This is a genomic window from Euzebya sp. (assembly GCF_964222135.1).
GTDB lineage: Bacteria > Actinomycetota > Nitriliruptoria > Euzebyales > Euzebyaceae > Euzebya.
Genome location: NZ_CAXQBR010000098.1, coordinates 1 through 51076, shown reverse-complemented (window position 1 = coordinate 51076; position 51076 = coordinate 1). Strand labels below are relative to the sequence as shown.

Genomic DNA, 51076 nt, shown 5'->3' with positions numbered 1-51076 from the left:
TGGCCGGGGTCAGGAACTGCACTGACATGGCAGCCAGCGGCGGGGTCCGCCACCCGGTGCGCAGGTCCGCGCCGGAGCGGGCGGAGAAGCCGACCTCCAGGCGGGTGATCGTGGTCACGTGCACCAGGCCACGCTGGATGCGGTCAGCCCACGCCTGGGCGTCCGGACTCTCACCGAGGCGCACGAGTGCGGACTTGTCGGCGAGCCATTCGGTCACGACCAGGCGGACCGCATGATGTCGGGATCGTCAAGGTCCCTGTGGCGCTCGCTGAACGCGCGGAGGTCATCGACGCTGACGGCCCCAGCGTTGACCCGGGCGTCACGGATGAGGGCTCGCCGGAGGTACTCGGTCCGCGAGATCCCCATCCGCTTGGCGCGGGCGTCGATGGTGGAGACGACCTCGTCGGGCACGTCCCTGATCAGCACGTCTGACATCCGATGGCCTCCTCGTCGATAGCGCATGATATCGCTTCACGTGCCAGGGTGGAGCAATCCATCGTCGGTCAGCATGGGGTGGACGCACCGGATGGTGGCTGCCCGGTTCCCAGACCTACGAGAGCGGCTGCTCTCGGGCGTCTCCGCGGAAACGTCCTTGGCCTCGGAGACGGGATGAACGGCCACAGTGGCAGATCAAAGGAGGTGCTGCGGCTTCACTCACGACCCGTTGTCACCGGCACGCTGTCGCAGTCGCCATAACTCATAGGTTCACCCAGACTGCCACCTCCCGGGGGCCGAAGCTACCAACGGCAGGGAAGCCCGTTCGGCCGGCACATGCATGGACCCTGGCCGGGGGGATCGCCGGGGGCATCCGGCAAGTTCCCGAAGTAGGCGGATCGGAGGTGGACGCGCCCTACCAGCAGGACACCGGGCGTGTCGTAGCGGCTGCTACCCCCAGGAAAGGGGTGTTGGGAGGAGATCGACCCAACGGTGCTGCGAGCTGCCGGCACGATGGCTGGCTCAAGCGCGACGACGGTCCAGCGAGGATGTCCCCAAGAGCGCGCATGCATCTCTCCGTGGCTGCTCCGCCAACCCGCGCGGGAGTCATTGGCATGCCCGCGGGGTATCCCCACGCCATGGGTCGAATCTCAGAGCGGCTTGGCGAGTTCGACGACAACAGCGTGCTCTACCGAGTAGATGAGCCTGACGCCGAGACGTCCGCATGGAAGACGGCTGCTTGGGCCACGAGCAGTGCCATAGGAGTACTTGGTGCACTTCTGCTCGGGAACGTCCTCGCCGAGCCTCATGGCGAAGCCACGGCGAATCTGGTCGTCCTCTTCGGTGCCCTCTTGGTCGTCATCATCTACATGATCTGGCGACGCCAGAGGAACAAGCGCCTAACCGGATCTGCGACCACCTGGCCCACATCCAGCAGTCGGACCGACACGGACGAGCTGACCGATCGCAACGCCCAGTCATGGGAACGCACATGAAGCCGTTCTCCCTCGGGAAGAAGCGCACGGCGGCCGGACTGCAGCGCGGAAGTGTGTTCGAGATCGAGACTGATTCAGGACTTGTCTACCTGCAATTCCTAAGCCATGACGCTCTGGGCATGAGCATCTGCCGTGCCCTTCCCGGTGTGTACGAGAGAGCGCCAGAACTAGGTGAACTAGTTCGGCGGTCAGAGCTGTGGCTTCCCTGGGAACCGCTGCAATCGCGGCATCAAGAGCTCCGACACTGCGGCATCTATGCCGTGCCAGAGAATGATGTCGCAATCCGCTATCGGAGCTTCGCCCGCGCCTGGACACAGGCATTTGAGACGCAGTGGTACATAGTTGACCCGATGACGGGAGACTACGCTCCAGCGGCCGTCGATGAGATCATGGATCTTTCGCCATATGAGGCGATCGGCTTCTCAGAGATCGCAGATCGCATCAGGCGCCAGTGGACACCTCGCGATGGCGTGGCAGAGATGCACGCCATCTGGAAGCAGAAGTCATCAGAGGCACCTACGTCAACGTCAGACGAAAGGTCATCCCAGCACTCCTCGTCCAGTCGGGCATCGATGAGAATTCACCACTACATGTATGCGCGCAGCGTGGATGTGGCACAACGAGTTGCTGAAGCGGCTGCGTCGGCCATCCCCGCCAAGAGTGTTGAGGTTCAGGAGGGACCCATGGCCGGAGAGTGGGGGATTCACGTCTTCACTGAGGGCCGAGACGTTGATGTTGACGCTGAGCGACTCCAGGAGCTGGCCGCTCGAGCCGGTGTGGAGTACGACGGTCATGAGCTAGGACCACTGGACGCGGACTAAGGGCACCGGCGGCCTTGCTTTCCGCGAGATTGGTTTCATATCTGCCCGCGTGGGGCTTGGGAGCGCACCACTTCCCTGTCATGCGGTCGCCAGCAGCGCGACGCCCATGACCGCCGCGAGAGCTACCTCGACCAGCCCAATCCACCTGACTCGCCGTCTCACACGCGCATCAGTCCACGGCCTCGTCCCTGTAGCCCTGACCAATTCGGCGAAGGCCCTCCCGACCGACAGACCTAAACGATGCCTCGCAGCTTCCTGGCGATTGGTAGAGCGAAGTTGCCAGCGAATAGTCAAACGAGGCGTCAACAAGTTCAGAAGGCCATAGACCCCGATCAATCCCGTCCCGATGAGGACGACCCACTCGCCTCCGGACATCGCATTCACCGTACCAGAACACGGCGCAATTGCGGCTCCTCGAACCGTCTGCGAGTCATGGTGTATCGGCTGCTCTCAAGCGTTTCCGCGGAAACGTCCTCGGCCTCGGACATCGGCTGCTCCGCGACGTTTCCGCGGCAAGGCCGACCTTAGGGATCGCTGATCCCGGACGGACTCATGGGGACCGCGCGGATGGATTACTGGCTTCGACTCGCGTGCGGTGGCTCGTCAGGTGTCCTCGTCGGCTTCGAGCGCGGCGGCGATCGCGTGCATGTTGGTCTCCCAGGTCTGCCGGTGCATGGGTGGCAGCAGGTCGTCCCAGGAGATCAGGCACGAACCGCGGAGCTGCATCATCCCGGCAGGACGGGCGATGAGCAGCAGGTGCAGGTGCGCGGCCCCGTCACCCCATCGGTTGACGTGGACCCGTCCGACACCGGGCAGCCGGGCGATGGCACGGCTAACGCGCTGCAGCATCGGCCCCAACTCGCTAACGAGGTCGACAGGCAGGTCATCCAGGTCGTGGTGGGCGACGGGTCCCAGCCACACCTGGGCGGGAACTGCGGTCGGTCCCCCGGTGTGGTGAACCCACCAGCGTCCGTCGGTCCAGACCTCGTTGTCGCTGGGGGCGCAGACCCTGCAGTTCGTCGGGCCGTCCTCGCCCTGGCGGGGCGGCTCGGGCAGCACCGGAGGCTCCAGGACCTTCGGGGTGAGCGTGTCGACCTCGTAGGGGAAGATCTCCCACCCGGCGATCCCGTCTGGGTCCAGCACCGGCCGTTCCCCGATGGGGAGATGGCCGAGCAGATCCGGCGCGAGGGAGGGGCTGTCGGTCGGGTCCTCCGTGGGTTTATCCATTGCCAGACCCTACGGGAACGGCTGCTCTCGGGCGTTTCCGCAGAAACGTCCTCGGCATGGGAGAGCGGCTGGTCTCAGGCTCCTTCGGGAGACGGCCCGACTCTTGAGGAGGTCGGGGGCTACGTGCAAGTGGGCTGGGGCGCATCGGGAGAGCCGGGGCTCCCGTCGCCTCATGGAAGCGTCAGCAAGTCCGGGGTTGAGGTCGTTCACGCCCGCGTCCACGCGGCGGTCAAAGGTGACGTCCGCTCCTGGGTGTCCCGGCGTCGGACGGAGCCAACCAGCGTCCGTTTGGTGGGCACAGGAACTCTCCACCGGGCTGGCCCCACGCGGAGAGGAAGGGGGCCTGATCGCCGTGGGCGAGGACGATGCAGGTGGGCAGCCAGTCGATCATGACGACGTTCATGTCGTTCCGTCGTAGAACGGGTCGTGGATTAGCCATCCTCATCGGCTGCCGCCCACCTGGCTGGTTGTCGATGTCTAGCGCGGGTGCCTCGGCCATCCGGTAAGGTGGTCCGCAGCCGTCGGTGGAGGCCCACCGGCACAGATGGACAACACCCCAATCGCTGCGTTCGTTCCGCTGTACGTCGGAGACCCCGTCACCGACCCGGGCGAGTTAGCGCTCATCCACCGGCTCCGGACAGACCTTCGTGAGGCGGGCCGGGGCGCAGTGCTTCTCGCGAACTTCATCGCGGACAACAAGCGGCAGATCGACCTGCTGGTCATCGTCAACCGTGCGGTGCTGCACGTGGAGGTCAAGGCGTGGTCGGCGGAGCTGCCTGTGATCGGCACGCCGAACCAGTGGGCGCAGCAAACCCCCGACGGGCGGCTGCTAGAGCGGACTAACGCCGGCCGGCAGGCGCTGGACGCGAAATACGCGATAGCCGATGAGATGCGGCGCCTGACCCACCGGGCCGTCATCGACGGTCCTGACGTGGACTTCAAGCGGCACTTCAACGCAGCGGTGGTGATGTGGGAGCAGATCCCCGCCGGGTCACAGATCGAGCCGCCCCGCTTCGTGGAGGTGCTGGGGTACAGGGACCTGCTCACCTGGGCCACCAGCGACCAGCCCCAGACCTTCCCGTGGGGTCCAGACAACTGGGACGCCTACATCCGCCACCTGGGCCTCACCAACGCCGAACAGACGGTTGACCCGGCCCAGGCCCAGGCCGAGGCTGACATGGCGGAGTATGTCAGCCGGACCTGCCGGTCCCTAGAGCACGACCTCCGCGACTGGGTGCCGCTGCCGCTGCTCAACGCCGAGCCCGCAGGTCACGGGCCAAGGACGGCGACGCTCGACGACATCGACGCAGCGGCGCGCGCCGGCGACCACGTCGCCCTGCTCGGTCCCCCCGGCGCCGGCAAGACCCATCTGGCCCGCCACGTCGCTAGTCGCCATGCCGCCGCGGGGCGGCTCGTCGTCTGGCTACGTGCCACCGACTTCGACGGGCGTCTGTCAGACCTGCTGGCCCGTAGCATGGCGCCGTACAGCACACGCCCGTGGGCAGACCTGTGCCGCACCGCCGGGACCGCCAAAAGCGGCATCACGCTGATCGTCGATGGCGCCGAGCGGCTCCCCGAGGACCGACGCGCGGTCCTGCTGGAGCAGCTCAACGCCTGCACGCTGCGGACCCCGGCGGGGGTGCTGCTCACGGGGCACGACCTCTCACACGTCGAGACCGCCACGGCCACGACGGTCCACATCGGCCCGCCCCACGACGACGCCCGGGCCGCCCTGCTGCGCGTCCACGGGGCTGCCGATACGCGCCGGGCAGCCGGCACCTTCACCAGCCCTCACGAGCTTGCGCTCGCAGCCCGTTGCGACGCGGCCCTGCCGGCGACCGCCACGGTCACGGACCTGCACGAGACCTACATCCGTGCGGTCGCGCCCGCCGAGCCAACGCGGGCGGCGGTCCGCCACATCGCCTCGCGCATGCACGACCAACTCGTGTCGACGCTTCGGCTCAGCGACGCCATCGCCCAGCTGGAACGGCACGGGAGCAGCCCGGCGACCATCGACGCCGCGCTGGGTTGCGGGTTGCTGGACCGCCGCGGCCACCGCGTCGGGTTCGCCCACGAGCTGTTCCGCGACCACCTCATCGCCGAGTCGCTCAGCCGCAAGGCGAGCACTGCCGAGCAGTTCGTCGCCGTGCTAACCATCAACGCCAACGCGCCGCACGCCGCCGCCGCGTTGACGCTGCACGACGACCGGGACGTCGCCGCAGCGGCACTGTCGCAGCTGGACCGGACCGACCTGCTGTGCGGCGCCGTCGACGGGCACTTGGGCGACGACCTACGCCACGCCGCCGAGACGGCTATCCGGCGGGAGCTCCGCGCCTGCGCCGACAACGAGACCGCCGCCGTCTTCATCCCGCGCGACTTCCACACCAGCTACTGGTCAGGGACCCACCGGCACGGCCGGGCGCTGCTGCACACCGCCGGTCTGCGGCTCGGCCGGTTCATCGACGAAGTCCTCGAGCTTGCCGACGGCACCGATCAGCTGGTCGCCCGGCAGCTCGCCGACCTTCCATCATCGGTCGGCGGGCACGCCACATCGGAGCTGATTGGTGAGACGATGTTCGCCGGGACCGTCAGCGACAGGGCAACGGTCGGAATCGCCGAGGTGCTCCGCGGCGTGCAGATGTCCGGGCCGCAGTCGACGACGACGCCATGGGACCAGCTGATCCCTCTCAACCCATCCGCCGGGCCGGTGCGGCTCGACGTTGCGGCCCTCCACGGACGGTGGGCTCAGACCGTCGACGTCGAAGCGCTGGTCGAGCTGGTCAACCTCGCCTGGTCACACCGCATGTACCACCTCCGGCTGAATGTCCTGTGGGCCGCCCAGCAGCACGCCCAGGCCATCGACACGCCGGCCGGCCGATCGGCGATCGCCAAGGCCGTCAGCACCCTGCCGACCAACCACATGTTCCTTACGTCGACCCAGACCGAGGTGCTCGCGACGTTTGGCGCCCTCACCGGTGCGCCGCACCTCGACGACCTCGTGACTGCCATGCGGGACCTCACCGGCACCCCCGACGCGGCCGCCGTCGCCGACCAGGCACTGGACGTGCTCGGCCTGCGGTTCGAGCCCGAGGAAATCGTCGGGCCCGTCGACGAGGCGTTCCAGACCCTCGACGAACCCAGCCAGCTCGAGCTGCTGCTGCGAGCCGCTCAGGCCGACTCCTACGTCACGTCGTTCTGGGCGGCAATCTACCTTCGCGAAATCGTCGTCCGTGCCGGGCACGCCAACCCTGACCACCAGCGGCGGATCCACATGCTGCTGACCCGGCTGTTCACGACCCCGATTGGCGACACGCCCAACCCCAGCGGGGACGCGGAGTTGATGGTCACCGCCGCCCAGGCCGCCGTCACCCTCCAGCATCACCCTGCGCTTCCGGCCGACGCCGACGAGCAGCAGCGCCGCTCCCACGCCTTGCTCACTCTGCTGTCGGAGCCCCCCGACGACCTCGCCGAGAACTGCTGGGCCGTGCTGGATGGCGATCGGGCGGCGGCCGGGCGGGCTGTCATCCTGCTCGGCATGGCCATCCACGACCGCACGGGTCCGCTCGAGGACCTCATAACAGGTAACGCTGACCGAATCCGCCCGCTCCTGCACGCCGCGCTCGAGCAGCACCTGCCGAGGTTCAAGCTCAGCAGGTGCGTGCGGCTGCTCCGCCACTGCGGCGACCGCGACAGCATCGCCCTGATCAAAGCACTGCCCATGGACCTCGACCCCGAAGCAGGCCAGACGGCAGTCCACACCATCCGCCAGATCAACGACCGACTCAACTGCTGACCCGACGAGCCAACCTGACCGCACGGGCATCACGCGACTGGGCGCTATGCGCGTGGGTCGCGCCTCTGGCCGTGACCGCTGCACGTCCGTGGCGGGTTAAGGCGCGACTGGCCAACCTCGGGTATCGGCTGCTCTTCGAATCCTGTCAGTGATCCGTCAGCCTCCAGACTCACTGCGCCTGGTCGTCCAGCCAGCGGTGGACGTCGCTGGACATCGTCTGAAGCGCATCGTCTAGGTCCACTCCGAGTCGGTCAGCGATGACGATGAGTGCCCACAGGCAGTCCCCGAGCTCGTGGACGAGGGCTCGGTCGAGGTCTGCGACATCCCGTTTGCCTTCGTGTGCTTGGACGAGCTTGGCCAGATCACCGAGATCGCCGACGAGACCGAGGAGCAGGTCGGTTGTGGTCCACTCCTGGCCATAGCGGTTGCGTTCGAAGACCGCCAGCCGTTCCCGCAGCTCTTCGAAGGCGCCCTCGCCCGCCGTGGGCAGGAGCGTCTGCAGGGATTCGCCACCGGTGAAGACCGGCTCGACCTCCGCCGTTCTTGTCGGCGCGGTCACCGTCGTGCAGGACGCGGTCAGTACCAGCAACGAGCTGAGTACGAGTAGTCGGGCCCACATTGCCGTGTCAGACGTGACCTCCACGCGAGACGTTCCATGGTGAGGCACAAACCGGCCCGGGTGCTCATGGTTCCGAGCCGGCGGCAGAACGTGCCCTATCAACAGGGCGACCACGCATGCGGGAACGGCTGCTCTCCTGCCGGTGGCGGCGCTGAACTCGCCCTATCAACAGGCTACGCGCACGCCGGGGACTGGCATGCGCGGTGAAGTCGGGTGGCATGGAGCGCGTCGGGTCCAACCCAGACCGTGCGTCGACCGTCCGCGGACCCAGAGGTGCTGTGGTCATCGCCCGGGACGTCAGACCTGCGATGGCCTGCCCGACCGACTCCATGACGTCCGGCTGTGCCATCGTTCCGTCTCGGGGGTAGGACGGTCACCGCAGCACCGAGGAAGGTCAGTCATGGACGCGGAGTCGCAATGAGGTGGTGGCAGGTCGTGCTCCTCGTTGCAGGCCCCCTTGCGTTCGTCCTCGTCATGGGAGTGTTCGCATGGGCAGCGACCACGGACCGGGACCTCCGGTGGGGTGCGCGCTCGTCGGCGTGGTTGAAGCGCCACCCCGTCCTGTGGGGTGTTCTCCATGGGGCCGTCTGGGCGATCCCGGGCCCGATCTGGATGGTGCGAGGACGGACGGGCATGGCCCTGTTCTACGCGGGGGCATTCATCGCCTTCGGGGTCCTCGGGTGGTGGACCATCACTCGAGCAGCAGCGGTCGACGATCGCGAGCGGGGCTCCCCGTCGACGTAGGCCGCGGAGGAGGTCGGTGGGGTCAGCCGACGTACTCGAGGGCGGCGTAGAGCGGCTCCAGGACGCCGATCTCGATTCGGAGCGCGTCCGCGCCGTCGAGCAGGGGGTCCAGTGCGATGTCGATCGATTGTCCTGGATCGAGGCTGGTGCCCTGGGGTACGACCGTTGGACCTGGGATCCACCCTCGGGCGTCGTAGCGGCTGACGCGGACGTCGGGCAGCGTGACGTGGGGGGAGCCGGCGCTGGCGATGGTGAGCGTGCCGTTGTCGATGGCCATCTCGACGGTCTGGTCACCGGAGGTGGCGGTCGTGTGGGTTGGCAGGACGTCGGCGAGGGTGGAGAGGTCGGCGTCGGGTGGAGGGACGATAACGCGGGTCCCGATGGTGAGCGTGGCAGGCGGCTCGGACTCGCCGCGCGACACGACGGTGGCCTGCACCTCATACCAACCGGGCTCGAAGCCCTCCGCGCCGGCGTCGGGCATGACCCCGGCCGGGAACGGCCGTCCTGCCTGCAGCCCCGCGTCCGCGTTGACGCCGAACCGCTCGCTCGGTGTCGCCTGCCAGGCCTGCCCATCCCAATGGCGGGCGACGACACCGTCGGGTGGGATGACCAGCGCGCCTTGGATGGGCCGGACGACGTAGCCGAGACCCGCGCCCTCGCCGATCATGTGGCCGACCAGCATCTCTGCCGCGATGGGGTCGCCGTCCGCGTCCGTGGCGTTGGCCGTCGGCGGGACCGATGCGGGCGGCGGCTCGCCGATCGTGTCCGGGGCGGGTGTCGCGGTGGCGACCCACCCGGGCGCCTGGCGGACGAGGTCGATGGCGACCCCGTCCGTGGTGGTGAGCCGGAGGCGATCCTCGCCGACGCCGAGGAGCGTCGGCTGGCCGGTGATGAGGTCCGTCGCCCAGCGGTCCATCGCGGTCTCGTCGTCAGGGCATCCCGCGGCGGTCGAGATGACGGAGCTGACGGTGTGGATGGTTCCATCGTCGTCCAGCTCGATGGCGACGGTGCCGCCGTTGCACCCCGGATGGGTGCCGAAACCGAGCATCACATCGCCACCTGAAGGTTCGGCGTCATCGGTAGTGGGGTCCTGGAAAAGCAGGGTCAACGTGGCGTCGGGGAGGGGGGCGTCGGGGAGCTCGTCGACGGACCGGTAGGAGGTTCCGAGGAGCTCGACGGCGTCCACGGGAGCAGGAGCGGTCGTCGGCTGCGCGGCGGGCGGGGGTGTGCCCAGCTGCACCGACTCATCGGCCGGTCGGGAAACGAGCCCGACGACGGCGACCAGCAGGACGACAACCGCCGCGGCCACACCCATGACCGCCGCACCCGGCACACGCCGAGCCCGGTGCGGTCCGGCGCGGCCGACGTCGGCGACCAGGTCGTCGAGTGCGGGGGTGTCGACGTGCACGGCTGCGAGCTCGTCGCGCAGTGCCCGCGCGGTGGGGTCGCTGGCTAGTCGCGGGGATCCTGGGTCAACCATCCGTCGTCTCCTCCTGCAGCGCGCGGAGTCGGGCCAGGCCGCGCGAGGTGGCGGACTTCACTGCGCCCTCGGTGATGTCCAGCACGGTCGCGGTCTGTGCGACGGAGAGGTCAGCCACCACCCGCAGCACCACGGCGGCGCGCATCCTGAGCGGCAGCCGCGCCAGCAGGGGTGCGAGCACCAATCGGTCCGCGACCGCGTCCGAGGCGTCGGCCACTGCGACGCCCGGGCGGCGGAGTCGTGCGTGGGCACGCACGACGGCTGCGCGTCGTGCGCGACTGCGGACCTCGTTCACCACCGCCCGGTGGACGTACGGCACGACGTCCTCGAGCGGAGACCGCAGATGTCGCCGGTAGGCGTTGGTCCAGGCCTGCTGGGCGACCTCCTCGGCCTCGTGCCTGTCACCGCACAACCCGATCGCAGCCCGGACCGTGCCGGCGTACGCCGACCGGTACACGTGCTCGAAGGCAGCGACGTCTTCTGCCGCCGCCGTCTTGGTCATGCCGTCAACCACACCACGTCCACGCACACCGCCCATCGGAGGTTGCTCACGGATACGATCCCAGGGGGGCTCCGTCGCGTCCCGTCGGGCACTGGACGCCGATGGGGGTAGAAGCGAACTCGACCGTCGGGAGGGTGCATGGTCCTGCTGCAGCATGGCCGGGTGATCGAGGTTGCTACCAACGTCGGTCTGGTCTACCTGCAGTTCCTCGGTACCGACGTACTGGGCATGAGCATGTGCAGAACCTTGCCGGGCGTGCATGGACACCGACCCCGCATCCCTGAACTGGTTCGGCAACCGGAGCTGTGGCTCGCCTGGGAGCCAATCCTCCCGAACGATTCGGGACTACGCGACTGTGGTGTTCACCCTGTTCCCGACGGCGTCGCGATTCGCTATCGCAGCTATCGACGTGACTGGACACAGCCGTTCGACGCGCAATGGGGAACAGTCGATCCGATGACCGGCGTCCACACGCCGGCATCGGTTGAGTCGATCCGCGACCACTCGCCGTACGAGATAGCTGGCTACGAGGAGATCGCGCGTCGGATCCAGCAGGGCTGGACCCCGCGCGACGGCGTGGCTGAGATGCACGAGCTCTGGAGGCGGAACTACCAGGAACCGCCGACGCCCGTGCTGCCCGTTGAAGGCGCTGAGCAGTTCTCCTCCGAAATGGTCTCCCACCTCCTGCACGTCGGCGTCGACGTGGCGGAAGCGACGTTGAGGCACCTGTGGGAGTTGTTCCCGTTCGACAACGTCCGTGTCGGGTCGTGGTTGGAAGGACGTCCTCGGATGAGCGTCGTCGCACCGGCTCGTGACGCAGTCCGGGATTCGTTGACTTTGCGCGAACTCAGCCGGGCTGGCGATGTCGACTATCTGGGAGCCGTTGAAGCGGAGCAGAGGGTTGGTGGGTCGGAGTCATCTCCCACACCGATCCCTGTACATCACTTCGTGTATGCAACGAGCGCCGACGTCGCGCGCCAGTTCGCTGAATCCGTGTCGTCGGTGGTCGACGCCACGAGCGTTGACGTTCGCGAGGGTCCGAGGGCCGGTGAGTGGGGGATCCATGTCTTCACCGAAGGCGACGACGTGGACGCGGAGGCCGAGCGGTTGGAGGAACTGGCCGCTCGAGCGGGAGTGGAGTACGACGGGCATGAGGTGGGACCGTTGGGATCGGGCTAGCCGTTGGCCGGCCCCCGGCCCGCACCTACCCACCCGAAACGACCGGAAGCGACGCCTCCGAGGACCAGCATCCGCTAGGATCGATGATGCGGAGGCCATCCCGTCCTCCGCATCAAACCAAGGCATCCACAGCCAGTTCTTGATGACCGAAAAGGTCTCTGACCAGGCCTTTTGTGTGCGGGGGTCGCCGGTTCGAATCCGGCCGTCCCGACCAGATCCAGCGGTCAGGTGACGGCCCCGTCCTCTCGTGGGTCGGTCCGATCCAGGTCCGTCAGGGCGATGACTTCGGCGGTTGTCAGCGTCGCCCCGTGCACGATCAGCTCCTCCAACCCGCCCGGGTCGTCGACGAATGCCGCGATGACCTGAGCCCGGGTGCTGGCGATGCCCGGCAGCGCCCTGCCGTCGCCCATGTCCGCGCTGGTCAGGACCGCCTGGACTCGACCGAGGACCTGCGCGGCCCGGCGTCGGTGTCCCAGTCCGAGCAGCAGGTGCGCGACGACGGTCGTCCCGTCCGCCTCCGCCATCGGGGCGTGCACGCCACTGGAGGCGGCCGGGCGGTTCCTGCCCGAGGACGGGGATGTCACCGTCACCGTCGACGTCGCGGGCCGGTCGTCCGTCCACCAGCTGCGTCCCGAGGACGCCGGCACCGACTTCGCCATGACGTTCACGTACGACGGGCTCGACGCCTACGGTCGACCCACCCTCGGCGCCCAGCCCGCCCGGGTCACGATCAGCTACCCCGTCGAGTACACCTACCGGATCACGCGGGGCACGTGGGAGTGCCGCCAGTGGGAGCGCCAACACCCGGGCTGCCGCGTCCGGCGCACCGAGGTCCGGCGGACCTACACCGAGCAGGTCGTCCACGACGTGGTGCTGCCGGCGGTGCGCGATGCCCGGGCGGAGGGCATCGGCGGGTGGACCCTCGACGTGCACCACCGCTTCGACCCCGTCGCGCGCGTGCTCGAGCGCGGCGACGGAAGCCTCCGCGCCGCCGAGGTCCTCGCGGTGGGCGGCATCCGCCGGTTCGCCGCGGTGGAGGGCTCCGCTGCCGCCGACGCCCTCCCGGACGGCTCGGTGCTGGTGGCCGACCCGCAGGATGACGTGATCCGGCGCATCGCCCCCGACGGCGCCACGGTCGAGGTCGTCGCCGGCGTGCCGCAGGACGTCGCCGGGTTCGCACAGGAGGACGCCGACGGCACGGCCCTCGCGACGGAGGTGGAGCTGGAGGACCCCGTCGCGGTCGCGGTGACACCTGACGGCGGGTTCGTCATCGCGGAGGAGGGAGGGCGGGCGGTCCGCCGCGTCGCGCCCGACGGGACGATCACCACCGTGGCGGGGGACGGGACGATGCCCGGATCCGACGACGGGACGCTGCTGCCCGGGGAGCCCGAGGACGGCGCTCCGTTCGTCACCGCCAACGGCGACTTCGGACTCGGGACGTCGGGTGCCATCGACCCGACCGCACTGGCCGTGACGGCCGACGGCGTCGTGCTCGTCGCCGATCGCTGGCAGACCGCTGACGGGGTCGCGTGGGTGCTCCGCGAGATCTCGACCGGCGGGGTGATGCGCACCATCGCCGGGGACGGCACCACCTGTGCGCCCGGCGACTGTGCCGCACCCGACGAGGTGCCCGCGGGGACCGTCGTGGCGCGCAACGCGCCCCTCCCGCCCATCCGCGCCCTCGCCGTCCGCCCCGACGGCGCCGTCCTTCTGGCGGTGGGGGAGGACGAGGGGTCCGGGCGCGTCCTCTCACTCGACACCGCCGGGGTCCTCACCACGGTCGTCGGCGGGGGCACGTGCGAGCCCGGTCCCTGCTCGTCGCTCGACGATGGCACCGGGGTCCCGGCCACCGAGGTCTCGCTGGCCACCGTCAGCGACGTCGAGGTCGCGCCCGACGGGCGCCTGTTGGTCGTCGACGCGGGACACGGCCGCACGTACGTGGTCGACGTCGACGGGACGCTCACCACCTTCGCCGGAGGGGGCGAGCAGTCCGCCGGAGGGGCGCCCGTCGGGACCCCGCCCACCCAGGTCCACCTCGACACGAGCACCGCCATCGCCATGCCCGATGGCGCCGTCCTGCTCGTACGGGCCGACCAGGACTGCCTGCCGTCCGAGCTGCGGGCGCTCCCACCAGGCGCTGGGGGTGACGCCGTCAGCGTCCCGACCGCGGTGGCCGTCCTGGCGCTCCTGGCCGTCGCGTCCCTGGCCCTGTGCCTGCGCACCGGCGTCGCGGAGCCGCGCCCGATCGGCACGACCGTCCTCGGGGTGGTCGCGGTGGCAGCCGTCGCCGTGGCCGCGCTGCTGGTCGTCGCACGCGCCGCACCCGCGGTCGCTGCCACGGGGTGCCAGGAGTTCGAGGGAACCGGCGACGCGGACACCGAGCTGTTCCGCGTGACCCCGGCGCTGCCGGGCTACGGGGCGGAGGAGGTCCTCATCCCGAGCGACGACGGCCGGGAGGTCTACACCTTCGACGCCGAGGGACGGCACCTGACCACCCGGCTGGCCCGCACGGGCGAGGTCGTCCGCACCTTCGCCTACACCGACGGCCTGCTGACAGCCGTCACCCAGCACGACCTCGTGGGGGAGGGGACGACGACCACCATCGAACGGGATGCCGACGGACGCGCGACCGCGGTCGTCGGACCCTTCGGCCAGCGCACCGAGCTGGTCACGGGATCATCCGGCTACCTCACCCGCGTCACCGACCCCGCGGGCGGCGCCGTCGCCCTCGAGTACGACGACGACGCCGACCCGGCGCCCGAGACCACGGGGGGTGGCCTGCTCACCGCGATGGTCGACCCCGTCGGCGGCCGGCACATGTACGAGTACGACCCGACGGGCCTGCTCGTCGCCGATCGCGACCCGGTCGGCGGCGTCACCCTGCTCGCCCGCACGGTCTCCGACACCGGCAGCGACGTCGTCCTCACCACCGCGGAGGGTCTCCAGACCGTCTACTCCCAGCGGGTACTGCGCGGTCGCTCCACCAGCACCCTCGTGGACCCCGCCGGAGCGATCACGACGACGACGGCCACACCTGACGGAACCCGCACGACGGTGCAACCCGATGGCACCACCATCGTGCAGCGCACCGCCGCCGACGGCCGGTTCGGCATGGCCGCGCCCGTCGACCGCGAGACGACCGTGACGAGCCCGGACGGGCTCACCACCACGACGACGGTGTCGCGCGGGACGGACCCGCCCATCCTCGACGACCCGTTCGGGCTCGAGGTGCTCACCGAGATCGTGACGACCAACGGACGGACGACCACGGGCACGTGGACGCGCACGCGGGACGGCGACGGCGAGCCCGCCGGCGGCCAGACGGTCCAGACCTCCGCAGAAGGGGTGCAGCGGACCACCGTCGTCGACCAGCTCGAGCGCCCCACGTCCGAGATCCCGGCAGCCGGGGTGGCCCCCACCTCCTTCGCCTACGACGCCGACGGCCAGCTGGCGTCCGTCACCCGCGGCGACCAGTCCTGGACCTACGCCTACGACGCGCTGGGTCGGCGCGAATCGAGCACCGACGCGCTCGGACGCACCACCCGGTGGGTCCACGAGGCCGCCAACCGCGTCGTCCGCACCGAGATGCCCTCAGCCGACGGGCCCGACGTCGGGCGCGTCATCGAGGTCGACCACGACGCCGCCGGCCGGCAGATCGGGCTCACCACCCCCTCGGGGGCGACGTTCGACCTCGACGTCGATGCCGTCGGGATGCGCACCGCCGCGACCCCGCCCGCGACCGGCACCTACCGCCGGACCTACGACGAGGACCACCGGCTGGTCGAGCGGTCCCTGCCGTCAGGGGACGCGATCACGCAGTCCTTCGCCGCCGACCGACCAGCCGGGCTGACCTACCCGGCGGCGACCATCGACTTCGCCTACGACGACGAGACGGACCGCCCGGCGTCGATGAGTCGCGACCCGGCGGTCGGCCCGGCCCAGGTGATGGCCCACGGCTACGACGGCGGGCTGCCGACGTCGTTGGTCCTGAGCGGCGCGGCCGAGGCCGAGGTCGACTACGCCTACGACGCCGACCGGTTCCTCACCCGGCTGCAGCTCGCCGCCGGCGGCGCCGAGGTCGACTGGTTGATCAGCCGGGACGCAGACGGTCAGCTGACCGGTGTCGGCGACCTCGTCCACGAGCGCACCGGACCGGGCAGGGCCCTCGGCGCCGTCACGGCGACCGACGGGATGTCGGTGACGTTCGGCTATGACGCGCTTGCGCGCCAGGTCTAGCGGACCGCGACGGTCGGCGGTGTCGGCGTGGCCGACAACGCGGTGACGTTCGACGCGGCCGGGCGCATCGCCTCCCGGACGGTGCAGATCGCGGATGCCGCGCCCCGCACGCTGACCTACGGCTACGACGCCGACGGGCAGCTGGTGACCGTGACCGATGGCGGGGACGTCGTCGAGGCCTACGCCTACGACGCCGACGGGGCGCGCACCACCGCCGAGCGGAGCAGCACGGCGGGCGGCCAGCCGCGTCGCACCGACGTGGTGCGCGGCGACGACACCTTCGAGTGGTCTGCCGTCGGTGAGCTCCTGCGGGCCGTGGTCGACGGCACCGAGGTCACCTACGCCTACGACGCGCTTCACCGCCGGGTCGCACGGACCGCGGGCGGCACCACCACGACCTACCTGTACGCCAACCCCTCCGACGCCCTCCAGGTCTCCGGTTCCGTCGGGCCCGACGGGGTGCTGACGATCTACCGCTACGACGACGACGGGTTCTCGTCGCCATGGACCGCCACGTGGCCGGCGACGTCGAGCGGTCCGTCGTCGCCGTCGACCAGGTCGGCACGCCGATCGCGGTCCGGCCGGTGGACGGCGACACGACGACGCCGCTGCCGGCCAGGGACGTCTGGGGGATGGCGTTGCCGGGCGAGACGCCGGTCGAGGTGCCCGGGCTCGTGCTCGGCTTCGCCGGCGGGATCGAGGATCCCCTCACCGGTCTGGTCCGCTTCGGCCACCGCGACTACGAGCCCCTCACCGGGCGGTGGATGGCTCGCGACCCGCTCCTGCTCGACGGCGGGCAGGTCGACCTGTACGCCTACGTCGGCGGTGATCCGGTCGCCCGCCGCGATCCCACGGGGCTGATCTGCTTCGGGTTCAGCGCCTACGGCGGCGTCGGCGGCGGCATCTCGCTGTGCCTCGACAGCGACGCGGTCTCCCTGTGCGGTGAGGTCGGGTTCGGTGCCGGAGGCGGCTTCGCGCTCTCCAACGAGGGCGCGCAGGACGACGGCACCGCGATCTACGTCGAGGGAGGGGTGGAGTGCGGCCCCGCGGCCGGCACCGGCCACGTCCGCCTGGACTCCTGTGGGCGGTTGGACGGTCGCTTCCAGGGGCAGCTCGGGCCGTTGGGCGGGCAGACGTCGGTGGACCTGTCGACCGGCGAGGTGGTCGGCACCAACATCAGCGCCAACGCCCTCGGGTCGGAGAACGCGATCGCCGATGTGGTCACCCGCTCGGCGCGCTGCAGGCTGGGTGGCCGCGTCGCGGGGGAGGTGTGCGGGCGGTTGCCGTGATCGTGCAGGTCGGGTCTCCCCCGTCGGTGGAGGGGTAGCGTCCGCAGCCACGACGCTGGAGGTGTCAACATCGTCGGCTCGCACGACTGACGACCACGCGGGTCAGGCGTCCCCCAGCGCCCGTCGGGTGAACGCCATCAGTTCCTGGAGGTGAGCCGACAGGTCCGGATCCACCGCGTCCGGCGAGGTGGGTCCCACGAGCGCTTCACCCAGCGCGCCCACCAACGCGGCGGCGGAGAGGTGCGGGTCCTGTGCGGGCAGGCGGCCGGCCGCCACGCCCGCCGCGATGCGGCCGGCGATGCCGTCGCGGTAGCTGCGCCGGAACGCCAGCCGCTCGGCCTCCACCAGCGGGTCGACCGGCTCGGCGATGAGCGCCCACGCCAGCCGGGGCGCGGCCAACGCCCGCGCGCAGAACGTGCGGACCCACGCGAGCACCTGCGCCACCGGGTCGTCGTGGGCCGCCGCGGCGGCCTCGGCCGCCCGGATCTCGCCCTCGCAGACGGTGCGGAACACCTCGACGAAGAGCTGGCCCTTCGAGGGGAAGTGCCGGTAGAGCGTGCTCGCCCCCGTCCCGGCTCGCTCGGCGACGGCGGCGACGCTCGCGGCGGCGTACCCGCCCTCGCGGACGACGTCGTGGGCGGCGGCGACCAGGCGATCCCGGGTCGGTGCGGTCGTGATCACGGCGGGAACGGTACCGGGCGTGGCCCACCGTGCGCCCACGGGGCGATGGCGGGTCGGTTGAGGGCGGAGGCGAGTCCCGCGAGGCACCCGTGGGTCGATGGCGGGACGTCCAGGCGCGGCAGGGACCCCGCGAGGCGCCCGTGGGGCGATGGCGGGCCGCCCGCCCGGCAACCGCTTGCGAATCCGGATTCGCAGGCGCATGATCGGGCCATGACCACGCTCCCCGCCGACCAGACGAGCCGTCCCGAGGTCCGCGAGGTCCGCAACCAGCCGCCCGACCTCCGGCCCTACAACGCGTTCACCGCCGACGTCGCCCTCGTCGAGGGCGTCGCGCGGGAGGGCGCGGCCTGGGACCACGACCACCTGGTCGAGATCGGGGTCCTCGCCGGCAGCGAGGAGTCCTGGGACCACTCGCGCCGCGCCGAGCGCAACCTCCCGGTGCTCCACCCCTACGACCGGTTCGGCAACCGGGTCGACGTCGTCGAGCTCGACCCGTCGTGGCACCACCTGCTCGGCACGGCGATCGCACATGGGATGCACTCGGTGCCCTGGACCGCGCCCGAGGGCGGGCACGTGGCCCGGGTCGCCCGGTTCGGCCTGTGGAGCCAGGTCAACGCCGGCGTGATGTGCCCCGTCTCGATGACCACCGCGGTCGTCCCCGCGCTCCGCAGGGCCGCGCCCCACCTGGCGGAGGAGTGGGAGCCGGCCCTCACCCGCACCGACTACGAGACCGTCGCGCTCAGCGGGATGGCGATGACCGAGCGGCAGGGCGGCTCGGACGTCCGCGCCAACGTCAGCCGGGCCGAGCCCCTCGGCGGCGACCGGTACGCGATCTGGGGCCACAAGTGGTTCTGCTCCTACCCGCCGTGCGACATCTTCCTGGTGCTGGCGCACACCGACGCCGGCCTGTCGTGCTTCCTCGTCGAGCGCGGACCGGGCCTGGAGTTCCAGCGACTCAAGGACAAGCTGGGCAGCCGCTCCCTCCCCTCCTCCGAGGTCGAGTTCCACGGCATCGAGGGCCGGCTCGTCGGCGAGGAGGGCCGCGGGGTCCCCGCCATCATCCAGATGGTCAACCAGACGCGGATGGACTGCATCATCGGCGCGGTGGCCGGGCTGCGCTCCGGCACCACCCACGCCGTCCACCACACCCGCCACCGGACCGCGTTCGGCAGGCGGCTCGCCGACCAGCCCGCGATGGCGAACGTCCTGGCCGACCTGGCGATCGAGTCCGAAGCCGCCACCCACACCGCGCTGCGCCTCGCCCGCGCCTACGACGCCGGTGACGTCGACGCCGGTGAGGCGGCCTTCCGGCGGCTGGGCACGGCGATCGAGAAGTACTGGATCTGCAAGCGCTCCGCCGCCCACGCCGCGGAGGCCCTCGAGTGCCTGGGCGGCAACGGCTACGTCGAGGACTCCGGCATGCCGCTGGTCTACCGCGACTCGATCCTCAACGGCATCTGGGAGGGGTCGGGGAACGTCGCCGCCCTCGACGTCCTCCGCGCCATGGCCAAGTCGCCGGAGGCGGTGACCGCGTTCATGGCCGAGTGCCGCCTCGCCGAGGGGGCCGACGCCCGCCTGGACGCCCACCTCGACGCCGTCGAGGCCCAGGTCACCGCGCTGTGGCGCACCGAGGACCCGCAGGACGTCGAGTACGGCGCCCGCACCCTGGTCGAGGACATGGCCGTGGCCCTCCAGGCCAGCATGATGGTCCGCCACGCGCCGGCAGCCTCCGCCGACGCGTTCTGCGCCGGCCGGCTCGGCGACGGCGGCCGGGTCTACGGCACCCTCCCCGCGGGCCTCGACACCGCGGCGATCATCGACCGGGCCCTCGCGGTCTGACCCGCCCGACCGCCGTGCCCGCCGACCCGACCCACGCGCCGTACGAGACCCTCACCTACGACGTCACCGACCGGATCTGCCGGATCACCCTCGACCGGCCCGAGCGCGGCAACGGCCTGACCGCCCAGCTGATCGGCGAGCTCGCCGCCGCCGTCGAGCAGGCCGACCTGGACCCGGCCGTCCACGTCATCCTCCTCGCCGGCAACGGCAAGGGGTTCTGCGGCGGCTACGACCTGGTGGAGTCAGCCGAGGGGACAGCCGGAGGGGGCACATCCCTCGGCCAGCCCCACGGCGACGCGCCGCCTGGCTCAGCCCTCGACCCGGCGGTCATCGCGGCCAACCACGACCCCTCCCGCACCTGGGACCCGATGGTCGACCACGCGATGATGAGCCGGAACGTCCGGGCGTTCATGACCCTGTTCCACGCCCAGACCCCCGTCGTCTGCAAGGTCCACGGGTTCTGCGTCGCCGGCGGCACCGACCTGGCCCTCTGCAGCGACCTGCTCGTGATCGCTGCCGATGCCAAGATCGGCTACCCGCCGGCACGGGTGTGGGGATCGCCGACCACCGCGCTGTGGGCCAGCAGGATCGGCCCCCAGCGGGCCAAGCGGCTGCTGTTCACCGGCGACTCGCTGTCCGGGACCGAGGCGCTCGAGTGGGGCCTCGCGATCGAGGCGCCGCCGGCAGACGAGCTCGACGCCCGCGCCGACGCGCTGTGCGCGCGGATCGCGCGGATGCCCCGCAACCAGCTGGCGATGATGAAGCTGCTGGTCAACACCCAGGTCCACGCCCAGGGCTTGCACGCCACCCAGGTGCTCGGAACCGTCTTCGACGGCATCACCCGCCACACGCCCGAGGGGTACGCCTTCGCGCAGCGGGCTGCCGAGGCCGGCTTCCGACAGGCGGTCCGCGAGCGCGACGAGCCGTTCGGCGACCACGGCCCCCGGACCTCCGGCGTGGCCACCGACGAGGCCTGACGCCCGCGATGCGGGACGGTGGCCCCGTCCGGTGCATCATGCGCCCATGCACCGCACCGCCGCCGCCGCACGCCCCTGGCTGTCACCCACCGCCCAGGCCCGGGAGGCCGAGATCCTGGCCGGCCTGCCGACGGGCAGCGACGCGATCGCGACGGCCGTCGACGAGCTTGCCGCGGAGAGCGACCGGATCCACGTCGAGGAGTGCGTCAACCTCAACCCCGCGACCAACGTGATGAACCCGGCCGCCGAGGCGCTGCTGTCCTCGCGGCTCGGGACCCGGCCGTCCCTCGGCCACCCCGGGGAGAAGTACGAGACGGGCCTCGAGGCCATCGAGCAGATCGAGGTCATCGCCGCCCACCTCGCATGTGAGGTCATGGGGACGACCTACGCCGAGGTGCGGGTGCCGTCCGGATCGATCGCGAACCTGATCGCGTTCATGGCCACCTGCCGCCCGGGTGACGCGATCATCGTCCCCCCGCCCGCCATCGGCGGGCACGTCACCCACGACCGAGCCGGTGCCGCCGGGCTGTACGGCCTCGAGATCCACCACGCGCCGATCGACGCGGCCCGGTACACGATCGACGTCGACGGTCTCGCCGACCTGGCCGAGCGGGTCCGTCCTGCGCTGATCACCGTCGGCGGCTCCCTCAACCTGACCCCGCACCCCGTCGAGGCCATCAGCGACGTCGCCCGGGCCACCGGTGCGCGCGTGCTGTTCGACGCCGCGCACGCCTGCGGGATGCTCGCGGGGCAGGTGTGGCCGAACCCGCTCGCCCAGGGTGCCGACCTGATCACGATGAGCACCTACAAGAGCCTCGGCGGCCCGCCGGCCGGGCTGGTGCTCACCGACGACGCCGACCTCGCCGCCCGCATCGACGCGGTCACCCACCCCGGCCTGACCGCCAACTTCGACGTGGCCAACACCGCGGCGCTGGCTGTCGCCCTGCTCGACTGGGTCGACCACGGCACCGCGTACGCCCAGGCGATGGTCGACACCGCCCGGACGCTGGCGGACGCGTTGGCGGACGCCGCGGTGCCGGTCTTCACGACCACCGAGGGGCCGACCACGACCCACCAGCTCGCGATCCACGCCGACCGGTGGGGCGGCGGGCAGGCCACCGCAGACCACCTCCGCAGGGCGAACGTCCTGGCCAGCGGCATCGGGCTGCCGACGGGGGAGGGGCTGCGCCTCGGCACGCCCGAGGTCGTCCGGTGGGGCATGGGTCCCGACGACATGGCCGAGCTGGCCGGGTTGATCGCCGAGGCGCTGGACGGCGACCCGACCGCCGTGGAGGCGCGCACCACCGCCTTCCGCAGCCGGTTCACCCAGCTGCACCACATCCGCGGCTGAGCCGCAGCGCGGACCCGACGCTCAGACCGGCCGTTCAGACCCGGGCGGGGGAGGGGTGGGGGGCCTCGCAGGTCCGCCACGGGCCCAACCCGATCCGGCTGCGGACCTCGTCGAGGACCCGGTCGTAGGTCTCGGCCTCGACGTAGTTCGCGTGCCGGGGCGAGTCGACGTAGCGGTGGCCGCCGCGCAGGTCCGGGTGGTGGGTGCGCCGCAGCGCGTCGGTGCGGGCGCGTCGCGGGTCGTCGGCGTCGAGGGCCAGCACGCCGGCGACGAGCTGGGCCATCCGGTCGAAGTGGCCGTAGGCTGCCGAGGCGAACTCGATCATCCCGACCACCGCGAGCGACGGGACGTCGCGCGGGAACAGGTTGAGGTACAGGTCCGACCGGCCGTGGCGCCACGCCAGCACGCCGGGGTCGAGGAACGGGATCGCGTGGTGGTAGCCGGTCGCCAGCAGCACCAAGTCGGCTTCCACCCGCGAGCCGTCGGTGAAGACCACCCCGTCGCCGTCGAGCCGCGCGACGTCGGGCTTCGCGGTCAGGTCCCCGTGGGAGAGGTGGTGCAGGACCACGGTGTTGACGATCGGGTGGGTCTCGAGGACGTGGTGGTCGGGGGCGGGTAGGCCGTAGCGCTCGGGCCGCCCGACGACGACGCGGAGCAGCGCCTCGAGGGCCCAGGTCTCCACCCGGTGGGGGATCGGGAGGGGCGGCGGGTCGGCGACGATCACGTCGGTGGGCACGCCGAACAGGTGCTTGGGGATGAACCAGTAGCCGCGCCGCAGGCTCAGCACGGCGTGGTCGGCGCGGACCGCGGCGTCACAGGCGATGTCGACGCCGGAGTTCCCCCCGCCGACGATCACGACCCGCCGTCCCTCGAACTCCACGGGGTCGCGGTAGGTCACGGAGTGGCGGATCTCGCCGTCGAAGTGGCCCGGTAGCTCGGGGACGTTCGGCTCCCACGTCACCCCGTTGGCGCAGACGAGGGCGTCGAACGCCTCCTCACCCTCCCCCGTGGTGATGGTCCAGCCCCCCTCGGGGGCGGGGGCGGCGTGGTGCACCGCTGCCGAGAACCGGATGTGGCGACGCAGGTCGAAGGCGTCGGCGAAGGAGCGGATGTAGGTGAGGATCTCGCGGTGGTCGGGGTAGTCGGGGTAGTCCTCGGGCATCGGGAAGCCGGGGAACCCCGACTGGGTGCGCGAGGAGATGAAGTGCGCCGACTCGTACATCGGTGACCCCGGCGCGTCGATGTCCCAGATCCCTCCCACGTCGGGGTTGCGTTCGAGGACGACGGGTTCGAGACCCTCGGCGCGCAGGGCGCGTGCGGTCAGCAGCCCGCTCGGCCCGGCGCCGACGACGGCGACTCTCCTGGACATGGCGACCTCCCGTGCGACAGGACGTGACAGTTCCTCACGTCTTCTAGACGTGAGCGTGTGTCACGTCAAGGGCTGCGTGCGAGGATCTGCGCATGTCCGCGTCCGAGGAGGCCAGCGTCCGCCGCCTGCCCGAGCAGGGCCGGAGCCGTGCTCGCGTCGAGCGGATCCTGGACGTCGCGGCGGAGCTGATCGCCACGACCGGCGTGGACGCGATGACGATGAGCGGGCTGGCGGAGGCCGCCGAGGTCTCACTGCCCTCGGTGTACCGCTACTTCCCGTCGAAGCAGGCGATCGTCGCGACGCTGGTCCAGCGCTACGCGGCGCGCGTCCGCGAGCAGCTGGCGGCGACCATGACCCCGCCGTCCTCGCGAGCGGGGGCGAGGGCCGCCCTCGGCGAGGCCATGCGGGCCTACTGGGCCCTGTACCGCAGCGACCCGGCCTTCGCGGCGGTGTGGTCCGCGGCGGTGGCGGACCCCGCCCTGGTCGATCTCGACGTGCAGGACAGCCGCCGGAACGGCGCGCTGCTGGCGAGCGCGCTGCGGGGTGTCGTCGACGACGACGCGGCGGATGATCTCGACCGGCTGGCGTTCCTCGCGAGCCACCTCGCGGGAGCGGTCGTGCGACTCGGCGTGCTGCTCGACGCGGACGAGGCCGACGCGCTCGTCGGCGCGGTCGTGGACCGCGTCCTCCCCGCCCTGCTGGGCGTGCAGGGCGAGGGCTGACTCATCCCTCGTCGGCGTCCGGCCGGGGGAGGGGCATGTCGCCCTGGTCGCCGACGATGATCCACATCGAGAACGTGGCGGCCCCGTCCCCCGCGCTCTCGTAGCGGTGGGGCTCGTGGGCCTCGAAGACGATCACGTCCCCGGCGGCGAGGTCGACGGTCCGGTCCGCGATCGTGACGGTCAGGGCGCCGCCGTCCACGTGCACGGTCTCGCGGGTGCCGCGGGGGTGGGGGGCACCGCCGAACCCCTCGCCCGGCTCGAGGCGCCAGCGCCACAGCTCGATGCCCATCGGCGGGTCGGTGCCGATGAGGAGCTCCGCCCGGCTCCCCGCGGGCGTGCTCCACAGGACGACCGCGTCCGCGGTGCCGCGGTGCTTGACCAGCGGGCCCGCGGGACGCTCGAGGAGGGTGGCGAGGCCGACGCCCAGGGTCTCGGAGAGGGCGCAGAGCGTCGCGACCGACGGGTTGGAGCGGTGCTGCTCGATCGCGACGATCGTGCCCTTCGACAACCCCGACGCCGTGGCGAGCGCGTCCTGCGACCAGCCGAGCGCCTGGCGGAAGCGCAGCACGTTGGCGCCGATGACATCTGCGAGCTCCTCGACGTCCACCGCTGTGCCTCCGGTTCATCGGACTGTGCCGGTGGCGCATTCCACTTGCCTAGAGCACGACCGGACCGTACTGTCGTGATCCACTGTACTGGACCTGGAGAACACTTCGATGACCGCTCTGCTGCTCTCGTTGGGGTCGGCCGCCACCTTCGGCGCCGCCGACTTCCTTGGCGGCCTGGCCAGCCGCAAGGCGCACGCGATCCCCGTCGCGCTGCTCAGCCAGGTCGTCGGGCTGGTCGTCCTGCTGGGGGCGATGCTGGTGCTCCCGGGCCGGCTCTCGGCCGCCGCCTTCGCCTGGGGGCTGGCGGCGGGGCTCGGCGGCGCGGGTGGCCTGATGCTGTACTTCCGGGCGCTCAGCATCGGCGCGATGGGGGTCACCGCCCCGGTGGCGTCGCTGGTCGGCGCGGCGATCCCGGTCGGTGTCGGCCTCGGGCTGGGCGAGCGCCCGGAGATCACCGCAGCTGCCGGGATCGTCCTCGGCGTGGTCGCGACCGTCCTGGTGTCCCGGCCGGCCGACGCCGACCCGACGGCCGATCCCGCGGCGCAGCGCGCCGGTCTCATCGCCGCGGCGGCTGCGGGCGTGCTGTTCGGGTTCTTCTTCGTCGCCCTCGACCGCGCTCCTGACGACTCGGGTCTGTGGCCGCTCGTGGGCGCGCGCGTCGCCGGCATGGCGTTGCTGCTCGGCGTGCTGGCCCTGCGGCGCCCCGCCCGCCCAGCCCGTGACGCGGTGGGGTTCGCCACCGTGTCCGGGCTGCTCGACATGGCCGCGAACGTGCTGTTCCTGCTGGCGACGCGTGAGGGGCTGTTGGTCCTGACCTCGGTCGTGACCGGCCTCTACCCGGTGGGGGTGGTCGTGCTCGCCTGGCTGGTGCTGCGCGAACGGCTGGGCCGCGTCCAGCTGCTGGGCGTCGGCCTGGCGCTGTCGGGGACCGCGCTCATCGCGATGTGACCGGTGGGGTGCCGCTGAGGGCGTGGTGGCGCAGCTGCACCGCGACCTCGCCCAGGCGGTCGCCCCAGACGTGCTCGAGGACCGTCGCGACCGACCAGCCGGCCTGGCGCAGCTCCAGGTGGCGCCGGATGTGGTCGTGGGGGCCGCCGGGGTGCACGGACGTCTCGACCGCGAGGGCTGGGTCGGCGTCGAGGACGCACAGGTCCACGGCGTGCCGCCCGACGCGGTACGGGGCGCCCACCGACAGCCCGGCGTCGACGAGGGCGCCGGACAGCCGGACGGTCCAGGACGTCCCGCGGACCGGGGCGGTGGCGGCACCGGGCGGCCGGTCCGACTCGACGAGGTACGCCCCGATCAGGGACCCGTCCGGCGGGTCGGCCGAGACCAGCCACTCGATGCGGCGCCGCGCGCGGGTCGCCATGACGGCGAACAGGTGCGGGTCGTCGGCGAATCGCCACACCGCCGGGCCGTCACCGGTCCCGATGCCGAGGGACACGATGACGACGTCGCGCTCCATGCCCTGGAACGCGTGGACCGTCCCGACGCGCAGGCCGAGCTCGCGGATCCCGACGTGGCGGAGCCGGTCGAGGGCGGCTTGCTCGATGGCGTCGGCCTGCGCGCGGAACGGCGAGATGACGCCGACGCTGTCCGCTCCCGCGGCGTGCAGCGCCGCCAGGCGGTCGAGGACCGCGTCGACCTCGGCGGCGACGACCTTGTCCGGGCCGCGCGCGTCGTCGAGGCGCGTCACGTCGATCAGGTCCTCGTCGGCGTTGGCAGGTGTCGCGGTGACCAGCGCGACCGTGCCGTCGTAGAGCTCGCGCCCGACGAAGTCGAAGAGGTGGGGGCCCGATCGGAAGTGCTCGTCGAGCTGGCGCACCGGCGCGGTCGAGGCCGCGACGTCGAAGATCGAGTTGGCCCTCGCGTCGAGCTTGGCGGCGAGCGCCGGCGAGGCGTCCGGCAGGTGCGCGGCGCGTGCCGCATCGACAGCGGCGGTCGGCAGGAACGACACGTGGCGCAGCTGCTGGGGATCGCCCACGACGACCGCACGCTGGCCCCGCAGCAGTGCGGTCGCCGCACGCGGCTGGTCGATCGAGGACGCCTCGTCGAGGATCACCAGGTCGAACAGGGCGGGGTGCATCGGCAGGAGGTCGTCGATGTCCCCGAGCGTCCCGACCCAGACCGGGAGGGCGGTGGTGACGTGGCGACCCAGCTCGGCGAGCTTGGCGCGCCGCGTGGCCCGTCCCGACCGCAGCGCGGGGGCCAGCGCGCCGCGGGCACCGCGGACCTCCCGGGTGAGCCGCCGCTCGTCGCGGGCGAGCGCATCCATCCACTCCCCGGTCAGGTGCTCGAGGCGGTCCTGGGCCGCCAGCAGGCTGTCGAGGCCCAGACCCGCATCCAGGCGCCCCGCCCCGTCGACCAACCCGCGGGTGGCGATCGCCAGCGCGATCGCGTCGTACAGGTCCGCCCGGTCCGGCGGGGTGCTGGTGCCGAGCAGCTCGACCAGGCGCCGCCAGCGCCGGCGTCGGCCGAACTGGTGCCAGGCGGGCGGCTGCAGACGGGTCTCCGCGGCGAGCGTCGCCACCTCGTGGAGGCTGACGTCGGGCCGGCCGAGGCCGGGCAGCCGGTCCCGCAACGCGCGGGCGCGGGCGTGGTCGCCGAGCAGCTCGAGGCCGTGGAGGGCGCGGGCCAGGTCCGTCCACAGCTCGTCGCGCCGCTCCAGCGCCTCGGCCATCGCGGCGTGACGCCGGTCGGTCTCCGCACCGGGGATCGGGGTCGGGCGTCCGGCGGCGAGGCGCCGTGACAGGTCGTAGCGGTCGTGGACCGAGCCGAACCGGACCGGGTCCGGGCCCGGCCGCGCGGCGACCAGCTCGCTGACGGCCTGCACGGTCGCCGGGGACTTCGCCGCCACCAGCACCGAGCGGCCGTGCGCCACCGCGTCACCGACGATCGCGGCGATCGTGTGGGTCTTGCCGGTGCCCGGTGCTCCGGAGATCACCGTGACCGGCGCGGTCCGCGCCTCGACGACGCAGCGGTGCTGGGCCACGGTCAGCCGGTACGCGCTCGGGATGTCGTCGCCGGGCTGCGCCGGCGGTCCTCCGCGGTCGAGGTACAGGGCGTGCAGGGCCGTCCAGGTGTTCCCGATCCGCTCGTGCCACAGCCTGAGCGACCCGGCGGCGCTGAAGTCCGGTCGCGTCTCGGCTGCGTAGATCCCGAGTCCCACGACGATGCGCGGATCCTCCCGCTCGGCGAACCAGGCCGGGGTCGAGTGGGCCGACGTCATCCGGGTCGCCGGCAACCCGGCGGCGGCCGCCGCCTGCTCGGCGAACGCCCGCAGGTTGGGCATGTGGTGGATCATGGCGGCGGGCGCGTCGGGCCCCATGCCGGCGAAGACGCCCCCGCCGAGCGCGCCGACGACGCGCGCTTCGAGCTGCAGGCGGGTCGTGTGGTCCTCGATCAGCGGGCTGACCAGCAGGTCCCCGGTGACCGTGGCCGCTTCGTCGCGCATCACGACCTCGGCGGTGACGAGCGGTTCGAAGGCGGTGACGGTCCCGCCGTCGCCGTCCGGGAAGCGCCCCGCGGCCCACAGCCAGCCGAGGCGCAGGTTGTTCTCGCCGGGACGGATGGCGTCGATGGCCGCGAGGTGCTGCACGACCTGTCGACGGCCGATCTCGAGGGGGATTCCGGCGTCCGGGTTGGCGAGGGCACGCAGGTTCGACAGCGGGAGCCAGCGGAAGGTCGCCGGCGGCGCCGACGGGCGCGTGCGACGACCACCGCCGGACTCGGTGTCCGCGAGGTCCGCCAGGACCGACAGGACCCCGTGGATGCCGCTCGGCACCGGGGCGTGGACGGGTTGCATCAGCCGCGGAGGCTACGTCGGACGGCGGTGGATGCGTACGTACATGGGGGGAGGAAGAGCATCACGACGTGTCATCGCGGGCGCGGCGGTGATCGGTGACACTGGTCGGCGGTCTCACACCACGGGCCCCGGAGCGCGCCCGACCCCCGCGCGTGCCGGTGGTCCGCTCCTGCGCGGTCAGGTCGCGCCGTACCCCGCCCCCGGCTGGGCGATCGGGGCGGTGAGCTGCTCCTCCGGCACGCCGAACGCCTCGACGAGCGCGGCGGCGTGGGGGCGCAGCTCCGCACAGAGCTCGTTGACGCGGCGGATGACCATCTTCGCCCTGGTCGCGCTCAGCCGGCCGTGCTCGAGGAACCACGCCCGGTCAGCCTCGATGACGCTCAGGGCGTGCAGCTCGCACAGCTGCTCGAGGACCTCCCGGGCCGGTCCCTCCTCGACCTCGCCGACCGCGGTGACGAAGGCCTCGAGCACGAGGCGGTCGATGTGGGCCCGGGCCGCCGCGAGCACGTGGTCCTGGCAGTCGTTGAACACCTCGAACGGGTCGCCGCCGTCGGACTGGATCCCCGCCCGCAGTCGCCGCGCGACCCCGTCGAGGATGTGCTCCTCCCGGAAGCTGAGCAGCTGCAGGTGGTACCCGGCGTCCCCCAGGTGCGCCTCCTCCTCACGACCGGGGACGCGGTCGATGAGGGACTGGACCAGCCGCCGCGCGGCGGTGCGCTCGATGACCACGTCGGTCACCAGGTCCGCGACGAACCGGGCCGTGCCGATCGCGTCGAGGTTGCTGACCTCCTCCCGGTAGTCCGTCAGCAACCCCTTCGCGACCAGCTGGAGGAGGACCGTGTTGTCGCCCTCGAAGGTCGTGAACACGTCGGTGTCGGCCTTCAGCTGCGGCAGCAGGTTCTCCGCCAGGTAGCCCGCCCCGCCGCAGGCCTCACGACAGGTCTGGATCGTGTGGGTGGCGTGCCAGGTCGCGACGGCCTTGACGCCGGCGGCGCGGGACTCGAGCAGGCGGCGCTCCCGCTCGTCGCCCTCGCCGAGGCTGAAGATCCGGTGGAGCTCGTCGACGTCCTCGGTCTGCACGCACTGCAGGGCGTAGGTGGTGGCGATCGCCGGCAGCAGCCGCCGCTGGTGCACGCGGTAGTCGAGGATCCGCACCTCGGTGTCCGACCCCGGCGCCCCGAACTGGCGGCGCTGCAGGCCGTAGCGGACCGCGATGGCGAGCGCCCGCTTGGTCGCCCCGATCGCCCCGCCGGCCACGCTGATCCGGCCCTGGATGAGGGTCCCGATCGTGGTGAAGAACCGCTTGGTGTCCCCCTCGATCGACGAGCGGTAGGTGCCGTCGTCCTCGACGGTCGCGAACTGGTCGAGCAGGTCCTCCTTCGGGATCCGCACCCCGTCGAAGGCCAGCCGCCCGTTGTCGACGCCGTTCAACCCCGCCTTGTGCCCGTCGTCCTCCACGGTCACGCCGGGCCGCTCCGCGCCTGCGGTCCCCTCGCGGATCGGGACGACGAAGGCGTGGACGCCGTGGGACTCCCCGCCGGTGACGAGCTGGGCGAACACCACCGCGGTCGATGCGTGGACCGCGGCGTTGCCGATGTAGTCCTTCCACGCCTCCCGGTCGGGTGTGTCGATCACGAACTCGCGGGTGTCCGGGTCGTAGGTGGCGGTGGTCCGCAGCTGCTGGACGTTCGAGCCGTGACCGGTCTCGGTCATCGCGAAGCACCCGACGAGGTCGCAGCTGATCACGCCGGGGAGGTACGCGCGGTGGTGGCGCTCGGTGCCGAGGTGCTGGATCGCCCCGCCGAACAACCCGAACTGCACGCCGGCCTTCACCAGCAGCGACAGGTCGCCCATCGCGAGGGTCTCGAAGGCCGTCACGTAGGAGCCGATGTCGGCCTCGCCGCCCACCGACGTGGGGAACCCGACGGCGGTGCCGCCCTCCTTGCGGGCCAGCGTCTGGAGCTGGGAGAAGACCCGCTCGCGGTACGCCGCGTCGTCGAGGTCGACCACCGGCGCGAACTCCGGGGAACGGAGCACCTGCTCGCGGACCTCGTCCCGCGCCCACGCCCGCTCCCCGTCGAGGAACCCCCGCAGATCGCCCACCAGCCCCGTCGTGACCATCCCGCTCATGTCGTCTCCCTGACTGCCTCACCAACTGCTGATCGGCCTGCACCCTACGCCCTCCCCCTCCGCCCCAAACCACGAGGGACTCCGGTCCGGCAGACGCATGCTAGGCACACTGGGGCGCATGCCCGTCCCCGTCCCCGAGACCATCACCTGCGTCGAGTGCCGCGGCACCTGCCACCGGCTCGGCCACGCGCCCGAGGAGGGGTTCGAGCCGGGCGACTGGGTCGCCTACCGCTGCGCGGACTGCCTGGACCGGTTCGACCTCGAGGTCGCCGACCCCGCCGACGACGAGCCCGAGAGCAGCCGCTGGGCCGACTGACGTCCTCGGGCGAGCGCGTAGCATTCCGCGCTCAGCCGACTCCCCGAGGACACCCACCGTGGTCACCACCGCTGTCGAGAAGATCGACGACACCACCGTCAAGCTCTCCATCACCGTCGAAGCCGATCGCGTCACGCGGGCGATCGACGACGCGACCCGCCGGCTCGCCGGCTCGGTGAAGATCCCCGGATTCCGTCCCGGGAAGGCGCCCCTCAAGGTGCTCGAGTCCCGCCTGGGCAAGGGCGCGGTCCTCGAGGAGGCCGCACGTGACGCGTTCCCGGCGTTCTACTCCGAGGCCCTCCAGGAGGCGGAGATCGAGCCGGTCGGCCAGCCCCGCTTCGACGTCGAGTCCTTCGAGCGCGGTCAGGAGGGGATCCTGACCGCCACGGTCGACGTGCGCCCGGCCTTCGATGTCCCCGAGTACGCCGGGATGACCATCGAGCACCCCGAGTGGGAGGTCACCGACGACGAGGTCGACGCGAAGCTCGACGACATGCGCGAGCGCTTCGCCGAGGTGGACACCGTCGAGCGCCCCGCCCAGCCCGGCGACTTCGTCACCGTGACCCTCACCGGCAAGCGGCCCGACGGCACCGTCGTCGACGAGGTGTCGGTCGAGGACCAGCTCTACCAGATCCCCGCGGACGAGACGGACTCCGAGCTCGACAAGGCGCTGGTGGGCGCCGAGGCGGGGGCCATCGTCAGCTTCAGCGACGAGCTCGGACCGGACTACCCCGAGGAGCTGGCCGGCCTGCAGCTCGACTTCACCGCGATCGTCAAGGAGGTCAAGACCAAGACCCTCCCCGACCTCGACGACGACTTCGCGCTGACCGCCAGCGAGTTCGACACCATCGACGAGCTGCGGGCCGACGTCCGCGAGCAGCTGAGCACCGAGAAGCTGCAGATGGCCAGGGCGAACCTGCGCGGCACGGTCGTCGAGGCCGTGGCGGACCTCGTCGAGATCCCGCTGCCGGAGTCGCTGGTCGAGGAGGAGCAGCGGTTCCGCCTCAACCGCATCGCCCACCAGGCGGAGCAGAGCGGCATCGACTTCGAGCAGTTCATCCAGATCGTGGCGGGCGGCGACCCGCAGGTCCTGATCGACCAGCTGCGCGCCGAGGCCGAGCAGACCGTGAAGGCCCAGCTCGTCGTCGACGAGATCGGCCAGGCGGCCGGCATCACCGTCGAGCAGGCCGACCTCGGCCACGAGGTGACGCGCCAGGCGATGCGGTTGGGCCGCGACCCCCAGGAGCTCGCGCAGCTGATGACCCAGCCCGACCGCATCGGCGCGCTCTACGCCGACGCGTACCGGCGCAAGACGATCGACCACATCCTCGCGTCCGTCGAGATCACCAACGTCCCGCCGGAGCCCGAGCCCGACGAGCTCGACGAGGCGTTGGCCACGCCCGACGACACGGTCGTGACCGACGTCGAGGCCCCGGTGGCGCCCGACGCCGCCGCGTCCCCGGACTCCCCCGACTCCCCGGATTCGCCCGACTCCCCGGACTCTCCCGACTCTCCCGACTCCGTCGACTCACCCGAGGACGACGAGGAGTAGGCCCTACCTCCCAGGATCGACCACGGCGAGCGCCGTGCACGTGACCGCGTCGACGACCACCTCCACGGGCGCGCCGCGGCCGGCCAGATCGTCCAGCGCGGCCAGGTCGTCGACGCCCCCGACGTCGACGGCGGTCTGACCGGTCACGGGGACCGCGGTGCGGGCCGGGTCCCCGCCCGTGGGGAACGCAGCCCGGCAGCCCGCGGCCCCTCCGCCCGGGAGCGCCGCCAGGTCGGCCAGGCCGATCCGCGGGTCCTCGGCGGTCCACGAGGTCACCAGACGGCCGCGGTGGCGCTCGGTTCCGCGCAGCGACGACCCGTGCCAGCTGCTGTCCGCCAGCACCGCCGCGCGGGCGACCGCCCCGTTGGCGAAGCGGACCGCCAGCGGCCCGCCGATCGCCGTCGCCACGCCGCCCACATCCGCGGGTTCGAACCCGAAGCCGACCTCGACGTCCTCCCTCGGTGACGGGCACGACGGGGTGAGCCCGGCGGCCGGCGCCTCGTCGCACCAGGTCACGCTCCCGTCGGAGGCGATGAGCAGCCACCCGTCGGTGATCTGCCACCCGGCGGCCTCGGGATCGACCGGCCCGGCGAGGAAGGAGTGGTCCACGACCCGGCGGAACGGCTCGTCGCCCGTGCGGCCTCCCGGCGGGTCAGCCGTCAGTCGGCACGACGGGGAGGGCGTGGCGGCCTGGAGGTACGGCCGATCCTCGACCTGCCACGGACGGAGGGGTTGGACGGCGCCGACGACGATCGGGTCCTCGGGATCGGTCCGGCCCTCGACGACCTCCACCTGCCGGTGGACGAGGTCGTCGACGGCGGTGCGCTCGGCGAACGCCGCCGCCCCCGGGTCCCGTCCGGCGGTGGAGGAGGGGAGCCGCCGCCCGCGGCTGTCGTACAGCGGCCCGTGGTGGGCGGCCACGAACTGCTGGGACGCGGCGCACCACGCGACCAGCTCGGTGATCGGCCCCTCCACCTCCGGCGTGAACGCCTGGATGACGTCGAGGACCGGTCCCTCCCCTCCCTCCGGGGTCGGCCCGTGGACGACGAACACCGGTGTCCCGTTGGCCAGCCGGTCGGCGCGGACGGTCTCGAAGGCGGGGATCGCGAGCACGTCGGTCGCGGTCGCCCGGCCGGTCGAGCGCGCCAGCCCGACCACGCCGACCAGCACCGCGACGACCACCAGGACCAGCCCCAGGCGGTGTCGCCGGGTCGGCCCGGGAAGCCGCTCCGCGCCGGGCTCGCGCACCGTGTCCGCCATGGGCGGCGACGCTATCGTGGCGACTCGCCGACCACCGCCAGGAGCGAGCCCCTTGGACATCTCGAGCTACGTCGTCCCGACCGTCATCGAGCAGACGAACCGCGGCGAGCGGGCGTTCGACATCTACTCGCGGCTGCTCAAGGACCGGATCATCTTCCTCGGCACGCCGATCAACGACGAGATCGCGAACCTGATCATGGCCCAGCTCCTCCACCTGGAGGGCGAGGACCCCGAGAAGGACATCAACCTGTACATCAACTCCCCGGGCGGGTCGGTCACCAGCGCCCTCGGCATCTACGACACGATGACCTTCATCAAGCCGAAGGTGTCGACGATCTGCATGGGCCAGGCCGCGTCGGCGGCGGCGATCCTGCTCGCGGCGGGGGAGAAGGGCAAGCGCTTCGCGCTGCCGCACGCGCGCGTGCTGATCCACCAGCCCCACGGCGGTGCGGAGGGCCAGTCCACCGACATCGAGATCGCCGCCCGCGAGGTCCAGCGGATCCGGGACCTGCTCGACGAGATCCTCGCCACCTCCACGGGTCAGCCCAAGGAGAAGATCACCGAGGACACCGACCGCGACTTCATCATGAACGCCCAGGAGGCCGTCGAGTACGGCATCGTCGACCGCGTCCTCGCCTCCCGCGCGGAGCAGGGCGAGCGGAGCATGATGTAGGACCCCTCACACGGGGGGTGCGTCGGCCGATCAGAGGGAGAAACCGTCGTTCGGGCCATCGGCGTGACACACGACGGCGTTACGATGGCGCCGGCCGGTCCCGGACGGGCAGCGGCTGATCACGAGATCGAGAGGGACAGAGCGCGATGGCCAAGTTCGGCGAAGGGGGCGACCTGCTGAAGTGCTCCTTCTGCGGGCACACCCAGAAGCAGGTCAAGAAGCTCATCGCCGGGCCCGGGGTCTACATCTGCGACGAGTGCATCGACCTCTGCAACGAGATCATCGAGGAGGAGTTCGCCGAGACGCCCGAGGTGGCGTCGGGGGACCTCCCCAAGCCGCGGGAGATCTTCGAGTTCCTCAACGGCTACGTGGTGGGCCAGGACCCGGCGAAGCGGACGCTCGCCGTCGCGGTCTACAACCACTACAAGCGCATCCGCGCCGCCAGCGGCACCCGGCCGGGTGCCGGGTCGAAGTCCGGTGACGTCGAGATCGCGAAGTCGAACATCCTGATGCTCGGCCCGACCGGCTCGGGCAAGACCCTGCTGGCCCAGACCCTCGCCCGCCTGCTCGACGTGCCGTTCGCCATCGCCGACGCGACCGCGCTGACCGAGGCCGGCTACGTCGGGGAGGACGTCGAGAACATCCTCCTGAAGCTGATCCAGGCGGCGGACTTCGACGTCAAGAAGGCCGAGACGGGGATCATCTACGTCGACGAGGTCGACAAGATCGCCCGGAAGTCCGAGAACCCCTCGATCACGCGGGACGTGTCCGGTGAGGGCGTCCAGCAGGCGCTCCTGAAGATCCTCGAGGGCACGGTGGCGAGCGTGCCGCCCCAGGGCGGGCGGAAGCACCCCCACCAGGAGTTCATCCAGATCGACACCACGAACGTGCTGTTCATCTGCGGCGGCGCGTTCGCCGGCCTCGAGGACATCATCGAGCGCCGCCTCGGCCGGACCGTCGTCGGGTTCGGCGCGGACATCGCGGTCGCCGACGACCAGGACCCGAGCGCCCTCCACGCCGAGGTGCTGCCCGAGGACCTGCTCAAGTTCGGTCTGATCCCCGAGTTCGTCGGCCGCCTGCCGGTGGTGACGAACGTGTCGAAGCTGGACCGCGAGGCGCTCATCCAGATCCTGACCGAGCCGAAGAACGCGCTGGTCAAGCAGTACCAGAAGCAGTTCGAGTTCGACGGGGTCGAGCTCGAGTTCACCGACGACGCCCTCGAGGAGATCGCCGACCTGGCGATCCTCCGCGGCACCGGTGCGCGCGGCCTGCGGGCCATCCTCGAGGAGGTGCTCCTCAACACGATGTACGAGGTGCCCTCGATGACCGACGTCTCGCAGGTGATCATCACCGGCGAGGTCGTCCGCGAGAAGGCCAACCCGACGCTCGTGCCCGCGAAGGAGCTCGAGCAGCGCCGCCGCTCGGCGTAACCCTCAGGGGGAGGGTGAGGACCGGCGCAGCCGCGTCTGCGCACCCGCCGGCGCGGACCCCCCCCGGGATGGACTCGACACCGCCGGGGCTGACGGGTCACGCTCAGGAGGTCACTGTGACCTCAGGTGTGGTCGCGCGCCCCACCTGTGACACGGTCACGCGCAGCGGGATGTCGAATCCATCGCCAGTGGGGGTTCAGACGTCGGTGGGACGCTCGAGGTCGTCCTCGCGTCGGATGACCTCGTGCTCGGTGGTGCCGGGCACGTCGTCGGTGGCCTCGGGCCGGATGGCGGCCTCCTCGGCGGCGACCGGGGCGGTGGGCTGGCCGGTGTCGTCGACGTGGGGCTCGGCGACCGGGGACTCGGCCACGAGGTCCTTCTCCCGGTCGAGGCCGTCGTCGTCGGCGTCGTCCTGGAGCGGCACCGCGGGCGTGTCCTCGGCGGGGGTCCGCGCTGCGCCGGCGTCATCGGGCAGCTCGCGTGAGAGCCGGTCGTCGAGCGACTCCCCCTCCGCCATCTCGCGGGCGGTCGTGCCGTGCTCGAACGAGGCGGTCGGGCGGTCCGGGAACTCCGTCGGCACCTTGTCGGCGTCGAGGCGCTCGCCTGGCTGGTCGGTGTCGTCGACGACGTCGTCGGTGACGGTCGGGTCGAAGTCGCTCATGTGAGCGTCGTACCCCGTGGCGGTGCCCGACGACACGTCAGGCTGGTGGTGGCAGGGCGCGCCCGTGCTCGTGGGAGAGGAGGGCCCAGCGCTCGTGGTCCCGCCATGCGCCGGCGATGCGCAGGTAGTCGGGGCTGAAGCCCTCCTTCCGGAACCCCAGGCGCCGCACGAGGGCGATCGACCGGGCGTTCGCCGGCTGGATGTTGGCCTCGACCCGGTGCAGGCCGACCGGACCGAACAGGTCGTCGAGGACCAGGCGCAGGCCGATGGTCATGAGGCCGCGCCCCGCTGCCGGCGCGAACCCGTAGTAGCCGAGGTAGCAGGAGAGGAACGCCCCGCGGACGATCTCGTTGGCGTTGACCACACCGACCAGCTCGCCGTCCGGCTCGTCCGCGCGGATCAGGTACGACCGGTTGCGGTCGTCGCGACGGGCGATGTACGCGCGGAACGCCTCGGCGGTCGCCGGTGGGCTGACCCACGGGTGGTGCGCCCCGCGGCTGTGCGCCACCGCCTCGAGGAACGCGTCCTCGTCCTCCGCCGTGGGCGGACCGATCCTGACGGGGGGTCGGGCCGCGGCCACCTCAGTCGTCGAGCAGGTCGGGCTCGTCGACGACGTGGACGGCGTCCTCCTCCGCCGACCGCGGGCTGCGCGGCTGGCCGGAGTCGTCGCGATCGGCGTCCCAGCGGGCGCGCAGCGCGGTGAGGTCCTTGACGAGGTCGTGCCCGTCGTCGTCGCCGTCGCTCAGCAGGTCCGGCGACTCGTCGTCGTCCCGGGCGCCCACCGGCAGGTCCTCGGGCTCCTCCCGCCGCAGCCGCCGGTCGAGGGACTCCCGGCGGGCCTGCTCGGCCTCGGTGATGCCGTACTCGCGGGCCGCGAGGGGACGGTCGTCGGGGAACTCCTCGGGGAGCAGATCCGCATCGAGCGCCACCGCGTTGCCCCCACCCCCGTGGAGGCTGCCGTCGTGGTCCCGGTCGGGGGCGATGGTCGGCTCGTGGATGCTCATGTCCCGGTTCTACCGCTCGGAGCGGCTGCCCACCAGAGCCATCGACCACCCGGGGTCATCGACCGGCAGGCGACCGCGGGCTCAGGCCCCCATCCGGTCGAGCACCTGCGGCAGCCGCGGGTCGGCGCGGACCTCGGCGAAGATCGGATCGGTCTCCAGCCGTCGCCGGTCCGCCCAGCCGCGGTCCGCGGCGGTGTAGAGCCACCGCACCGCACCGTCGACGTCCCGCAACCCGGCGCGGGCGGCCGCCGCCGTCACGGCGGGGCGCCAGTCGGTGTCCCCGTCGGCGTTCCACGCCGCCTCGGCCGCCCGCAACGCCGACTCGTACCGGCCGCCCGCCACCAGGGCCGCGCCGGCGTTCGCGAGGGTGCCGGCGTCCAGGCGTCCGCCAGCCTCGCCGAGGGCCTGCTCGAGGTCGCCGTAGCGCCGCGTCCGGGCCAGCACCGCCAGGTACATGCGCGCGCTGGCCGGCGTCGGCCGGTACCGGTGCTCCTGGGCGAGCAGCTCGACCGCCTCGTCCTCACGGCCCTGCTGCAGCGCCTGGTCGGCCAGGCGCATCGCGTGCTGCAGGTGGGGGCCGAGGTCCTCGCCACCCTCCGCGGGGCCCTGGGTTGCGGCCGGGGCCGGCCGGTTGATCGCGCTCAGCCGCCGGACGTTCGCGAGGCCGAGGAAGACCATGATCAGCAGCAGGAAGATCTGCTGGCGCTGCAGGGCCCAGACGCCGATGCCGGCCGCGACGACGACACCGACGGCGGAGGTCACCGTCTTCGCGGCCTTCACCTTGAGCACGTCGAGCAGCGCCTCGAGGGACTGCCCGCCGTCGAGGGGGTGCAGCGGGACGAGGTTCAACAGGCCCCAGCCGACGTTGATGAACAGGAGGTCGAGGAAGATCAGCTCGCTGATCTGGATGTCCGCGATGAAGGGGGCGGACAGTGCGAGCCGCATCAGCTCGGCCACCCCGACGTCATCGAGGCGCGGCAGGGACCACAGGCCGGTCCGCTGGGCGAGCAGCACGATGCCGCCGAGCGCGAAGCCCACACCGGGACCGGCGAGGGTCGACACCAGCCGGCGGCCGGGGGTGAGCCGCCCCGACGCGCTCGTCAGCCCGCCCATCCCGTGGAGGGTGATCGACGGCTGGCGCCCGAAGCCGCGGAACGCGATGGCGTGGCCGAGCTCGTGGGCCAGGATCCCGACGAAGACGAGCGCGATCCACTCGACGACCACGACCACGTCGAGGGACCCGCGGACGGTGGCCCGCTGGACCCCGAACAGCCCCATGATGATCCAGAAGGTCGCATCGACCCGCACGGGGATGCCGCCGAGGCGGAAGGTCAGGCCACGCATGGGGCCAAGGTACTCACCGCCCATACACTGCACGGCCCATGGACCTGCCGAAGAGCTACGACCCGACGGCCCTCGAGTCCGAGCTGTACGCGTGGTGGGCGGACAACGGGCTGTTCCACGCCGAGCCGGATGACGACGGCGAGCCGTACGCGATCGTCATCCCCCCGCCGAACGTCACCGGATCCCTCCACATCGGTCACGCGCTCGACAACACCATCCAGGACGTGCTCATCCGCCGCGCGCGGATGCAGGGCCGGAACGCGGTGTGGCTGCCCGGCACCGACCACGCGGGGATCGCCACCCAGACGGTGGTCGAGCGGCAGCTGGCAGCCGAGGGGCGGACCCGCCACGACCTCGGGCGCGAGGCGTTCGTCGAGCGGGTGTGGGAGTGGCGGGAGCAGTCCGGCGGCACGATCCTGACCCAGCTGCGCCGCCTGGGGGCCAGCTGCGACTGGGAGCGCGAGGCGTTCACGTTCGACGAGCCGCGGTCCGCGGCGGTCCGCAAGGTCTTCTGCGACCTGTACGACGCCGGTCTGATCTACCGGGGCAACCGGCTGATCAACTGGGACCCGAAGGCCAGCACGGCGCTGAGCGACATCGAGGTCGACCACGTCGAGGTCGACGGGACGATGACCCACATGCGCTACCCGGCCGCGGACGGTGGCGAGGGGGTCGTGGTCGCCACCACGCGGCCCGAGACGATGCTCGGCGACACCGCGGTCGCCGTGCACCCCGACGACGAGCGCTACCGCGACCTCATCGGCCAGACCGTCGTGGTGCCCTTCGTCGAGCGGGAGATCCCCGTCATCGCCGACGCCCACGTCGACCCGGCCTTCGGGACCGGCGCGGTGAAGGTCACGCCGGCCCACGACCCCAACGACTACGACATCGGGGTCCGCCACGACCTGCCGATGATCGACGTGATGACCGACGACGCGGTCATCAACGCGAACGGCGGCCCGTACGAGGGGATGGACCGCTTCGACGCCCGCAAGGCGATCCAGGCCGACCTCGAGACCCGCGGGCTGCTCGTCAAGATCGAGCCGCACCGCCACTCCGTGGGCCACTCCTCGCGGACCAACGTCCCGATCGAGCCACGCCTGTCCGACCAGTGGTTCGTCGACGTCGGCCCGCTGGCCGCGACGGCCATCGATACGGTCCGCGAGGGCCGCACGGTGTTCGTGCCCGAGCGCAACACCAAGGGCTTCCTCGACTGGCTGGAGAACCTGCACGACTGGTGCATCTCCCGTCAGCTGTGGTGGGGCCACCGCATCCCCGCCTGGTACGACGCGGACGGTGGCATCCACGTCCTGCGCGAGGACCCGACCGAGGAGCAGATCGCCGAGCTGGGCCTGACCCACCAGGACGAGGACGTCCTCGACACGTGGTTCTCGAGCCAGCTGTGGCCCTTCACGACCCTGGGCTGGCCCGAGGACACCGCCGAGCTGGCGACCTGGTTCCCGACCGACGTCCTCGTCACCGGGTACGACATCAACACCTTCTGGGTCTCCCGCATGCTGATGATCAGCCTGTGGGTCCACGGCGAGGTGCCGTTCCGCACCGTCGTCAACCACGGGCTCGTCCGTGACGCCACCGGCAAGAAGATGTCGAAGTCCTTCGGGAACGTCATCGACCCGTTGGTGCTGATCGACCGCTACGGCGCGGACGCCCTCCGGTTCGCGCTCCTCCGCGCGGCCCCTCCCGGCCAGGACGTCCCCATGGCCGAGGAGTGGGTCGAGGGCGGACGTCGCTTCGCCAACAAGCTGTGGAACGCGGCCCGGCTGGTGGCCGACCGCGCCGGCGACGTCACGCCCGCGGATGGGCTGCCGGCCGACGACGAGCTGCGCATCGAGGACCGCTGGATCCTGAGCCGCCTCGAAGCGGCCCGGGCCGAGGCGGACGCCGCCTACGACGCCCACGACATCGCCCCAGCCGCCCGGGGGCTGTACCACTTCGTGTGGGACGAGTTCGCCGACTGGTACCTCGAGCTCGCCAAGCTGCGCGACGACCGGGCGTGCGCCCAGGTCCTCGTCACCGTGCTCGACCGGTCGCTGCGGCTCCTCCACCCGATCATGCCGTTCGTGACCGAGGCGCTGTGGCGCGGTCTGCACGGCCTGACGCCCGACGACACCGACACCGCGCTGATCCGCGCGGCCTGGCCCGCCGCCGACCGGGGGACCGACCCCGACGCGGAGGCCGCCTTCGCCGCGGTGCAGCAGGTCGTCACCGAGCTGCGGACGCTGCGGGCGGAGTACGGCATGTCGCCGAAGCACCCGATCCGGGTGACCGTGGTGTGCGGCGACGCCGCGCGGGAGCCGCTCGAGGCCGGTGGTGACGGCATCTGCCGGCTGGCCGGCGTCGAGGATCTGCGCTTCGCCGACGCCGCGCCCGACGGCCTGGTCGGCAAGGTCCTCGCCGCCGGGGCCGAGGTCTACGTGTCCCTCGAGGGAATCGTCGACCCCTCCGAGGAGCTCGACCGGCTGCGCGGCGAGCTCGAGCAGGCCCGCGGGGAGCTGCGGCGAGCGGAGGGCAAGCTCGCGAACGAGTCGTTCGTCGCGAAGGCCCCCGACGCGGTGGTCGATGCCGAGCGCCGCAAGGCCGAGGAGTGGACGGCGGCGATCCAGAAGCTGGAGACCCAGCTCGACGAGCTCCTGTCGAAGGTCCAGAGCTCGTCGAAGGTCCAGAGCTCGTCGAAGGTCCAGGACGGGTGAGCGTGGCCGACACCCCGCGCGCCTCGGCAGGTCCCGGGCCGGCCGACGTCGCCGCGCACCTGGAGGCGTTGAACCTCGCCGGACTGGGCTTCGCCGCCAAGCGGTTGCTCGGCCGGGAGCCCGAGCGGGTCACGCAGCAGTTCACGATGTGGGCCCGTCAGGACCTCCCGGGGCTCCCGTCGCTGACCGCGTCGTTCTGGGCGGCGATCGGGCCGCTCGGGGCGGGTCGGCCGCGCACGACCGCGGCTGCGCTCTGCGACCAGGTGCTGCGGGGCAGGGAGGGCGACGCCGCAGTCGCCGGGCGTGCAGCGGCGGACTGCGCGACGGCCAGCCGCGCCCAGTACGCCCGGGCACCTCTCGACGAGGCGGAGGGGGATTCGAGCCTCGAGGCCCGGCAGCGCCGGGCGCTGGTCAAGGCCGTCAAGAACTACTGGCGGGCGGTCGGGCACGTCTACGGCGAGGTGCGCGTCCGCGTGATCAGCGGCGAGCACGACCGCGCCGAGCGGATGGTCCGCAAGGCCGAGCAGGCGCTCGCCGAGCTGGTCGAGCGGATCGCCGTCGCCTCGCGGGCCGTCGCCGCCCACGCCCCGGCCGACGCAGCCCCGGCCGACGCAGCCCCGGCCGACCCCACCCCGGCGAGCGCCGCTCCGGCCGATCCGGCACCGCACGAGACCTACCTTCCCGAGCCCGAGCGGATCCGGTCGCCGCTCGGCGACACCGCTCAGATGCAGACCAGGGCCGAGGCGTTCGCCCGCGCGGAGCGCATCCGCGAGGACCTCGAGGAGGAGCCCGAACCCCTCCCGGTCGAGGTGCTCTCCACCAAGCCGGTCCCGAACCGCATCATCGCGCCGATCGTCTTCCTGCTCGGGATCGCCGGACTGGCCCTGTTCGTCATCTTCCAGGTCCTCAACGCGCCCAACCCGCTGGCGCAGTGACGAGAGCCCACCTGTGACCAGCGACGCCTCGCGCCCGCCCGCCGACGCGATCACCGACCTCCCGTCCGCCGTCGCGGCGCTGGGGGCCCGCTCGGCCGGCCGCATGGTCCCCGACCTCGACCGCATCACCGACCTGGTCGAGCTGCTCGGCCAGCCCCAGACGACCTACGACACGATCCACCTGACCGGCACGAACGGCAAGACCTCCACCACGGCGATCCTGTCGAGCCTGCTGCTGGCCGCCGGGCTGGTCCCCGGGTCCTTCTCGAGCCCGCACCTCCAGGACGTCCGCGAGCGCATCCGCATCGGTGGACGGCCGATCGACGGTGAGGACCTGGCGCGCCACCTGGCCTTCGCGACGCCGTTCCTCGAGGTCGTCGACGCGCGGCACGGCGACGACGTGACGTACTTCGAGGTGCTGACGGCCATCGCCTTCCTGCACTTCGCCGACGTCCCGGTCAACGTCGGGCTGTTCGAGGTCGGGATGGGCGGTACGTGGGACGCCACCAACGTCATCGACGCCGGCGTCGCGGTCCTGCTCCGGGTGGCGCTCGACCACCGCGAGCTCGGCGACACGCCGGCCCAGATCGCGGTCGAGAAGTCCGGGATCATCAAGCCGGACGCCCACGTGGTGTCCGCCGCCCAGGAGCCCGCGGTCGCCGAGGTCATCCGCCAGCGGGCGGACGAGATGAACGCCCAGGTCAAGGTCGCGGGCACCGACTTCGAGCTTCTCGGCCGGACCCCGGCCGTCGGCGGGCAGCAGATCGACCTCCGCGGTGTCCGCGGGGAGTACCACGAGCTGTACCTGCCGCTGTTCGGACGTCACCAGGCCGCCAACGCCGCGATGGCCCTCGCCGCGTTCGAGGCCTACAGCCGGTACGAGATCGAGCTCGAGCGCGACCTGATCCAGGAGGGGTTCGCGAACGCCCGCGTCCCTGGGCGCCTGGAGCCGATCCCGCGGGACGGCCAGAGCCTCGTCCTCCTCGACGGGGCGCACAACGCGTCGGGCATGGCCGCCCTCGCCGAGGCGCTCGGCCAGGACTTCGCCTTCGAGCGCCGCGTCGCGGTCCTCGGGATCCTCGACGACAAGGACGTGGAGGGGATGGTCACCGCCATCGCCCCCGCGGTCGACCACGTCGTCGCGGTCGCCCCGGACAACCGCCGCGCAGCCGATCCCGGCCGGATCGCAGCGGCCTGCGAGGCGGTCGGGCTGTCCGTCGAGGAGGCCGACGACGCCGAGCACGCGATGGACCTGGCCGACGGCGTCACCCGCCCCTCGGACGGGGTGGTCGTCGCCGGGTCGCTGTACCTGGTCGGGGAGGTCCGCTCCATCCTCGACCTCGACCCGGCGTAGGTTCGCCGGCGGCCGCCGGTGAGGGCGGTGGCCGGTGGGTGGTCGGAGTGGGTGCGGTAGCCGCCGGTGGGGGCGGTCGGTGCACCCGGTGGCCGGTGGTCGGGTCGGAGTGGGTGCGGTTGCCGCCGGTGGGGGCGGTTGGTGCACCCGGGCTCTGCGTCCCGGCCCGACCCGCGCCGTCGAACTAGATGCCTGCTTCGTCGGCGAAGGCCGCCGCGCGGTCGAGCATGGTCGGCACGAGGTCCTCGAAGACCCGCCACCCCTCTGCACCCTCGCCATAGGCCCCGGCGAGGTTTCGCTGGTACACGCCCTCGAGGATCGCCGCCTGCCGCCACACCCCGAACGCCAGGTAGTAGCCGACCAGGTCGTCGGGCATCGCCAGGCCTCCCGCCTCCTCGTAGGCCGCCCGGAAGGCGTGGCGGTCGCCGAAGCCCTCGGCGGTCGTCGGTCGCCCGATGACGGCCAGGGCCGGGTCGTCGCCGTCCGCCCAGTACGTCATCGTGATCGCGAGGTCGGCGAGGGGGTCGCCGAGGGTCCACAGCTCCCAGTCCAGCACCGCGGCCACGGTGCCATCCGGGTGCAGGACGACGTTGTCGAGGCGGTAGTCGCCGTGGACGATCGAGACTGCGCGCTGCTCGGGGATGTTGGCGGCCAGCCGGGCGTGGAGCGCCTCCTCGTCGGGGAGCTCCCGCCCCTTCTGGGCGTCGAGCTGCCGCCGCCAGACGTGCAGCTGTCGGGCGAGGTAGTCCTGGCCCTTCAGGTGGGATCCCAGCCCCACCTCGGCCGGGTCGACGGCGTGCATCGCCGCCATGGTCGCTGCCAGGCTGCGGGTAGCTGTGGCGCGCACGCCGACCTCGACGGCCTCGGCATCTTCGGCGGTCCGCAGGATCAGGCCGTCGACGAAGGACATGGCGTAGAACTCCGCGCCGATCACGTCGGGATCGTCGCAGTGCCCGATCATCTGCGGCACGGGGACGGGGGTGTCGGCCAGAGCGTGCATGACCCGGTGCTCACGGCTCATGTCGTGCGCGCCGGGCAGCAGGTTGCCCAGCGGCGGCCGGCGGACGATGAAGGCCCGGCCCTCCGCGTCGACCACCCGGTAGGTCAGGTTCGACCGGCCCCCGGAGATCTGCGAGGCCTCGAGCGGCGGCGTGATCGTGGTGCGGTCACCCATCCAGGCCGCCAGGGCCTCGGTGTCCAGCTGCAGGTCGTCGGTGCGGTCGTCGTGGCGCATTGGGACCCTACGATTCCACACCTCGACCGGCGAGGCGGAACCGGGGAGGTCGGCGGTGATCGCCAGCAGCACATACCCTGCCCGGCGATGAGCACCCAGAGCACCCTGATCCTGATCAAGCCCGACGGCGTCCGGCGCCGACTGATCGGCGAGGTCGTCCGCCGCATCGAGGCCAAGGGCCTGACCATCGACCGGATGGAGCTGCGCACCCTCGAGCGCGAGGTCGCCGAGCAGCACTACGGCGAGCACCGCGAGAAGCCGTTCTTCGGCGAGCTGGTCGACTTCATCACCGGTGGCCCGCTGGTCGCCATGGTCGTGTCGGGGGAGGGGGCCATCGCCGCGATGCGCCAGCTCGCCGGCGCCACGAACCCGCTCGAGGCCGCCCCGGGCTCCATCCGCGGCGAGTTCGCCACCGTGATCGGCGAGAACATCATCCACGGCTCGGACAGCCCCGAGTCGGCGGAGCGAGAGGTGGCCCTGTTCTTCCCCGACGCGTAGCGAGGGGAAGAGCAGGACAGGCCGGGGGGCGATCTCGCCGCGCAGCGGCGTGACCGGGCTTTTTTCCCCGACGCGTAGCGAGGGTCATGGGCCGGCAAAGAGATCGTTCGAACCGGAAAGAGTCCCCGCAGGGTCATCGGCCCGTGACCGCCCGGGGCTAGGTTCTCGCGCATGGACGCGAAGAAGATCACCGGTGTCGTCGCCCTCGTCGCCATCATCGGCATCGGCCTGGTCGTCTGGTACCTCAACCGGCCTGCTGCCGAGGAGGCCAGCATCGAGAACGCCCTCGAGGCGCTGACGCCGACCGAGGGGCCGGTCGACGACGTCGACGCGTTCGCCGCCGGCGACGCCCCGACCGCCTCCCCGTCGGAGTCACAGGCCACCGAGGGGGAGGGCGGGGGCAACGTCGCCGACGTCTCCGGCACCTGGGTGGTGGACACGGAGATCGGGGAGTTCGACTTCGCCGACGCCACCTCCACCTTCGCGGGCTTCCGGGTCGCCGAGGAGCTCCAGCAGGTCGGCCAGACCGAGGCGGTCGGGCGCACGCCGGCCGTCAGCGGCGAGCTCGTCATCGACGGGACGACCGTGACCGACGTCACCGTCGAGGCCGACTTCACCCAGATGGTCTCCGACGTCCCCCGGCGCGACGACGCGATGAAGCGGGCCATGGGTGTGGACGCGCACCCGACCGGGACCTTCACCCTCACCCAGCCCGTCGACCTGGGCGAGATCCCCGCCGAGGGGGAGACGATCACCTTCACCGCCGTGGGGGACCTGACCGTCAACGGCATGACGAACCCCGTCGAGGTGGCGGTGGAGGCCCAGATCGCCGACGGGAACCTCCTCGCGGTCGGCCGTTCCCCCGTGGTCTTCGCCGACTACGGGATCCAGGCGCCCCAGGCCGGGCCGGTCATCTCGATCGCCGACGAGGGGACGATCGAGCTGCAGCTCTGGTTCACGCCGGAGGCCTAGCTCACACCGCCTCGGTCTGGGACGCCCGGCGCCCCGGCAGCTCCCGGTCGAGCATCAGCAGCGCCGACGCGTCGCCCCCGATCATCCGGAGCTCGGCGACGATCGTGCGGACCGCGGACTCCTCGTGCACCTGCTCGTCGAGGAAGCGGGTCAGCAGCGGGACGCTGCGGTAGTCGCGCGCCTCGGTCACCTTGCCGTACAGCTCGGCGATCGCGGCGGTGACCTTCTCCTCGTGCGCCAGGGCGGCCTCGAACGCCGCGACCGCGTCGGTGAAGTCGTGCGCCGGTGCTGACAGGGCCCGCAGGACGACCTGCCCGTCCCGGTCGAGCACGTGGTCGATGAAGATGTCGGCGTGCTCGCGCTCCTCGGCGGCCTGCGCGCGGAACCAGCGGGCCATGCCGGTCAGGTCGCGGGACTCCGCCCAGATGGCGAGCTGGAGGTAGGCCTGGGCCGATTCCTGCTCCAGGGAGATCTGGTGGTTGAAGGCATCGAGGAGCTCGGGGTCCATGGCCTGACGCTAGCGCACCCCGGCTCGGGCGGGCCGCGACCGGGCCGGGTGGGCAGGTGTCCATGCGGCCGACGGCGCGGCCCCGTCCCCCCACGGGATCGCGGGGCTACACTCGCACGACGCGGCGGCCCCGACCGTCGCTGACCGACTTCCCCGGACACCCGTCTTGTCGACTCCTCCCCAGCAGCTCAACACGCTCCCCCTGTTCGGCCGTGACATCGCGGTCGACCTGGGCACCGCGAACACGCTCGTGTACGTGCGCGGCCGGGGCATCGTGCTGAACGAGCCGTCGGTCGTGGCGATCAACACGAAGAACGGCGCGATCCTGGCCGTGGGAGCCGAGGCCAAGCGGATGATCGGCCGCACCCCCGGGCACATCGTCGCCATCCGGCCGCTGAAGGACGGCGTGATCGCCGACTTCGACGTGACCGAGAAGATGCTCAACTACTTCATCCGGAAGGTGCACCGGCGCCGCTACATGACCTGGCTCAACAAGCCGCGCGTCGTGGTGTGCGTCCCCTCCGGCATCACCGGCGTGGAGCAGCGGGCGGTCGAGGAGGCCTCGATCCAGGCGGGCGCGCGGGCCGCCTACATCATCGAGGAGCCGATGGCCGCAGCGATCGGTGCCGGGCTCCCGGTGCACGAGCCCGCCGGGAACATGGTCGTCGACATCGGGGGAGGGACGACCGAGGTGGCGGTGATCTCCCTCGGCGGGATCGTGACGTCGGCGTCGATCCGCATCGGCGGGGACGAGCTCGACGAGTCGATCATCAACTACGTCAAGAAGGAGTACAGCCTGATGCTCGGCGAGCGGACGGCTGAGGAGATCAAGATGGCCATCGGCTCGGCCTTCCCGATGCCGGAGGAGTCCCACGCGGAGATCCGCGGCCGCGACCTGGTCAGCGGGCTGCCGAAGACGATCATCATCTCCGCCGAGGAGATCCGGCGGGCCATCGAGGAGCCGGTCAACTCCATCGTCGATGCGGTGAAGAACACGCTCGACCGCACCCCGCCCGAGCTCGCTGCGGACATCATGGACAAGGGGATCGTCCTCACCGGTGGCGGTGCGCACCTGCAGGGCCTCGACGAGCGGCTGAAGCACGAGACGGGGATGCCCATCCACGTGGCCGACGCGCCCCTCAACTCCGTCGCGATCGGCTCCGGCAAGTGCCTGGAGGAGTTCGAGGCCCTGAAGCGGGTGCTGATCAGCTCCTCGCGGCACTGATCGAGTCGTGAACCGGCGGCGGACGCTGGTCGGGGCGCTCGTCCTGATCGCCCTGGCCTTCATCACCCTCGACTTCCGCGAGACGGGCGGACCGGTGGGTGCGCTGCAGCGCGGCGCGGACGCGGTGTTCTCACCGGTCCAGAGCGGCTTCGCGTCGGTCGTCCGGCCGGTCGGCGACTTCTTCGGCTCGATCCTCGAGATCGGCACGCTCCGCAGCCGCATCGAGCAGCTCGAGGCCGACAACGAGGCGCTCCGCGAGGAGCTGCTGGTGCAGGCCGACCTCGAGCGCCGCCTGTCCGAGGCCGAGGCGCTGCTCGACATGTCGGCAGAGCGGACGGTCGACCTGGTCGGCGCGCGGGTGATCGCCGCGCCACCGGGCACCTTCGAGCGCTCGATCCTGATCGACGTCGGCGCGTCCGAGGGCGTCGTCGACGGGATGGCGGTGGTGAACAGCCGCGGCGTCGTCGGGGTGGTGGTCGAGGTCACCGCCACGCGGGCGCGGGTCAACCTCCTGTCCTCGACCGAGGGTCGCATCACCGTCCGCGTCGCGCAGTCCGGCGACCGCGGCCTGCTGACCGGCCGCGGCAGCGACCTGCTCGAGCTCGAGATGGTCGACGCGGATCCGCGGTTCCCCACCGACGAGACGCCGGTGGTGGTCACCCAGACCTTCCAGGGGTCCCTCATCCCCGGCGGGCTGCCGGTGGGGGTGGTCGAGACCCCACCTGACGGGGACTTCCAGGGCGAGCGCTTCTACGAGGTGCGGCCCTACGTGGACTTCAGCGCCCTGTCCACGGTCGCCGTCGTGGTGGCAGGCCGCGAGAGCGACGGCCAGTTCGACGAGGGCGAGATCATCGACGTGCCGGAGCTGGTCCCCGCGCCCACCGTCGAGCCGCGACCCAACGCGGAGGGCACGCCGATCCCCGGCGTCGACGTCCCCGCCCCGGCGACCGAGGCACCGCAGCCCGGGGCCTCACCCACCGCGGGTGCATCCCCCGATCCCTCCCCGGCGGCGAGCCAGTAGGGCGTGGGAGTCCGCGTCGCGGCCTTCGGGGTGATGATCCTGCTGGCCATCCTGTTGAAGACGACGGTCCTCCCCGCCGTCGCCGTCGCGGGCTTCCGCCCGGACGTCCTGGTCCTCGTCGTCGTCGCGATCGGGTTGGCGGAGGGGCCCGAGAGCGGCGTGCGCGTGGGGTTCGCCGCCGGCCTGGTCCAGGACCTGATCAGCGGCGGCAGCGCCCTCGTCGGCGTCGGCGCCCTGGTGGTCATGGGCGCGGGGTACGCCGCCGGGCGGCTCCGCCCCTACATCGCGGCGTCCGCCCAGACCGGTCCGATCGTGCTCAGCGGGGGACTGACGGCCGCGGCGACGGCGGCCTTCGGCATGCTCGGGCGGATGTTCGGGACCACCGAGCCGACCCTCGGGCGGGTGCTGGTCGCGACGCTGGTGGTCGGGCTGTACTCGGCGGTGGTGTCGCCGCTCGTGCTCCGCCCGGTGAGATCGGTCCTGCGCCAGTTCCCACCGGCCTCCGCGGGCTGATCCGCCTACGGCGATGAGGGCATGGCGCGGCTGCGCCGCCATATGTCCGTTCCGCCCAGTCGTGGCCTCGCTGCGCTCGGGACTGCTCGGTACGGTGGACGACCCGTGCAGCCGACGAACGCCCGACCGCCGATCCCCCGCGAGAGCACTGCGCTGCGCCTGACCTTCCTGGGCGCGCTGGTGGCCGCGCTGTTCGTGCTGCTCGTCGGCCGGCTGTGGTTCCTGCAGGTCATGACCGGTGACCGCTTCGCGACCCGGGCCGAGGACCAGTCGATCCGCACGATCGAGGTGGAGGCGCCGCGAGGGGACATCCTCGATCGCAACGGCCTGCCGATCGTGGACAACCGGTTCGCCCAGGTCGTCAGCGTCCGCCCCGACCAGATGGGTGACGAGGAGACGCAGCGGGAGACGATCCTGGAGCTGTCCCGCATCCTCAACATGCCGCCCGACGAGATCACCGCCCGCATCGAGGACGACCGGGCCGGCCCGTTCGCGAACCGGCCGATCGCCATCGACGTCCCCGACGACGTGATCTTCTACATCCACCAGAACTCGGCGACCCGGTTCCCGGGCGTGATCGCCGAGCGGATCCCGCTGCGCGAGTACCCCCACGGTGACCTCGCCGCCCACGTCATCGGCTACACCGGGCAGATCTCCGCCGAGGAGCTCGAGCAGCCGGAGTACGCCGACTACGACCCGGGCGACATCATCGGCTGGGCCGGCGTGGAGCGCACCTACGAGGACCACCTCCAGGGCACCCCGGGTGAGCGCCGCGTGCGCGTGAACAGCCGCGGCGAGATCATCGAGGACGTCACCGGCCCCGACGCCCCGCAGGCGATGCCGGGCGACACCGTCCAGCTGACCCTCGACCTCGAGGTGCAGCAGGTCGTCGAGGACGCCCTCGCCCGCGGCATCGACCTGGCGCGGGAGACCAACGACAGCGAGAGCGGCGTCGGCCGAGGGGGCACCTTCGAGGCGCCCGCTGGCGCGGCCCTCGTGCTGGACGCCGACACCGGCGAGGTCGTCGCGATGGCGTCCTACCCGACGTTCGAACCCGAGCAGT

41 protein-coding genes and 3 pseudogenes are annotated in these 51076 nt (G+C 72.0%); 25 read left to right on the top strand and 19 right to left on the bottom strand.

Annotated features, from left to right (window positions below; genetic code table 11):
- Both ACEQ2X_RS21790 and ACEQ2X_RS21785 read right to left on the bottom strand, forming a co-directional pair.
- Positions 1–223, bottom strand: a pseudogene (locus ACEQ2X_RS21790) (VapC toxin family PIN domain ribonuclease); the annotation flags it as partial.
- Positions 214–435: a ribbon-helix-helix protein, CopG family gene (locus tag ACEQ2X_RS21785; protein WP_370327985.1), complete on the bottom strand. Its 222-nt coding sequence runs from the start codon at positions 433–435 to the stop codon at positions 214–216. The pseudogene ACEQ2X_RS21790 and the gene ACEQ2X_RS21785, both read right to left, overlap by 10 nt.
- A 638-nt stretch (positions 436–1073) precedes the next feature.
- Between ACEQ2X_RS21785 and ACEQ2X_RS21780 the strand changes: the two genes are divergently transcribed.
- A complete protein-coding gene (locus tag ACEQ2X_RS21780) occupies positions 1074–1430 on the top strand; it encodes a hypothetical protein (protein WP_370327984.1) in 357 nt (118 codons plus the stop codon).
- A complete protein-coding gene (locus ACEQ2X_RS21775) occupies positions 1427–2251 on the top strand; it encodes a hypothetical protein (protein ID WP_370327983.1) in 825 nt (274 codons plus the stop codon). The genes ACEQ2X_RS21780 and ACEQ2X_RS21775 overlap by 4 nt, the downstream gene beginning before the upstream one ends.
- A 603-nt stretch (positions 2252–2854) precedes the next feature.
- Here ACEQ2X_RS21775 and ACEQ2X_RS21770 read toward each other — a convergent pair.
- Positions 2855–3478, bottom strand: coding sequence for a hypothetical protein (locus tag ACEQ2X_RS21770; RefSeq protein ID WP_370327982.1), 624 nt, complete (start codon positions 3476–3478; stop codon positions 2855–2857).
- 544 nt (positions 3479–4022) lie between these two features.
- On the opposite strand from ACEQ2X_RS21770, the gene ACEQ2X_RS21765 reads away from it, so the two are divergent.
- Positions 4023–7271: an NERD domain-containing protein gene (locus ACEQ2X_RS21765; RefSeq protein ID WP_370327981.1), complete on the top strand. Its 3249-nt coding sequence runs from the start codon at positions 4023–4025 to the stop codon at positions 7269–7271.
- 169 nt (positions 7272–7440) lie between these two features.
- Here the strand turns inward: ACEQ2X_RS21765 and ACEQ2X_RS21760 are convergent, their stop codons facing one another.
- The 3 genes from ACEQ2X_RS21760 to ACEQ2X_RS21750 form a co-directional block, all read right to left on the bottom strand.
- Positions 7441–7860, bottom strand: a complete 420-nt coding sequence (locus ACEQ2X_RS21760) for a hypothetical protein (protein ID WP_370327980.1) — start codon at positions 7858–7860, stop codon at positions 7441–7443.
- A gap of 796 nt (positions 7861–8656) precedes the next feature.
- A complete protein-coding gene (locus ACEQ2X_RS21755; protein ID WP_370327979.1) occupies positions 8657–10114 on the bottom strand; it encodes a hypothetical protein in 1458 nt (485 codons plus the stop codon).
- Positions 10107–10616, bottom strand: a complete 510-nt coding sequence (locus tag ACEQ2X_RS21750) for a sigma factor-like helix-turn-helix DNA-binding protein (protein ID WP_370327978.1) — start codon at positions 10614–10616, stop codon at positions 10107–10109. Before ACEQ2X_RS21750 ends, ACEQ2X_RS21755 begins: the two co-directional genes overlap by 8 nt.
- Positions 10617–10754: 138 nt before the next feature.
- Between ACEQ2X_RS21750 and ACEQ2X_RS21745 the strand changes: the two genes are divergently transcribed.
- On the top strand, positions 10755–11795 hold the full coding sequence (locus tag ACEQ2X_RS21745; RefSeq protein ID WP_370327977.1) for a ribonuclease E inhibitor RraB: 1041 nt from the start codon (positions 10755–10757) through the stop codon (positions 11793–11795).
- A 224-nt stretch (positions 11796–12019) separates the two neighbouring features.
- Here ACEQ2X_RS21745 and ACEQ2X_RS21740 read toward each other — a convergent pair whose 3' ends face one another.
- Positions 12020–12331 (bottom strand): hypothetical protein, encoded by a 312-nt coding sequence (locus ACEQ2X_RS21740; RefSeq protein WP_370327976.1) that lies wholly within the window; start codon positions 12329–12331, stop codon positions 12020–12022.
- Between the two features lie 121 nt (positions 12332–12452).
- Between ACEQ2X_RS21740 and ACEQ2X_RS21735 the strand changes: the two genes are divergently transcribed.
- The 3 genes and pseudogenes from ACEQ2X_RS21735 to ACEQ2X_RS21725 all read left to right on the top strand — a co-directional run bounded on the left by ACEQ2X_RS21735 (position 12453) and on the right by ACEQ2X_RS21725 (position 17320).
- Positions 12453–16031: a hypothetical protein gene (locus ACEQ2X_RS21735; protein WP_370327975.1), complete on the top strand. Its 3579-nt coding sequence runs from the start codon at positions 12453–12455 to the stop codon at positions 16029–16031.
- A 27-nt stretch (positions 16032–16058) separates the two neighbouring features.
- Positions 16059–16232, top strand: a pseudogene (locus ACEQ2X_RS21730) (RHS repeat domain-containing protein); the annotation flags it as partial.
- Positions 16233–16534: 302 nt separating this feature from the next.
- Positions 16535–17320, top strand: a complete 786-nt coding sequence (locus ACEQ2X_RS21725) for an RHS repeat-associated core domain-containing protein (protein ID WP_370327974.1) — start codon at positions 16535–16537, stop codon at positions 17318–17320.
- A 102-nt stretch (positions 17321–17422) separates the two neighbouring features.
- On the opposite strand, the gene ACEQ2X_RS21720 is transcribed toward ACEQ2X_RS21725, so the two are convergent.
- The gene (locus ACEQ2X_RS21720) at positions 17423–18001 is read right to left on the bottom strand and encodes a TetR/AcrR family transcriptional regulator (RefSeq protein ID WP_370327973.1); all 579 of its coding nucleotides are present in this window, start codon (positions 17999–18001) and stop codon (positions 17423–17425) included.
- A 210-nt stretch (positions 18002–18211) separates the two neighbouring features.
- On the opposite strand from ACEQ2X_RS21720, the gene ACEQ2X_RS21715 reads away from it, so the two are divergent.
- The 3 genes from ACEQ2X_RS21715 to glyA are packed head-to-tail and all read left to right on the top strand — an operon-like array spanning position 18212 to position 22168.
- A complete protein-coding gene (locus ACEQ2X_RS21715; RefSeq protein WP_370327972.1) occupies positions 18212–19840 on the top strand; it encodes an acyl-CoA dehydrogenase family protein in 1629 nt (542 codons plus the stop codon).
- 14 nt (positions 19841–19854) lie between these two features.
- A complete protein-coding gene (locus tag ACEQ2X_RS21710; RefSeq protein ID WP_370327971.1) occupies positions 19855–20817 on the top strand; it encodes a crotonase/enoyl-CoA hydratase family protein in 963 nt (320 codons plus the stop codon).
- Between the two features lie 46 nt (positions 20818–20863).
- A complete protein-coding gene (gene glyA / locus ACEQ2X_RS21705; protein ID WP_370327970.1) occupies positions 20864–22168 on the top strand; it encodes a serine hydroxymethyltransferase in 1305 nt (434 codons plus the stop codon).
- A gap of 34 nt (positions 22169–22202) precedes the next feature.
- On the opposite strand, the gene ACEQ2X_RS21700 is transcribed toward glyA, so the two are convergent.
- Positions 22203–23537: a flavin-containing monooxygenase gene (locus tag ACEQ2X_RS21700; RefSeq protein WP_370327969.1), complete on the bottom strand. Its 1335-nt coding sequence runs from the start codon at positions 23535–23537 to the stop codon at positions 22203–22205.
- Positions 23538–23629: 92 nt separating this feature from the next.
- Here ACEQ2X_RS21700 and ACEQ2X_RS21695 point away from each other — a divergent pair, with 92 nt between their 5' ends.
- Positions 23630–24259: a TetR/AcrR family transcriptional regulator gene (locus tag ACEQ2X_RS21695; RefSeq protein ID WP_370327968.1), complete on the top strand. Its 630-nt coding sequence runs from the start codon at positions 23630–23632 to the stop codon at positions 24257–24259.
- A gap of 1 nt (position 24260) precedes the next feature.
- Here ACEQ2X_RS21695 and ACEQ2X_RS21690 read toward each other — a convergent pair whose 3' ends face one another.
- Positions 24261–24866: a helix-turn-helix domain-containing protein gene (locus ACEQ2X_RS21690; protein ID WP_370327967.1), complete on the bottom strand. Its 606-nt coding sequence runs from the start codon at positions 24864–24866 to the stop codon at positions 24261–24263.
- A 109-nt stretch (positions 24867–24975) separates the two neighbouring features.
- Here ACEQ2X_RS21690 and ACEQ2X_RS21685 point away from each other — a divergent pair, with 109 nt between their 5' ends.
- Positions 24976–25815: an EamA family transporter gene (locus ACEQ2X_RS21685; RefSeq protein ID WP_370327966.1), complete on the top strand. Its 840-nt coding sequence runs from the start codon at positions 24976–24978 to the stop codon at positions 25813–25815.
- On the opposite strand, the gene ACEQ2X_RS21680 is transcribed toward ACEQ2X_RS21685, so the two are convergent.
- Together ACEQ2X_RS21680 and ACEQ2X_RS21675 are read right to left on the bottom strand one after the other, a co-directional pair.
- Positions 25802–28672, bottom strand: a complete 2871-nt coding sequence (locus ACEQ2X_RS21680; protein WP_370327965.1) for a DEAD/DEAH box helicase — start codon at positions 28670–28672, stop codon at positions 25802–25804. The genes ACEQ2X_RS21685 and ACEQ2X_RS21680 overlap by 14 nt on opposite strands.
- Positions 28673–28849: 177 nt before the next feature.
- Complete coding sequence (locus ACEQ2X_RS21675) at positions 28850–30793, bottom strand: acyl-CoA dehydrogenase (RefSeq protein ID WP_370327987.1); 1944 nt, start codon at positions 30791–30793, stop codon at positions 28850–28852.
- Between the two features lie 127 nt (positions 30794–30920).
- Here ACEQ2X_RS21675 and ACEQ2X_RS21670 point away from each other — a divergent pair, with 127 nt between their 5' ends.
- Together ACEQ2X_RS21670 and tig are read left to right on the top strand one after the other, a co-directional pair.
- The gene (locus tag ACEQ2X_RS21670) at positions 30921–31118 is read left to right on the top strand and encodes a hypothetical protein (RefSeq protein ID WP_370327964.1); all 198 of its coding nucleotides are present in this window, start codon (positions 30921–30923) and stop codon (positions 31116–31118) included.
- Positions 31119–31176: 58 nt separating this feature from the next.
- Positions 31177–32670, top strand: a complete 1494-nt coding sequence (gene tig, locus ACEQ2X_RS21665) for a trigger factor (RefSeq protein WP_370327963.1) — start codon at positions 31177–31179, stop codon at positions 32668–32670.
- Between the two features lie 3 nt (positions 32671–32673).
- On the opposite strand, the gene ACEQ2X_RS21660 is transcribed toward tig, so the two are convergent.
- Positions 32674–33930: a hypothetical protein gene (locus ACEQ2X_RS21660; RefSeq protein WP_370327962.1), complete on the bottom strand. Its 1257-nt coding sequence runs from the start codon at positions 33928–33930 to the stop codon at positions 32674–32676.
- A 58-nt stretch (positions 33931–33988) separates the two neighbouring features.
- On the opposite strand from ACEQ2X_RS21660, the gene clpP reads away from it, so the two are divergent.
- Together clpP and clpX are read left to right on the top strand one after the other, a co-directional pair.
- Positions 33989–34603, top strand: coding sequence for an ATP-dependent Clp endopeptidase proteolytic subunit ClpP (clpP, locus tag ACEQ2X_RS21655; RefSeq protein ID WP_370327986.1), 615 nt, complete (start codon positions 33989–33991; stop codon positions 34601–34603).
- Between the two features lie 146 nt (positions 34604–34749).
- Positions 34750–36033 (top strand): ATP-dependent Clp protease ATP-binding subunit ClpX, encoded by a 1284-nt coding sequence (gene clpX, locus ACEQ2X_RS21650; protein WP_370327961.1) that lies wholly within the window; start codon positions 34750–34752, stop codon positions 36031–36033.
- Between the two features lie 196 nt (positions 36034–36229).
- Here the strand turns inward: clpX and ACEQ2X_RS21645 are convergent, their stop codons facing one another.
- From ACEQ2X_RS21645 to ACEQ2X_RS21630, 4 genes are all read right to left on the bottom strand, one after another.
- Complete coding sequence (locus tag ACEQ2X_RS21645) at positions 36230–36694, bottom strand: hypothetical protein (RefSeq protein ID WP_370327960.1); 465 nt, start codon at positions 36692–36694, stop codon at positions 36230–36232.
- Positions 36695–36731: 37 nt separating this feature from the next.
- Entirely contained in the window at positions 36732–37274 is a 543-nt protein-coding gene (locus ACEQ2X_RS21640) for a GNAT family N-acetyltransferase (RefSeq protein ID WP_370327959.1), read from the bottom strand.
- Position 37275: 1 nt separating this feature from the next.
- Complete coding sequence (locus ACEQ2X_RS21635) at positions 37276–37698, bottom strand: hypothetical protein (protein WP_370327958.1); 423 nt, start codon at positions 37696–37698, stop codon at positions 37276–37278.
- Positions 37699–37779: 81 nt separating this feature from the next.
- Entirely contained in the window at positions 37780–39042 is a 1263-nt protein-coding gene (locus ACEQ2X_RS21630; protein ID WP_370327957.1) for a hypothetical protein, read from the bottom strand.
- A gap of 38 nt (positions 39043–39080) precedes the next feature.
- Between ACEQ2X_RS21630 and ACEQ2X_RS21625 the strand changes: the two genes are divergently transcribed.
- The 3 genes from ACEQ2X_RS21625 to ACEQ2X_RS21615 are packed head-to-tail and all read left to right on the top strand — an operon-like array spanning position 39081 to position 44042.
- On the top strand, positions 39081–41753 hold the full coding sequence (locus tag ACEQ2X_RS21625) for a valine--tRNA ligase (protein ID WP_370327956.1): 2673 nt from the start codon (positions 39081–39083) through the stop codon (positions 41751–41753).
- Positions 41754–41755: 2 nt separating this feature from the next.
- Positions 41756–42688 (top strand): hypothetical protein, encoded by a 933-nt coding sequence (locus tag ACEQ2X_RS21620; protein WP_370327955.1) that lies wholly within the window; start codon positions 41756–41758, stop codon positions 42686–42688.
- A 13-nt stretch (positions 42689–42701) separates the two neighbouring features.
- Entirely contained in the window at positions 42702–44042 is a 1341-nt protein-coding gene (locus ACEQ2X_RS21615) for a folylpolyglutamate synthase/dihydrofolate synthase family protein (protein WP_370327954.1), read from the top strand.
- Positions 44043–44226: 184 nt separating this feature from the next.
- Here the strand turns inward: ACEQ2X_RS21615 and ACEQ2X_RS21610 are convergent, their stop codons facing one another.
- On the bottom strand, positions 44227–45276 hold the full coding sequence (locus ACEQ2X_RS21610; RefSeq protein WP_370327953.1) for a phosphotransferase family protein: 1050 nt from the start codon (positions 45274–45276) through the stop codon (positions 44227–44229).
- Between the two features lie 87 nt (positions 45277–45363).
- Here ACEQ2X_RS21610 and ndk point away from each other — a divergent pair, with 87 nt between their 5' ends.
- Together ndk and ACEQ2X_RS21600 are read left to right on the top strand one after the other, a co-directional pair.
- Positions 45364–45774, top strand: a complete 411-nt coding sequence (gene ndk / locus ACEQ2X_RS21605; protein WP_370327952.1) for a nucleoside-diphosphate kinase — start codon at positions 45364–45366, stop codon at positions 45772–45774.
- Positions 45775–45945: 171 nt separating this feature from the next.
- Positions 45946–46746, top strand: coding sequence for a YceI family protein (locus ACEQ2X_RS21600; protein WP_370327951.1), 801 nt, complete (start codon positions 45946–45948; stop codon positions 46744–46746).
- 1 nt (position 46747) lies between these two features.
- On the opposite strand, the gene ACEQ2X_RS21595 is transcribed toward ACEQ2X_RS21600, so the two are convergent.
- The gene (locus ACEQ2X_RS21595) at positions 46748–47254 is read right to left on the bottom strand and encodes a ferritin (RefSeq protein ID WP_370327950.1); all 507 of its coding nucleotides are present in this window, start codon (positions 47252–47254) and stop codon (positions 46748–46750) included.
- Positions 47255–47420: 166 nt separating this feature from the next.
- Here ACEQ2X_RS21595 and ACEQ2X_RS21590 point away from each other — a divergent pair, with 166 nt between their 5' ends.
- From ACEQ2X_RS21590 to ACEQ2X_RS21575, 4 genes and pseudogenes are all read left to right on the top strand, one after another.
- A complete protein-coding gene (locus ACEQ2X_RS21590) occupies positions 47421–48479 on the top strand; it encodes a rod shape-determining protein (protein ID WP_370327949.1) in 1059 nt (352 codons plus the stop codon).
- 7 nt (positions 48480–48486) lie between these two features.
- Positions 48487–49500 (top strand): rod shape-determining protein MreC, encoded by a 1014-nt coding sequence (locus ACEQ2X_RS21585; RefSeq protein WP_370327948.1) that lies wholly within the window; start codon positions 48487–48489, stop codon positions 49498–49500.
- A gap of 3 nt (positions 49501–49503) precedes the next feature.
- Positions 49504–50013 carry a rod shape-determining protein MreD gene (mreD, locus tag ACEQ2X_RS21580; RefSeq protein ID WP_370327947.1) on the top strand — a complete coding sequence of 170 codons (510 nt, stop codon included), beginning with the start codon at positions 49504–49506 and terminating at the stop codon, positions 50011–50013.
- A 105-nt stretch (positions 50014–50118) separates the two neighbouring features.
- Positions 50119–51076 (top strand): annotated as a pseudogene (locus tag ACEQ2X_RS21575) (hypothetical protein); the annotation flags it as partial.

Coding starts and splice junctions, on each gene's coding strand:
- ACEQ2X_RS21785 (WP_370327985.1), bottom strand. CDS start 435: ATGTCAGACGTGCTGATCAGGGACGTGCCCGACGAGGTCGTCTCCACC.
- ACEQ2X_RS21780 (WP_370327984.1), top strand. CDS start 1,074: ATGGGTCGAATCTCAGAGCGGCTTGGCGAGTTCGACGACAACAGCGTG.
- ACEQ2X_RS21775 (WP_370327983.1), top strand. CDS start 1,427: ATGAAGCCGTTCTCCCTCGGGAAGAAGCGCACGGCGGCCGGACTGCAG.
- ACEQ2X_RS21770 (WP_370327982.1), bottom strand. CDS start 3,478: ATGGATAAACCCACGGAGGACCCGACCGACAGCCCCTCCCTCGCGCCG.
- ACEQ2X_RS21765 (WP_370327981.1), top strand. CDS start 4,023: ATGGACAACACCCCAATCGCTGCGTTCGTTCCGCTGTACGTCGGAGAC.
- ACEQ2X_RS21755 (WP_370327979.1), bottom strand. CDS start 10,114: ATGGTTGACCCAGGATCCCCGCGACTAGCCAGCGACCCCACCGCGCGG.
- ACEQ2X_RS21750 (WP_370327978.1), bottom strand. CDS start 10,616: ATGACCAAGACGGCGGCGGCAGAAGACGTCGCTGCCTTCGAGCACGTG.
- ACEQ2X_RS21745 (WP_370327977.1), top strand. CDS start 10,755: ATGGTCCTGCTGCAGCATGGCCGGGTGATCGAGGTTGCTACCAACGTC.
- ACEQ2X_RS21735 (WP_370327975.1), top strand. CDS start 12,453: ATGACGTTCACGTACGACGGGCTCGACGCCTACGGTCGACCCACCCTC.
- ACEQ2X_RS21725 (WP_370327974.1), top strand. CDS start 16,535: ATGGACCGCCACGTGGCCGGCGACGTCGAGCGGTCCGTCGTCGCCGTC.
- ACEQ2X_RS21715 (WP_370327972.1), top strand. CDS start 18,212: ATGACCACGCTCCCCGCCGACCAGACGAGCCGTCCCGAGGTCCGCGAG.
- glyA (WP_370327970.1), top strand. CDS start 20,864: ATGCACCGCACCGCCGCCGCCGCACGCCCCTGGCTGTCACCCACCGCC.
- ACEQ2X_RS21700 (WP_370327969.1), bottom strand. CDS start 23,537: ATGTCCAGGAGAGTCGCCGTCGTCGGCGCCGGGCCGAGCGGGCTGCTG.
- ACEQ2X_RS21695 (WP_370327968.1), top strand. CDS start 23,630: ATGTCCGCGTCCGAGGAGGCCAGCGTCCGCCGCCTGCCCGAGCAGGGC.
- ACEQ2X_RS21685 (WP_370327966.1), top strand. CDS start 24,976: ATGACCGCTCTGCTGCTCTCGTTGGGGTCGGCCGCCACCTTCGGCGCC.
- ACEQ2X_RS21680 (WP_370327965.1), bottom strand. CDS start 28,672: ATGCAACCCGTCCACGCCCCGGTGCCGAGCGGCATCCACGGGGTCCTG.
- ACEQ2X_RS21675 (WP_370327987.1), bottom strand. CDS start 30,793: ATGGTCACGACGGGGCTGGTGGGCGATCTGCGGGGGTTCCTCGACGGG.
- ACEQ2X_RS21670 (WP_370327964.1), top strand. CDS start 30,921: ATGCCCGTCCCCGTCCCCGAGACCATCACCTGCGTCGAGTGCCGCGGC.
- ACEQ2X_RS21660 (WP_370327962.1), bottom strand. CDS start 33,930: ATGGCGGACACGGTGCGCGAGCCCGGCGCGGAGCGGCTTCCCGGGCCG.
- clpX (WP_370327961.1), top strand. CDS start 34,750: ATGGCCAAGTTCGGCGAAGGGGGCGACCTGCTGAAGTGCTCCTTCTGC.
- ACEQ2X_RS21645 (WP_370327960.1), bottom strand. CDS start 36,694: ATGAGCGACTTCGACCCGACCGTCACCGACGACGTCGTCGACGACACC.
- ACEQ2X_RS21635 (WP_370327958.1), bottom strand. CDS start 37,698: ATGAGCATCCACGAGCCGACCATCGCCCCCGACCGGGACCACGACGGC.
- ACEQ2X_RS21630 (WP_370327957.1), bottom strand. CDS start 39,042: ATGCGTGGCCTGACCTTCCGCCTCGGCGGCATCCCCGTGCGGGTCGAT.
- ACEQ2X_RS21625 (WP_370327956.1), top strand. CDS start 39,081: ATGGACCTGCCGAAGAGCTACGACCCGACGGCCCTCGAGTCCGAGCTG.
- ACEQ2X_RS21610 (WP_370327953.1), bottom strand. CDS start 45,276: ATGCGCCACGACGACCGCACCGACGACCTGCAGCTGGACACCGAGGCC.
- ndk (WP_370327952.1), top strand. CDS start 45,364: ATGAGCACCCAGAGCACCCTGATCCTGATCAAGCCCGACGGCGTCCGG.
- ACEQ2X_RS21600 (WP_370327951.1), top strand. CDS start 45,946: ATGGACGCGAAGAAGATCACCGGTGTCGTCGCCCTCGTCGCCATCATC.
- ACEQ2X_RS21595 (WP_370327950.1), bottom strand. CDS start 47,254: ATGGACCCCGAGCTCCTCGATGCCTTCAACCACCAGATCTCCCTGGAG.